Annotated in this window: 60 protein-coding genes and 2 pseudogenes (1 of these 62 cut by a window edge); 49 read left to right on the top strand and 13 right to left on the bottom strand. The window is 61.4% G+C overall.

The genetic code is table 11. From position 1 onward, the window contains the following. The 35 genes from AB4O40_RS25305 to AB4O40_RS25475 all read left to right on the top strand — a co-directional run. Window positions 1-131, top strand: partial view of a sensor histidine kinase gene (locus AB4O40_RS25305; protein ID WP_056721567.1) — the end only. 1,081 nt of this gene lie to the left of the window's left edge; 131 of the gene's 1,212 nt are visible here — the last part of the coding sequence; its start codon lies beyond the left edge, outside the window; it ends in the stop codon at window positions 129-131. 5 nt (window positions 132-136) lie between these two features. Then, window positions 137-1,522, top strand: coding sequence for a sigma-54-dependent transcriptional regulator (locus tag AB4O40_RS25310; protein WP_056721569.1), 1,386 nt, complete (start codon window positions 137-139; stop codon window positions 1,520-1,522). A 125-nt stretch (window positions 1,523-1,647) separates the two neighbouring features. Continuing rightward, on the top strand, window positions 1,648-1,974 hold the full coding sequence (gene fliE / locus AB4O40_RS25315) for a flagellar hook-basal body complex protein FliE (protein ID WP_008052868.1): 327 nt from the start codon (window positions 1,648-1,650) through the stop codon (window positions 1,972-1,974). A gap of 16 nt (window positions 1,975-1,990) precedes the next feature. Next, window positions 1,991-3,778 (top strand): flagellar basal-body MS-ring/collar protein FliF, encoded by a 1,788-nt coding sequence (gene fliF / locus AB4O40_RS25320; RefSeq protein WP_056721571.1) that lies wholly within the window; start codon window positions 1,991-1,993, stop codon window positions 3,776-3,778. Further along, window positions 3,771-4,790, top strand: a complete 1,020-nt coding sequence (fliG, locus tag AB4O40_RS25325) for a flagellar motor switch protein FliG (protein ID WP_007983391.1) — start codon at window positions 3,771-3,773, stop codon at window positions 4,788-4,790. The genes fliF and fliG overlap by 8 nt, the downstream gene beginning before the upstream one ends. 4 nt (window positions 4,791-4,794) lie before the next feature. Beyond that, on the top strand, window positions 4,795-5,592 hold the full coding sequence (gene fliH / locus AB4O40_RS25330) for a flagellar assembly protein FliH (protein WP_056721572.1): 798 nt from the start codon (window positions 4,795-4,797) through the stop codon (window positions 5,590-5,592). After that, window positions 5,582-6,940, top strand: coding sequence for a flagellar protein export ATPase FliI (fliI, locus tag AB4O40_RS25335; RefSeq protein ID WP_056721574.1), 1,359 nt, complete (start codon window positions 5,582-5,584; stop codon window positions 6,938-6,940). The genes fliH and fliI overlap by 11 nt, the downstream gene beginning before the upstream one ends. 6 nt (window positions 6,941-6,946) lie before the next feature. After that, complete coding sequence (gene fliJ / locus AB4O40_RS25340) at window positions 6,947-7,396, top strand: flagellar export protein FliJ (protein WP_056721577.1); 450 nt, start codon at window positions 6,947-6,949, stop codon at window positions 7,394-7,396. A gap of 89 nt (window positions 7,397-7,485) precedes the next feature. Beyond that, the gene (locus AB4O40_RS25345; protein WP_056721579.1) at window positions 7,486-7,785 is read left to right on the top strand and encodes an STAS domain-containing protein; all 300 of its coding nucleotides are present in this window, start codon (window positions 7,486-7,488) and stop codon (window positions 7,783-7,785) included. A gap of 5 nt (window positions 7,786-7,790) precedes the next feature. Then, a complete protein-coding gene (locus AB4O40_RS25350; protein WP_056721581.1) occupies window positions 7,791-9,497 on the top strand; it encodes an ATP-binding SpoIIE family protein phosphatase in 1,707 nt (568 codons plus the stop codon). Between the two features lie 30 nt (window positions 9,498-9,527). Beyond that, entirely contained in the window at window positions 9,528-9,878 is a 351-nt protein-coding gene (locus AB4O40_RS25355) for an Hpt domain-containing protein (RefSeq protein ID WP_056721582.1), read from the top strand. Window positions 9,879-9,978: 100 nt separating this feature from the next. Then, window positions 9,979-11,325, top strand: coding sequence for a flagellar hook-length control protein FliK (locus tag AB4O40_RS25360; protein WP_460057480.1), 1,347 nt, complete (start codon window positions 9,979-9,981; stop codon window positions 11,323-11,325). A gap of 235 nt (window positions 11,326-11,560) precedes the next feature. Next, window positions 11,561-12,064 carry a flagellar basal body-associated protein FliL gene (gene fliL / locus AB4O40_RS25365; protein WP_056721587.1) on the top strand — a complete coding sequence of 168 codons (504 nt, stop codon included), beginning with the start codon at window positions 11,561-11,563 and terminating at the stop codon, window positions 12,062-12,064. Between the two features lie 9 nt (window positions 12,065-12,073). Further along, window positions 12,074-13,042: a flagellar motor switch protein FliM gene (gene fliM, locus AB4O40_RS25370; RefSeq protein WP_008052878.1), complete on the top strand. Its 969-nt coding sequence runs from the start codon at window positions 12,074-12,076 to the stop codon at window positions 13,040-13,042. 65 nt (window positions 13,043-13,107) lie between these two features. Beyond that, window positions 13,108-13,554, top strand: a complete 447-nt coding sequence (fliN, locus tag AB4O40_RS25375; RefSeq protein WP_056721589.1) for a flagellar motor switch protein FliN — start codon at window positions 13,108-13,110, stop codon at window positions 13,552-13,554. Beyond that, window positions 13,555-13,989, top strand: coding sequence for a flagellar biosynthetic protein FliO (gene fliO, locus AB4O40_RS25380; RefSeq protein ID WP_223541110.1), 435 nt, complete (start codon window positions 13,555-13,557; stop codon window positions 13,987-13,989). Beyond that, window positions 13,989-14,747 (top strand): flagellar type III secretion system pore protein FliP, encoded by a 759-nt coding sequence (gene fliP, locus AB4O40_RS25385; protein WP_008052881.1) that lies wholly within the window; start codon window positions 13,989-13,991, stop codon window positions 14,745-14,747. The genes fliO and fliP overlap by 1 nt, the downstream gene beginning before the upstream one ends. Further along, window positions 14,744-15,013, top strand: a complete 270-nt coding sequence (gene fliQ, locus AB4O40_RS25390; protein ID WP_056721593.1) for a flagellar biosynthesis protein FliQ — start codon at window positions 14,744-14,746, stop codon at window positions 15,011-15,013. The genes fliP and fliQ overlap by 4 nt, the downstream gene beginning before the upstream one ends. A 3-nt stretch (window positions 15,014-15,016) precedes the next feature. Then, entirely contained in the window at window positions 15,017-15,799 is a 783-nt protein-coding gene (gene fliR, locus AB4O40_RS25395) for a flagellar biosynthetic protein FliR (RefSeq protein ID WP_056721595.1), read from the top strand. A gap of 3 nt (window positions 15,800-15,802) precedes the next feature. After that, window positions 15,803-16,942, top strand: coding sequence for a flagellar biosynthesis protein FlhB (gene flhB, locus AB4O40_RS25400; protein WP_056721597.1), 1,140 nt, complete (start codon window positions 15,803-15,805; stop codon window positions 16,940-16,942). 229 nt (window positions 16,943-17,171) lie between these two features. Then, window positions 17,172-19,301 (top strand): flagellar biosynthesis protein FlhA, encoded by a 2,130-nt coding sequence (gene flhA, locus AB4O40_RS25405; protein WP_056721599.1) that lies wholly within the window; start codon window positions 17,172-17,174, stop codon window positions 19,299-19,301. 11 nt (window positions 19,302-19,312) lie between these two features. Further along, window positions 19,313-20,641 (top strand): flagellar biosynthesis protein FlhF, encoded by a 1,329-nt coding sequence (gene flhF, locus AB4O40_RS25410; RefSeq protein ID WP_056721601.1) that lies wholly within the window; start codon window positions 19,313-19,315, stop codon window positions 20,639-20,641. Window positions 20,642-20,757: 116 nt separating this feature from the next. Continuing rightward, window positions 20,758-21,588 (top strand): flagellar synthesis regulator FleN, encoded by an 831-nt coding sequence (gene fleN / locus AB4O40_RS25415; RefSeq protein ID WP_008001746.1) that lies wholly within the window; start codon window positions 20,758-20,760, stop codon window positions 21,586-21,588. Next, window positions 21,585-22,325 (top strand): RNA polymerase sigma factor FliA, encoded by a 741-nt coding sequence (gene fliA / locus AB4O40_RS25420; protein WP_007894214.1) that lies wholly within the window; start codon window positions 21,585-21,587, stop codon window positions 22,323-22,325. The genes fleN and fliA overlap by 4 nt, the downstream gene beginning before the upstream one ends. 167 nt (window positions 22,326-22,492) lie before the next feature. Continuing rightward, on the top strand, window positions 22,493-22,864 hold the full coding sequence (locus tag AB4O40_RS25425; RefSeq protein ID WP_003183998.1) for a chemotaxis response regulator CheY: 372 nt from the start codon (window positions 22,493-22,495) through the stop codon (window positions 22,862-22,864). 21 nt (window positions 22,865-22,885) lie between these two features. Then, window positions 22,886-23,674: a protein phosphatase CheZ gene (locus AB4O40_RS25430; protein WP_056721603.1), complete on the top strand. Its 789-nt coding sequence runs from the start codon at window positions 22,886-22,888 to the stop codon at window positions 23,672-23,674. Between the two features lie 54 nt (window positions 23,675-23,728). Next, window positions 23,729-25,996 carry a chemotaxis protein CheA gene (locus AB4O40_RS25435; RefSeq protein ID WP_056721605.1) on the top strand — a complete coding sequence of 756 codons (2,268 nt, stop codon included), beginning with the start codon at window positions 23,729-23,731 and terminating at the stop codon, window positions 25,994-25,996. A 48-nt stretch (window positions 25,997-26,044) separates the two neighbouring features. Continuing rightward, window positions 26,045-27,175, top strand: a complete 1,131-nt coding sequence (locus AB4O40_RS25440) for a protein-glutamate methylesterase/protein-glutamine glutaminase (RefSeq protein WP_056721607.1) — start codon at window positions 26,045-26,047, stop codon at window positions 27,173-27,175. Continuing rightward, the gene (locus tag AB4O40_RS25445; RefSeq protein WP_056721609.1) at window positions 27,175-27,915 is read left to right on the top strand and encodes a flagellar motor protein; all 741 of its coding nucleotides are present in this window, start codon (window positions 27,175-27,177) and stop codon (window positions 27,913-27,915) included. The genes AB4O40_RS25440 and AB4O40_RS25445 overlap by 1 nt, the downstream gene beginning before the upstream one ends. 12 nt (window positions 27,916-27,927) lie before the next feature. After that, window positions 27,928-28,818, top strand: a complete 891-nt coding sequence (gene motD, locus AB4O40_RS25450) for a flagellar motor protein MotD (protein WP_056721611.1) — start codon at window positions 27,928-27,930, stop codon at window positions 28,816-28,818. A 43-nt stretch (window positions 28,819-28,861) separates the two neighbouring features. Beyond that, window positions 28,862-29,650, top strand: coding sequence for a ParA family protein (locus tag AB4O40_RS25455; protein WP_056721613.1), 789 nt, complete (start codon window positions 28,862-28,864; stop codon window positions 29,648-29,650). Window positions 29,651-29,767: 117 nt separating this feature from the next. Next, on the top strand, window positions 29,768-30,727 hold the full coding sequence (locus AB4O40_RS25460) for a CheW domain-containing protein (protein ID WP_460057467.1): 960 nt from the start codon (window positions 29,768-29,770) through the stop codon (window positions 30,725-30,727). A 76-nt stretch (window positions 30,728-30,803) separates the two neighbouring features. Beyond that, entirely contained in the window at window positions 30,804-31,289 is a 486-nt protein-coding gene (locus AB4O40_RS25465) for a chemotaxis protein CheW (RefSeq protein ID WP_007980742.1), read from the top strand. After that, the gene (locus AB4O40_RS25470) at window positions 31,290-31,682 is read left to right on the top strand and encodes a DUF2802 domain-containing protein (RefSeq protein ID WP_409078495.1); all 393 of its coding nucleotides are present in this window, start codon (window positions 31,290-31,292) and stop codon (window positions 31,680-31,682) included. Between the two features lie 311 nt (window positions 31,683-31,993). Further along, window positions 31,994-32,491, top strand: coding sequence for a DUF6622 family protein (locus AB4O40_RS25475; RefSeq protein ID WP_056721617.1), 498 nt, complete (start codon window positions 31,994-31,996; stop codon window positions 32,489-32,491). 155 nt (window positions 32,492-32,646) lie between these two features. Here AB4O40_RS25475 and AB4O40_RS25480 read toward each other — a convergent pair whose 3' ends face one another. Further along, window positions 32,647-32,976 (bottom strand): EscU/YscU/HrcU family type III secretion system export apparatus switch protein, encoded by a 330-nt coding sequence (locus AB4O40_RS25480; protein ID WP_414917928.1) that lies wholly within the window; start codon window positions 32,974-32,976, stop codon window positions 32,647-32,649. Beyond that, window positions 32,973-34,547 carry a flagellar hook-length control protein FliK gene (gene fliK / locus AB4O40_RS25485; protein ID WP_460057462.1) on the bottom strand — a complete coding sequence of 525 codons (1,575 nt, stop codon included), beginning with the start codon at window positions 34,545-34,547 and terminating at the stop codon, window positions 32,973-32,975. Before fliK ends, AB4O40_RS25480 begins: the two co-directional genes overlap by 4 nt. Window positions 34,548-34,746: 199 nt before the next feature. On the opposite strand from fliK, the gene ccmA reads away from it, so the two are divergent. The 13 genes and pseudogenes from ccmA to AB4O40_RS25550 form a co-directional block, all read left to right on the top strand. Further along, on the top strand, window positions 34,747-35,382 hold the full coding sequence (gene ccmA / locus AB4O40_RS25490; RefSeq protein WP_046037681.1) for a cytochrome c biogenesis heme-transporting ATPase CcmA: 636 nt from the start codon (window positions 34,747-34,749) through the stop codon (window positions 35,380-35,382). Then, on the top strand, window positions 35,379-36,047 hold the full coding sequence (ccmB, locus tag AB4O40_RS25495) for a heme exporter protein CcmB (RefSeq protein WP_007980754.1): 669 nt from the start codon (window positions 35,379-35,381) through the stop codon (window positions 36,045-36,047). Before ccmA ends, ccmB begins: the two co-directional genes overlap by 4 nt. Before the next feature lie 90 nt (window positions 36,048-36,137). Next, window positions 36,138-36,893 carry a heme ABC transporter permease gene (locus tag AB4O40_RS25500; protein ID WP_056721625.1) on the top strand — a complete coding sequence of 252 codons (756 nt, stop codon included), beginning with the start codon at window positions 36,138-36,140 and terminating at the stop codon, window positions 36,891-36,893. Next, window positions 36,890-37,066, top strand: a complete 177-nt coding sequence (gene ccmD / locus AB4O40_RS25505; RefSeq protein WP_056721626.1) for a heme exporter protein CcmD — start codon at window positions 36,890-36,892, stop codon at window positions 37,064-37,066. Before AB4O40_RS25500 ends, ccmD begins: the two co-directional genes overlap by 4 nt. Then, window positions 37,063-37,518 carry a cytochrome c maturation protein CcmE gene (gene ccmE, locus AB4O40_RS25510; protein ID WP_056721628.1) on the top strand — a complete coding sequence of 152 codons (456 nt, stop codon included), beginning with the start codon at window positions 37,063-37,065 and terminating at the stop codon, window positions 37,516-37,518. The genes ccmD and ccmE overlap by 4 nt, the downstream gene beginning before the upstream one ends. A gap of 3 nt (window positions 37,519-37,521) precedes the next feature. Next, a complete protein-coding gene (locus tag AB4O40_RS25515) occupies window positions 37,522-39,510 on the top strand; it encodes a heme lyase CcmF/NrfE family subunit (RefSeq protein WP_460057459.1) in 1,989 nt (662 codons plus the stop codon). Further along, entirely contained in the window at window positions 39,507-40,043 is a 537-nt protein-coding gene (locus AB4O40_RS25520; RefSeq protein WP_460057456.1) for a DsbE family thiol:disulfide interchange protein, read from the top strand. Before AB4O40_RS25515 ends, AB4O40_RS25520 begins: the two co-directional genes overlap by 4 nt. Further along, window positions 40,040-40,513, top strand: a complete 474-nt coding sequence (locus AB4O40_RS25525; RefSeq protein WP_409078493.1) for a cytochrome c-type biogenesis protein — start codon at window positions 40,040-40,042, stop codon at window positions 40,511-40,513. Before AB4O40_RS25520 ends, AB4O40_RS25525 begins: the two co-directional genes overlap by 4 nt. Continuing rightward, window positions 40,506-41,708 carry a c-type cytochrome biogenesis protein CcmI gene (ccmI, locus tag AB4O40_RS25530; protein WP_409078492.1) on the top strand — a complete coding sequence of 401 codons (1,203 nt, stop codon included), beginning with the start codon at window positions 40,506-40,508 and terminating at the stop codon, window positions 41,706-41,708. The genes AB4O40_RS25525 and ccmI overlap by 8 nt, the downstream gene beginning before the upstream one ends. A 14-nt stretch (window positions 41,709-41,722) precedes the next feature. Beyond that, the gene (locus tag AB4O40_RS25535; RefSeq protein ID WP_082562888.1) at window positions 41,723-42,130 is read left to right on the top strand and encodes a hypothetical protein; all 408 of its coding nucleotides are present in this window, start codon (window positions 41,723-41,725) and stop codon (window positions 42,128-42,130) included. 60 nt (window positions 42,131-42,190) lie between these two features. Beyond that, window positions 42,191-42,373 (top strand): annotated as a pseudogene (locus AB4O40_RS25540) (alpha-D-ribose 1-methylphosphonate 5-triphosphate diphosphatase); the annotation flags it as partial. 20 nt (window positions 42,374-42,393) lie between these two features. Continuing rightward, entirely contained in the window at window positions 42,394-42,960 is a 567-nt protein-coding gene (phnN, locus tag AB4O40_RS25545; RefSeq protein WP_460057452.1) for a phosphonate metabolism protein/1,5-bisphosphokinase (PRPP-forming) PhnN, read from the top strand. After that, window positions 42,957-43,093, top strand: a pseudogene (locus AB4O40_RS25550) (phosphonate metabolism protein PhnP); the annotation flags it as partial. The gene phnN and the pseudogene AB4O40_RS25550, both read left to right, overlap by 4 nt. Window positions 43,094-43,195: 102 nt before the next feature. Here the strand turns inward: AB4O40_RS25550 and AB4O40_RS25555 are convergent. From AB4O40_RS25555 to AB4O40_RS25570, 4 genes are all read right to left on the bottom strand, one after another. After that, window positions 43,196-43,771 (bottom strand): PIN domain-containing protein, encoded by a 576-nt coding sequence (locus AB4O40_RS25555; protein WP_409078490.1) that lies wholly within the window; start codon window positions 43,769-43,771, stop codon window positions 43,196-43,198. Next, window positions 43,768-44,235 carry a helix-turn-helix domain-containing protein gene (locus AB4O40_RS25560; RefSeq protein ID WP_095964055.1) on the bottom strand — a complete coding sequence of 156 codons (468 nt, stop codon included), beginning with the start codon at window positions 44,233-44,235 and terminating at the stop codon, window positions 43,768-43,770. Before AB4O40_RS25560 ends, AB4O40_RS25555 begins: the two co-directional genes overlap by 4 nt. An 82-nt stretch (window positions 44,236-44,317) precedes the next feature. Then, window positions 44,318-45,205, bottom strand: a complete 888-nt coding sequence (locus tag AB4O40_RS25565; RefSeq protein WP_460057449.1) for a LysR family transcriptional regulator — start codon at window positions 45,203-45,205, stop codon at window positions 44,318-44,320. Between the two features lie 248 nt (window positions 45,206-45,453). Then, entirely contained in the window at window positions 45,454-46,659 is a 1,206-nt protein-coding gene (locus AB4O40_RS25570) for an MFS transporter (RefSeq protein ID WP_414913110.1), read from the bottom strand. Window positions 46,660-46,894: 235 nt separating this feature from the next. Between AB4O40_RS25570 and AB4O40_RS25575 the strand changes: the two genes are divergently transcribed. Further along, window positions 46,895-47,524 carry a hypothetical protein gene (locus tag AB4O40_RS25575; RefSeq protein ID WP_056721642.1) on the top strand — a complete coding sequence of 210 codons (630 nt, stop codon included), beginning with the start codon at window positions 46,895-46,897 and terminating at the stop codon, window positions 47,522-47,524. 84 nt (window positions 47,525-47,608) lie between these two features. On the opposite strand, the gene AB4O40_RS25580 is transcribed toward AB4O40_RS25575, so the two are convergent. The 7 genes from AB4O40_RS25580 to hyi all read right to left on the bottom strand — a co-directional run bounded on the left by AB4O40_RS25580 (window position 47,609) and on the right by hyi (window position 55,415). Next, the gene (locus AB4O40_RS25580; RefSeq protein ID WP_056721644.1) at window positions 47,609-48,607 is read right to left on the bottom strand and encodes a sulfate ABC transporter substrate-binding protein; all 999 of its coding nucleotides are present in this window, start codon (window positions 48,605-48,607) and stop codon (window positions 47,609-47,611) included. Window positions 48,608-48,780: 173 nt separating this feature from the next. Continuing rightward, a complete protein-coding gene (locus tag AB4O40_RS25585) occupies window positions 48,781-49,605 on the bottom strand; it encodes an ion transporter (RefSeq protein ID WP_056721646.1) in 825 nt (274 codons plus the stop codon). 21 nt (window positions 49,606-49,626) lie between these two features. Beyond that, a complete protein-coding gene (locus AB4O40_RS25590) occupies window positions 49,627-50,541 on the bottom strand; it encodes an urea transporter (RefSeq protein WP_056721648.1) in 915 nt (304 codons plus the stop codon). 203 nt (window positions 50,542-50,744) lie between these two features. Then, window positions 50,745-52,160, bottom strand: coding sequence for a pyruvate kinase (pyk, locus tag AB4O40_RS25595; protein WP_056721650.1), 1,416 nt, complete (start codon window positions 52,158-52,160; stop codon window positions 50,745-50,747). Beyond that, window positions 52,150-53,430, bottom strand: coding sequence for a glycerate kinase type-2 family protein (locus tag AB4O40_RS25600; RefSeq protein WP_056721652.1), 1,281 nt, complete (start codon window positions 53,428-53,430; stop codon window positions 52,150-52,152). Before AB4O40_RS25600 ends, pyk begins: the two co-directional genes overlap by 11 nt. Window positions 53,431-53,610: 180 nt before the next feature. Then, window positions 53,611-54,501, bottom strand: coding sequence for a 2-hydroxy-3-oxopropionate reductase (locus tag AB4O40_RS25605; protein ID WP_056721654.1), 891 nt, complete (start codon window positions 54,499-54,501; stop codon window positions 53,611-53,613). A 131-nt stretch (window positions 54,502-54,632) separates the two neighbouring features. After that, window positions 54,633-55,415 (bottom strand): hydroxypyruvate isomerase, encoded by a 783-nt coding sequence (gene hyi / locus AB4O40_RS25610; protein ID WP_460057443.1) that lies wholly within the window; start codon window positions 55,413-55,415, stop codon window positions 54,633-54,635. Between the last annotated feature and the right edge of the window lie 119 nt (window positions 55,416-55,534).

Genomic DNA, 55,534 nt, shown 5'->3' on the forward strand with positions numbered 1-55,534 from the left:
TTGGCCTGACCGTGGTCAAGGCAGTGGCGCGTGCTCATCAGGGACAATTGCAGTTGCGCTCGCGGCTCGGTCGCGGCACCTGCGCGCAGGTGATCCTGCCGTTGTTCAGCAGCGCTCAAGGAGCGGAGTGACACAGATGGGTATCAAGGTTCTGTTGGTCGAAGATGATCGCGCATTGCGCGAGGCGCTGGCCGATACGCTGTTGCTCGCGGGCCACGATTACAAGGCGGTGGGCTCGGCAGAGGAGGCGTTGCTTGCCGTCGGTGGCGAAGCCTTCAGCCTGGTGATCAGCGACGTCAACATGCCGGGCATGGACGGCCACCAGTTGCTGGGCCTGCTGCGAGCGCGGCAGCCGCAGTTGCCGGTGTTGCTGATGACGGCTCACGGTGCGGTCGAGCGTGCGGTCGACGCGATGCGCCAAGGGGCGGCGGACTATCTGGTCAAGCCATTCGAGCCCAAGGCGTTGCTCGATCTGGTGGGGCGTCATGCCCTGGGCAGTCTCGGCCTGGTCGAGGGTGAAGGGCCGATAGCATTCGAGCCGGCGAGCGCTCAGTTGCTCGAATTGGCAGCGCGGGTCGCACGCAGCGATTCCACGGTGTTGATCTCGGGTGAGTCGGGCACGGGCAAGGAAGTGCTGGCGCGCTACATCCATCAGCATTCTCATCGCGCCCGTCAGCCGTTCATTGCGATCAACTGCGCAGCGATCCCGGACAGCATGCTCGAAGCGACCTTGTTCGGGCACGAGAAGGGTTCCTTCACCGGCGCCATTACCGCGCAAGCCGGCAAGTTCGAGCAGGCCGACGGCGGCACCATTCTGCTCGACGAAATTTCCGAAATGCCCCTGGGGCTCCAGGCCAAGCTGCTGCGCGTGCTGCAAGAGCGCGAGGTCGAAAGGGTGGGGGCGCGCAAGCCGATCACCCTGGACATTCGTGTGGTCGCCACCACCAATCGCGACCTGGCGGGTGAAGTGGCAGCAGGGCGTTTTCGCGAAGATCTTTACTATCGCCTGTCGGTGTTTCCCCTGGCCTGGCGCCCATTGCGCGAGCGCACCGCCGACATCCTGCCGCTGGCCGAGCGTCTGCTGGCCCGGCACATCAATAAAATGAAGCATTCGGCTGCCAGGTTGTCCCCCGAAGCCCAGGCGTGCCTGATCGGTTATCCGTGGCCGGGTAACGTGCGTGAGCTGGACAACGCGATTCAGCGTGCGCTGATCTTGCAGCAGGGCGGCTTGATCCAGCCGCTGGATTTCTGCCTGGCCGGGCCGGTGGCTTGTGCGCCACTGCCTGCGTTGGCGCAGGCGCCGGTGTGTTCTGTGGAAGTCGGATCAGAGTCGGCCGGTGCGCTGGGCGATGACCTGCGTCGCCGTGAATTCCAGATGATCATCGATACCCTGCGCGCCGAGCGCGGTCGTCGCAAAGAGGCGGCCGAGCGCCTGGGTATCAGCCCGCGAACCCTGCGCTACAAGCTGGCGCAGATGCGCGATGCCGGCATGGATGTGGAAGCCTTTTTGTACGCGACCTGAATGTGGGTTTGGTAGTCAGGAGGGCTTTTGTTCAGAGTGGCCATGGAGCTGGCACCCTTGTTGCTAACACCTCACTACCCGCCGAGTGAGTGTCAAAAAATTGCGGGTCGTCAAAGAGAGAAACCATGAGCCAAGGTATTGAATTCAATCGGTTGATGCTGGATATGCGCGCCATGCAAATGGATGCCATGTCTGCGCCGAAATCGACTGCCGTCCCTGAAATGACGGGCAGCAGCTTTTCCGACATGTTCGGTCAGGCTATCAATAAAGTGAACGACACCCAGCAGGCTTCCACGCAGTTGGCCAGTGCGTTCGAAATCGGCAAAAGCGGCGTCGATCTCACGGACGTAATGATTTCCTCGCAGAAGGCCAGTGTGTCGTTCCAGGCGTTGACCCAGGTGCGCAACAAAGTGGTCCAGGCCTACCAAGACATCATGCAGATGCCGGTTTAAAGGACGAGATTGAGTCATGGCAGAAGCAGTCGCCGATAACGTTCCGGCCAAGGCCGCTCCAATAGACGGCAAACCGCCGCTGTTCGGGTTGTCCTTCCTGGAAAACCTCTCCGAGATGACCATGTTGCGTCAGGTGGGCCTGTTGGTCGGCCTGGCGGCAAGCGTGGCGATTGGTTTTGCCGTGGTGTTGTGGTCCCAGCAACCGGACTATCGGCCTCTGTACGGCAGCCTTGCCGGCATGGATGCCAAGCAGGTCATGGATACCCTGGCCTCCGCCGATATCCCGTACACCGTCGAACCCAATTCCGGAGCCTTGCTGGTCAAGGCCGATGACCTGTCCCGTGCGCGGCTCAAGCTCGCGGCCGCTGGTGTCACTCCCAGCGATGGCAACATCGGTTTTGAAATCCTCGACAAGGAACAGGGACTGGGCACCAGCCAGTTCATGGAAGCGACCCGCTACCGTCGCGGCCTCGAAGGCGAACTGGCCCGCACCATCTCCAGCCTGAACAACGTCAAGGGTGCCCGCGTGCACCTGGCGATCCCGAAAAGTTCGGTGTTCGTGCGCGACGAGCGCAAGCCGAGCGCATCGGTTCTGGTTGAACTCTATTCCGGTCGCTCCCTGGAACCCGGCCAGGTCGTAGCCATCATCAACCTGGTGGCAACCAGTGTTCCCGAACTCGGCAAGTCGCAGATCACCGTGGTCGACCAGAAGGGCAACCTGCTTTCCGATCAGGCGGAAAACTCCGAGCTGACCATGGCCGGCAAGCAGTTCGACTACAGCCGTCGCATGGAAAGCATGCTCACCCAGCGCGTGCACAACATCCTGCAGCCGGTGCTGGGCAACGACCGTTACAAGGCCGAAGTCTCGGCTGACGTGGATTTCAGTGCGGTCGAATCGACTTCCGAGCAATTCAACCCGGATCAACCGGCATTGCGCAGCGAACAGTCGGTCAACGAACAGCGTACCGCCAGCAATGGCCCGCAAGGCGTGCCGGGTGCCCTGAGTAACCAGCCGCCAGCGCCGGCCTCCGCGCCGCAGACCACCGGCGGCACTCCGGGGGCAGCAGGCATGGTGCAACCGGGCCAGCCACTGGTTGATGCCAACGGCCAGCAAATCATGGACCCGGCCACCGGTCAGCCGATGCTCGCGCCGTACCCGGCGGACAAGCGTCAACAATCGACCAGGAACTTCGAACTCGATCGCTCCATCAGCCACACCAAGCAGCAGCAGGGCCGGTTGAATCGCCTGTCGGTGTCGGTAGTCGTTGATGATCAGGTCAAGATCAACCCGGCCAACGGCGAAACCACCCGTGCGCCGTGGACCGCCGATGAATTGGCGCGCTTCACTCGCCTGGTGCAGGACGCGGTCGGCTTCGATGCCAGCCGTGGCGACAGTGTCAGCGTGATCAACATGCCGTTCTCCGCCGAGCGCGGTGAGGTGATTGCCGAAATTCCGTTCTACTCCCAGCCGTGGTTCTGGGACATCGTCAAGCAAGTGCTGGGCGTGCTGTTCATTCTGGTGCTGGTGTTCGGTGTGCTGCGTCCGGTGCTCAACAACATCACCGGTGGCGGCAAGGGCAAGCAGCTTGTTGGTTTGGGTAGCGACGTCGAGTTGGGCGGCATGGGCGGCCTGGACGGCGAACTGGCCAACGACCGTGTCAGCCTCGGTGGCCCGACCAGCATCCTGCTGCCGAGTCCGAGCGAAGGCTATGACGCTCAGTTGAACGCAATCAAGAGTCTGGTGGCAGAAGATCCGGGTCGTGTGGCCCAGGTCGTGAAAGAGTGGATTAACGCAGATGAGTGATAACCGAGCCGTTGCCGCCAAACTGTCCAAGGTCGACAAAGCCGCAATCCTGTTGCTGTCCCTGGGCTCCACCGACGCCGCCCAGGTGCTGCGTCACATGGGCCCCAAAGAAGTCCAGCGCGTGGGCGTGGCGATGGCCCAGATGGGGAATGTGCACCGCGAGCAGGTCGAACAGGTGATGAGCGAGTTCGTCGATATCGTCGGCGACCAGACCAGCCTGGGCGTCGGCTCCGACGACTATGTGCGCAAGATGCTCACCCAGGCCCTGGGCGAAGACAAGGCCAACGGCCTGATCGACCGCATCCTGCTCGGTGGCAACACCAGCGGCCTCGACAGCCTGAAATGGATGGAGCCGCGCGCCGTCGCCGACGTGATCCGTTATGAGCACCCGCAGATTCAGGCGATCGTGGTGGCGTATCTCGATCCGGACCAGGCCGGTGAAGTGCTGGGCAACTTCGACCACAAGGTGCGGCTGGACATCATTTTGCGGGTGTCCTCGCTGAACACCGTACAGCCAGCGGCCCTGAAAGAGCTCAACCAGATTCTCGAGAAGCAGTTCTCCGGCAACTCGAATGCCTCGCGCACCACCCTGGGTGGCATCAAGCGCGCGGCGGACATCATGAACTTCCTCGACAGCTCGATCGAAGGCCAGCTCATGGACTCGATCCGCGAAGTCGACGAAGACCTGTCCGGCCAGATCGAAGACCTCATGTTCGTATTCAACAACCTGGCCGACGTCGACGACCGAGGTATCCAGGCACTGTTGCGCGAAGTGTCCTCCGACGTGCTGGTACTGGCCCTCAAAGGGTCGGACGAAGGCGTCAAGGAAAAGATCTTCAAGAACATGTCCAAGCGTGCGGCCGAACTGTTGCGCGACGACCTGGAAGCCAAGGGCCCGGTGCGCGTCAGCGACGTGGAAACCGCGCAGAAGGAAATCCTCACCATTGCCCGCCGTATGGCCGAAGCCGGGGAAATCGTTCTCGGCGGCAAAGGCGGCGAGGAAATGATCTAACACCATGGTCAAGAATGATGATGCACCCACTGACCTGATCCGGGCCAGGGATGTCAGTGGCTTCGAGTCCTGGGCGCTGCCCAGTTTCGACCCGCCGGAACCCGAGCCAGAACCTGCGCCTGAACCCGAACCGCCGGAAATGGAAGAGGTGCCGCTGGAGGAGGTCCAGCCACTGACCCTGGAAGAACTCGAAAGCATTCGCCAGGAGGCCTACAACGAAGGCTTCGCGGTGGGTGAGAAGGAGGGCTTCCACAGCACCACGCTCAAGGTTCGCCAGGAAGCCGAACAGGCGCTGGCACCGAAGCTTGCCGGGCTGGAACAGTTGATGGCGCACTTGTTCGAGCCCATCGCCGGGCAGGACACCCAGATTGAAAAGTCCCTGGTCGAGCTCGTGCAGCACATCACCAGGCAAGTGATCCAGCGCGAACTGGCCATCGACTCGACGCAGATCGAACACGTCATGCGCGAAGCACTCAAGCTCTTGCCGTTGGGCGTGGGCAATGTGCGGCTGTACATCAATCCCCAGGACTTCGCACAGGTCAAAGCCCTGCGCGAGCGTCATGAGGAAACCTGGCGCATCGTCGAGGACGAATCGCTGTTGCCCGGCGGTTGCCGGGTCGAGACCGAACACAGCCGCATCGACGCCACGGTCGAAACCCGTGTCGTGCAGGTGATGGACAAACTGTTCGATCAATTGCACGAGCAGGCCTTGCACCCGGCCGCGCCGGACCTGAGCCTGGAACTGCCGATCGACAGCAAGCCTGCGGCCGCGCCAGAAGCGGATGCACCTGATGCGCCTTGAACGCACCAGCTTCGCCAAGCGCCTGGGCAGTTACGCCGAGGCGACTGAATTGGCCGGCGCGCCGATCCTTGAGGGCCGCTTGTTGCGCATGGTCGGCCTGACCCTCGAAGCCGAAGGTCTGCGCGCCGCCATGGGTAGCCGCTGCATGGTGATCAACGACGACAGCTATCACCCGGTGCAGGTCGAAGCCGAAGTCATGGGCTTCTCCGGCAGCAAAATCTTTCTGATGCCGGTCGGCAGCGTTGCCGGTATTGCACCCGGCGCCCGCGTAGTTCCCCTGTCCGATACCGGTCGCCTGCCCATGGGCATGAGCATGCTCGGGCGGGTGCTCGATGGCGCCGGTCGGGCGCTGGACGGCAAGGGCGGGATGAAGGCCGAGGACTGGGTGCCGATGGATGGCCCGACCATCAATCCGCTCAAGCGCGAACCGATCAGCGAGCCGCTGGACGTGGGCATCCGATGCATCAACGGCATGTTGACGGTGGGGCGCGGCCAGCGTCTCGGGCTGTTCGCCGGTACCGGTGTCGGTAAATCCGTGCTGTTGGGCATGATGACCCGCTTCACCGAGGCCGACATCATCGTCGTCGGGCTGATCGGTGAGCGGGGGCGTGAAGTTAAAGAGTTCATCGAGCACATCCTCGGTGAAGAAGGGCTCAAGCGTTCAGTGGTGGTAGCGTCTCCGGCGGACGATGCGCCGCTGATGCGTCTGCGCGCGGCCATGTACTGCACGCGCATCGCCGAATATTTCCGCGACAAGGGCAAGAACGTCCTGTTGCTCATGGATTCGCTGACCCGTTTCGCCCAGGCCCAGCGGGAAATCGCCCTGGCCATCGGTGAGCCGCCAGCGACCAAGGGCTATCCGCCGTCGGTATTCGCCAAGCTGCCGAAACTGGTGGAACGGGCCGGCAACGCGGAGAAAGGTGGTGGTTCGATCACTGCGTTCTACACCGTGCTGTCCGAAGGCGATGACCAGCAGGACCCGATTGCCGACTCAGCGCGGGGCGTGCTCGACGGGCACATCGTGCTGTCGCGGCGCCTGGCCGAGGAAGGGCATTACCCGGCCATCGATATCGAGGCCTCCATCAGCCGGGTCATGCCGGCGGTGGTGTCGCCGGAGCACATGATGCGCGCGCAGTACTTCAAGCAATTGTGGTCGCGCTATCAGCAGAGTCGCGACCTGATCAGCGTTGGCGCCTACGTCGCCGGTGGTGATCGCGAGACCGACCTGGCGATTTCCCTGCAACCGCAACTGGTCAAATACCTGCGTCAGGGCCTCAACGACAGCATCAGCCTGGGCGAAAGCGAAGCGTATCTGGCCTCGATCTTCGCGCCCGCGGCAGGCGGTTAAGCGGTCATGGCCCTGAGTCGGGCGGGACGGCTGGCGCCGGTGGTGGAAATGGCCGAAAAGACCGAGAAAACCGCGGTCCAGCGCCTGGGGCACTTTCAAGGGCAGGTTCGCCTGGCACAAAGCAAGCTCGCCGACCTCGAAGCCTTCCGTCTCGACTATCAGGAACAATGGATCGTGCGCGGCAGCGGCGGCGTCTCGGGCCAATGGTTACTGGGTTATCAGGGCTTTCTCGCGCAACTGGGCACGGCCATCGACCAGCAGCGGCAAAGCCTGGCCTGGCATCAGAACAACCTGAACAAGGCGCGGGAGACCTGGCAGCAGGCGTTTGCCCGGGTCGAAGGCTTGCGCAAGCTGGTTCAGCGCTATGCCGACGAGGCGCGGGCGCTTGAAGACCGGCGCGAACAGAAACTGCTGGATGAATTGTCCCAGCGCCTGCCGCGTGATAACCCCTATTGAACGTGCTTTCAAAAAACAGGCTGGCTTGCCCCCATCCTCTTCAGATGCTAAACCTTCTAAACGTTTGCCAATGACAAGGAAGCCATTAAATGTCGGTGATTACAGAAGTGTCCGAGGATGGACAAAGGCTGACGATCTCGATCAGGGGACGATTCGATTTCGCCAAGCATCAGGAATTTCGTCAGTCCTACGAAGATAAACAGCTATCGGCGGTCGTGGTCGACCTGAAGGATGCCACCTACCTCGACAGCTCGGCCCTGGGCATGCTGCTTTTGCTGCGCGATCACGCCGGTGGCGACGACTCCGATGTGCGCGTCGTCAACAGCAGTACCGACGTGCGCAAAATCCTCGCCATCTCCAACTTCGACAAACTGTTCGACATCAGTTGATTGCCATGCAGCCACTGGAACCGCTGACAATCCTGATTGCCGAGGACAGCGCCGCCGATCGCCTGCTGCTGTCGAGCATCCTGCGCCGCCAGGGGCACGACGTGCTGACGGCGGCCAACGGCGCCGAAGCGGTCGAGGTGTTTGGCCAACAACAACCGCACATGGTGTTGATGGATGCAATGATGCCGGTCCTGGACGGCTTCGAGGCGGCCCGGCAGATCAAGGCCCTGGCCGGGGAAACCCTGGTGCCGATCATCTTCCTCACGTCGTTGTCCGAAAGCGAAGCCCTGGCCCGTTGCCTGGAAGTCGGCGGTGACGACTTTCTGGCCAAGCCCTACAACCAGGTGATTCTCGCTGCCAAGATCAAGGCGATGGATCGCTTGCGGCGCTTGCAGGACACCGTGCTGCAACAGCGTGACCAGATCGCCCGGCACCACGACTACCTGCTCAACGAACAGCGCGTGGCCAAGGCCGTTTTCGACAAGGTGGCGCACTCCGGCTGCCTGAATGCAGCGCCGAATATCCGTTATCTGCAATCGCCCTATGCGCTGTTCAACGGCGACCTGTTGCTGGCCGCGTTCACCCCGGCCGGAGACATGCACGTGCTGCTGGGCGACTTCACCGGCCACGGTCTGCCGGCGGCGGTGGGCGCCATGCCCCTGGCCGAAGTTTTCTACGGGATGACCGCCAAGGGCTACGGCCTGGCGGAAACCCTGCGCGAGATGAATGCCAAGCTCAAGCGCATCCTGCCGGTGGACATGTTCTGCTGTGCCACCTTGCTGTGCCTGAGTTTTCAGCGCCGTTCGGTGGAAGTCTGGAACGGCGGCATGCCCGACGGTTACCTGCATCGCGTTGCCAGTGGCGAGCGAACGCCTCTGCCGGCGCGGCACCTGCCTTTGGGGGTGCTGAGCCCGGACTCCTTCGACGAGCGAACCGACGTGTATCCCATGGCCATCGGGGACCGGGTATTTCTCCTGTCCGATGGCGTGATTGATACCTGCGACGCCAATGATCAGTTGTTTGGCGTGCAGCGATTGCAGTGGGTGTTTGCCGCCAATCGCCAGCCGGATGCACTGTTCGAAGAGATCGAGCAGGCGCTGCGTCATTTCGGCGGAGAAGCACGCGATGATGTCAGCATGGTAGAAATCAGCCTGCTGGAGAAGGCGCAGATCACGCCGCCGGCGTTGGTCTACTCCGACAGCGGCCAGTCCTGCCCGCTGGACTGGTCGGTGAGTTTCGAGTTTCGCGCCGCCACGCTCAAGCGTTTCAATCCGTTGCCCTATCTGTTGCAACTGTTGCTTGAGGTGCATGGTCTTCGGGCTCAGAGCGGTGCGCTCTACAGTGTGCTGGCGGAGCTCTATTCCAATGCGCTGGAGCATGGCGTGCTGGGGCTGGATTCGAGCCTCAAGCGCGATGCCTCGGGATTTGCGCGGTATTATCAAGAGCGTAATACCCGGCTGGACGAACTGCAGGATGGCTATGTACGGTTACATTTGCAGGTGACGCCAACGGACGACGGCGGTTGCCTGGCCATTCACATCGAAGACAGCGGCAAGGGTTTCGATGTCGAGCGGGTGATGGCAAGACCTTTGGAAGACGTCCGCCTGTCGGGGCGAGGGGTCAGTCTGATCCGCCAGTTGGGGCGTAATGCCCGCTGGAGCGACAATGGTCGAAGTGCACGCGTGGAGTTTATCTGGGAGGCTCTGGCATAATCCGCGCATTCTTGATCAAGGAGTGAGCAAGTGGACGACACACATGTGGATCGCGACGTGCTGAGTGCATTGCAGGAAGTGATGGAAGGGGGCTATCCGGATCTGCTGGATATCTTTCTTGCGGACTCCGAAGAGCGCCTGAAAGTCTTGAGAACAGCTGACAGTGCCGCACGGCTCGTAGAAACCGCCCATAGCTTCAAGGGCAGCAGCAGCAATATGGGCGCCTTCCGGCTGACAGAGCTCTGCCATCAACTTGAACAGCGGGCTAAAGATTTGCCATGGGCCGCCGTTCAGGAGCTGGTCGGCGAAATCGATCGCGAGTTCGCCGGTATCCGACCTCTGTACGAAGCTGAACGACAGCGTTGCCCGGCGAAAATCTGAGCATCCGCTGCATTGGGTCTTCTTCAAGTGAAACTGGCTCGACCTTTGCAGTCAACTCATCCAACTGTACTTACGAGCCCCGTGCAGCGGAGACCGTTTCATGCCCGTTACCCCCGATATTCTGCTTCCGGCCTCCAGGCAAGCCAAGACTCAGGCTGGCTCCGCCAATCCTGCGGCGCTGACCGCTGAGCCCGGGGGCAAGGCCGCAAGCTTCGCTCATGTCTATGCCAGCCAGGCCCAGGGCAAGCCCAATGCATTGGCGGATGCTCCGGTCAAGCCGGGTCGCGACACAACCTGCGATGTTGCCGGAAAAAAAGACGCCAATGACGACAAGTCTGCCGTCGAGGAACCGGTGGTTGCCGGTGGCGGCAAATCCTTGCCTGCCGACCATTCGGCGCAGACTGACGACAAGACCGCCGGCGATGATGCGTCAGATGCCGCCCCGGCTCCTGTCGTCGATGCCGCACCGCTCGATCCGGCGCTTGATCCTTCATTGCAATCCGTCGTACAGGCACCGGTGGCCTTCGCCGTGGTCGACGCTGTGCAACCTGTCGTTGACGCGCCGGTAGCCGCCACTGCTACGGCTACGGCGGCTCCAGTGCTGGCCACTGCCGACGGTGATTTCGATCCCTCGACCGATCCCCTAGACGCCTTGCCGGCGGTGCGCCTGGCGATGGAGCAGGGTGGTCACGTATCGGCCTCCAGCCAGGCGCAGCCCAAGGCTGCACCGACACAGGCGCAAGCCCAGGCTGACGTTGAGCAGACGTCGGCGCAAAACTTTGCCGCCGGCATGGCGACCATGCTGGATGTTCAGGGCGACAAGAGCAGCACCGGCCAGGGTGACGACAAGGCTTTCAGCGGCTTGATCGACGACGGCCTGAAGGACCTCAAGTCCGCCAGCAGCGACACCCGTGTCGATGATTTCGCCAACCGTCTGGCAGCGCTGACCCAGGCCGCCACACCGAAGACTGCCAATGCCTTGCCGGTGAACCAGCCGATTGCCATGCACCAGAGCGGCTGGACCGAAGAGGTGGTGAATCGGGTCATGTACCTGTCCAGCGCCAATCTCAAAGCGGCGGACATCCAGTTGCAGCCCGCTGAACTCGGACGCCTGGACATTCGGGTGAGCATGGTTCCCGATCAACAGACCCAGGTCACCTTCATGAGTGCGCATCCGGGAGTGCGTGAGGCGCTGGATGGCCAGGTCCATCGCTTGCGCGACATGTTCGCGCAGCAGGGAATGGGCCAGGTCGATGTCAACGTTTCGGACCAGTCCCGTGGTTCGCAGCAAGGGCAGGAACAGGCCGGGCAAAGCCAGAGCGGACGAACCAGTGCCAGCGGCGGTCGCCTCGACTCGATGGATGACGACATCACCCCGAGCGTCGCTGAAGTAGCGGCCAATACCAGCAGCGTGATCGGCTCCAGCGCGGTCGATTACTACGCCTGATCAGGCCATACACCAAACCCTGTGGGAGCGGGCTTGCTCGCGAATGCGGTCAGTCATTCAAAATCTCTGTCGACTGACACTGCCCCTTCGCGAGCAAGCCCGCTCCCACAGTGGTTTTGCGCCGTCTTCAAATTGTGCCAAGCCCACCCATCCCCGCTCCCAGCCGTTCTGGCATAACACTTGCTCCTGCCTTGCCGTGCGACTGTGAAAACCCGAATAGTGACGGATTATTGGCATGGCGAAGAGCGACGCAGCAGTAGTAAAAGACCCCGCAACCAAAGGCAAACTCAAGCTGATCATCGTGATCGTGGCGGCCCTGCTGCTGGCGATCGGTTTGTCCGTGGGGGCGACCTGGTACTTCATGCACGGCGCCCAGAGCAAGCCTGCCGCCGCAGTGGAGCAGGCTCCCGCCGGCAAGCAGCCAGCGATTTTCGAATCGATGGCGCCGGCTTTCGTGGCCAACTTCAACCAGAACGGTCGCCAGCGCTACATGCAAGTGAGCATCACCATGCTCGGTCGTAACCAGGCGGATCTGGATGCGCTCAAGGTCCACATGCCGGTGATCCGCAATAACCTGGTGATGCTGTTCTCCGGGCAGGACTTCGCGACCCTCGCCTCGCCGGTCGGCCAGGAAATGCTGCGACAGAAAGCCACCGCCAGTGTCCAGGAAGTGGCGCAGAAAGAGCTCGGCAAAGTGGTGATCGAACAGTTGCTTTTCACTAATTTCGTACTGCAGTAGGAACACGACATGGCCGTGCAGGACCTGCTGTCCCAGGATGAGATCGACGCGCTGTTGCATGGCGTCGACGATGGTCTGGTACAGACCGAAAACGCTGCCGAACCCGGCGCCGTCAAAAGCTATGACCTGACCAGCCAGGATCGCATCGTCCGTGGACGCATGCCGACCCTGGAAATGATCAACGAGCGTTTCGCCCGCTATACCCGCATCAGCATGTTCAATATGCTGCGGCGCTCGGCGGACGTGGCGGTCGGCGGCGTGCAGGTGATGAAGTTCGGCGAATACGTGCACTCGCTGTACGTGCCGACCAGTCTCAACCTGGTCAAGATCAAACCCCTGCGCGGCACTGCGTTGTTCATCCTCGACGCCAAACTGGTGTTCAAGCTGGTGGACAACTTCTTCGGTGGCGACGGCCGGCACGCCAAGATCGAAGGGCGTGAGTTCACGCCGACCGAACTGCGCGTGGTACGCATGGTGCTGGAACAGGCGTTCGTCGACTTGAAGGAAGCCTGGCAGGCGATCATGGAAGTCAACTTCGAGTACATCAACTCGGAAGTGAACCCGGCCATGGCCAACATCGTCGGCCCGAGCGAAGCCATTGTGGTGTCGACCTTCCATATCGAACTCGATGGCGGTGGCGGCGACCTGCACGTGACCATGCCGTACTCGATGATCGAGCCGGTGCGCGAAATGCTCGATGCCGGCTTCCAGTCGGACCTCGACGACCAGGACGAGCGCTGGGTCAACGCCCTGCGCCAGGACGTGCTGGACGTCGACGTGCCGATCGGTGCGACGGTGGCTCGTCGTCAGTTGCGCCTGCGCGACATCCTGCACATGCAGCCGGGGGATGTGATCCCGGTCGACATGCCGGAAGAAATGATCATGCGCGCCAACGGCGTGCCGGCCTTCAAGGTCAAGATGGGCTCGCACAAGGGCAACCTGGCGTTGCAAGTGATCGAGCCGATCGAGCGCCGTTGACCGGCGCTTGTACCCGTTTGCGACTAACCGAATTCTGATTTTTTGCTCGCCGAGGACACAGACAAATGAACACGCAAGACGACCAGGCCCTGGCCGATGAGTGGGCAGCAGCCCTGGAAGAAACCGGTGATGCCGGGCAGGCCGATATCGACGCCCTGCTGGCCGCCGACTCCGGCAATTCCGCATCCGGCCGCCTGCCAATGGAAGAGTTCGGCAGCGTGCCGAAAAACAACGAGCCGGTCACTCTCGACGGCCCGAACCTGGATGTGATCCTCGATATCCCGGTGTCGATTTCCATGGAAGTGGGCAGCACCGACATCAACATCCGTAACCTGCTTCAACTGAACCAGGGGTCGGTGATCGAGCTTGATCGCCTGGCCGGCGAGCCGCTGGACGTGCTGGTCAATGGCACGCTCATCGCCCACGGCGAAGTGGTGGTGGTCAACGAGAAGTTCGGCATCCGCCTGACGGACGTGATCAGCCCAAGCGAACGCATCAAGAAGCTGCGCTGAGTGAAAAAGGTTCTCGGGTTTGTATTGGCGATGCCGTTCAGCGTGCTGGCGGCCGAACCTGTCGCAACGGCGACTGCGCCGGCGGTGAGCAGCGGTGTGGCCGGCCAGTTGACGCAGTTGGTGTTCGGCTTGCTGCTGGTGCTGGGGTTGATCTTCTTCCTTGCCTGGTTGCTGCGTCGGGTCCAGCAGGCCGGCCCGGCCGGCAAGGGGCAGGTCATCGAGATTGTCGGCTCCCGCGCGCTGGGGCCTCGCGATCGCCTGATGCTGGTGCAGGTCGGCAACGAGCAGATCCTGTTGGGCCTGAGCCCCGGCAACATCACTGCGCTGCACGTCCTCAAGGAGCCGGTGCAAGTGCCGAGCACCGAGAAGCCGACGCCGGAATTTGCCCAGCGCCTGTTGGAAATGCTGGGTAAAGATCACAAGGATAAGAAGTAATGGGTGCGCTGCGCATCGTCTTGACGCTGACCCTGATGCTGGCCGCGCCGCTGGCATTCGCCGCCGATCCGCTGTCGATCCCGGCAATCACCCTGGGCACCAATGCGCAGGGTGCGCAGGAATACTCGGTCAGCCTGCAAATCCTGCTGATCATGACCGCGCTGAGTTTTATCCCGGCGTTTGTCATGCTGATGACCAGTTTCACCCGGATCATCATTGTCTTCTCGATCCTGCGCCAGGCCCTGGGCCTGCAGCAGACACCGTCGAACCAGATCCTCACCGGCATGGCGCTGTTCCTGACCCTGTTCATCATGGCGCCGGTGTTCGACCGGGTGAATCAGGATGCCCTGCAGCCGTACCTGGCGGAAAAGCTGACGGCCCAGGATGCGGTCGCCAAGGCGCAGGTGCCGATCAAGAACTTCATGCTCGCCCAGACTCGCACCAGCGATCTGGAGCTGTTCATGCGCCTGTCCAAGCGCACTGACATCGCGACGCCGGATCAGGCGCCGTTGACCATCCTGGTGCCCGCTTTCGTGACCTCCGAGCTGAAAACGGCATTCCAGATCGGCTTCATGATCTTCATCCCGTTCCTGATCATCGACCTGGTCGTGGCCAGTGTGTTGATGGCCATGGGGATGATGATGCTGTCGCCGCTGATCATTTCCCTGCCGTTCAAGATCATGTTGTTCGTGCTGGTCGATGGCTGGGCGTTGATCATCGGCACGCTGGCCAGCAGCTTCGGTGGTGTCTCGCCATGACCCCGGAAGTAGCGGTCGATATCTTCCGGGAAGCGCTGTGGCTGACCACCATGATGGTGGCGGTGCTGGTGATTCCGAGTCTGCTGATCGGCCTGCTGGTGGCGATGTTCCAGGCCGCCACCCAGATCAACGAACAGACCCTGAGCTTCCTGCCGCGCCTGCTGGTGATGCTGGTGACGCTGATCGTGGCTGGCCCGTGGCTGGTGCAGACTTTCATGGATTACATCCTGCAGCTGTACGGCAGTATTCCTCAGGTCATCGGCTAAACCATGTCACTGCTAGCGCTGACCGATACCCAGATCAGCACCTGGGTGGCGACATTCATGTTGCCGCTGTTTCGCGTCGGCTCCTTGCTGATGGTCATGCCGGTGTTCGGCACAACCCTGCTGCCTCGGCGCATCCGTCTGTATTTCGCGCTGGCCATTACCGTGGTCATCGTGCCGGGCCTGCCGCCGATGCCGCCGGTCAACCCTCTGGATTTAAGCGGGCTGTTGCTGATTGCCGAGCAGATTCTCATCGGTGCCGTGATGGGGTTTTCCTTGCAGCTGTTCTTCCAGGCATTTGTGGTTGCCGGGCAAATCGTCGCCATCCAGATGGGCATGGGCTTCGCCTCCATGATCGACCCGGCCAACGGCGTATCGACGGCGGTGATCGGGCAGTTTTTCACGATGCTGGTGACGCTGCTGTTCCTGTCCATGAACGGTCATCTGGTGGTGTTCGAGATCCTCACCGAGAGTTTCACCACGTTGCCGGTGGGAGGTGGCCTGATGGTCAATCACTACTGGGAGCTGGCCGGCAAGCTCGGCTGGGTGCTCGGTGCGGCGTTATTGCTGGTGCTGCCGGCGATCACCGCGTTGCTGGTGGTCAACATCGCGTTTGGCGTCATGACCCGGGCGGCGCCGCAACTCAATATTTTCTCTGTCGGCTTCCCGCTGATCCTGGTACTTGGGCTGTTCATTGTCTGGGTCGGTCTGGCGGACATTCTCAACCAGTATCAACCGCTGGCCACCGAGGCCTTGCAGTTGTTACGTGAAATGGCGCGGGCGAGCTGAGCCATGGCCGAGAGCGAAAGCGGTCAGGACAAAACAGAAGACCCCACGGAGAAGCGCAAACAGGACTCCCGTGAAAAGGGTGAGATAGCGCGGTCCAAGGAACTCAACACCCTGGCGATCATGCTGGTCGGTGCCTCGGCGCTGCTGATTTTTGGCGGCGCCATGGCGCAGGACATGATGGAGCTGATGCGCATCAACTTCTCGCTGCCGCGGGAAGTAATCCTGGATCAGCGCTCCATGGCCACCTACCTGATGCGCTCGGGGCAAATTGCCCTGTGGTCGATCCAGCCGGTGATGATCACCTTGGTACTGGCCGCCATCATCGGTCCGATTTCCCTGGGGGGCTGGCTGTTCGCGGCGAGTTCCATGGCGCCCAAGTTCAGCCGCTTGAACCCCGGCCCCGGCCTCAAACGCATGTTCTCCACCAAGTCGCTGGTCGAACTGCTCAAGGCCCTGGCCAAGTTCATCATTATCCTGTTCGTGGCGCTGGCGGTACTGTCATCGGACATCGACGACCTGCTGCGCATCGCCCATGAGCCCCTGGACATGGCGATCATTCACAGCCTGCAAGTCGTGGGCTGGAGCACCCTGTGGATGGCGTGCGGGCTGATCCTGATCGCGGTGGTGGACGTGCCGGTGCAGCTCTGGGAGAGCCACAAGAAACTGCTGATGACCAAGCAGGAAGTGCGTGACGAGCACAAGGACCAGGAGGGGCGGCCGGAGGTCAAGCAGCGGATTCGACAGCTGCAACGCGAGATGTCCCAGCGACGGATGATGGCCGCCATTCCCGAGGCCGACGTGGTCATCACCAACCCGACCCACTACGCGGTGGCCCTCAAATACGACCCGGAAAAGGGTAATGCGCCGGTACTGCTGGCCAAGGGTAGCGACTTCCTGGCCCTGAAGATCCGCGAGATCGCGGCGGCCAACGAGATTTTGCTGCTGGAATCGCCGGCGCTGGCGCGGTCGATTTACTACTCCACCGAGCTTGAGCAGGAAATTCCTGGCGGGCTCTACCTGGCGGTTGCACAGGTGCTGGCTTACGTTTATCAGATTCGACAGTACCGGGCGGGCAAGGGCAAGAGACCTGATCCGCTTAAGGATGACCTGCCGATTCCACCGGATCTGCGCCGCGATTCCTGAGTTTCGCGCTGCTGCTGATGGCCCCTTCGCGGGCAAGCCCGCTCCCACAGGTTCGGCGATAACTTGTGGGAGCGTGGCTTGCCCGCGAAGGCGTCAGTCCAGGCGATGCATATCCCCCTGAAAAAACACTCTATTTCTCCTGCCGCAAAAGTTGGAAAGCTTCTTGCAGTAGCCGCCCTGCGCCTGCTTCAGGCGTCAAAAGTTTGCTTTAAAGGAACGGGGAAAACCGGTGGATCGCTCTCAGTTAATCAACAGTGCCCGCACAAACGTTGCCGACCTCAGTCGGGGCAATCTGGGCGTGCCGCTGTTGCTGCTGGTCATGCTGGCGATGATGATGTTGCCGGTGCCGCCGTTCCTGCTGGACGTGTTCTTCACCTTCAACATAGCCCTGTCCATCGTCGTGCTGCTGGTGTGCGTCTACGCCTTGCGGCCGCTGGATTTCGCGGTGTTTCCGACCATTCTGTTGGTGGCGACACTGTTGCGCCTGGCGTTGAACGTGGCCTCCACGCGGGTGGTGATGCTCCACGGTCAGGACGGCCATGCCGCCGCCGGTAAGGTGATCCAGGCCTTCGGCGAGGTGGTGATCGGCGGTAACTACGTGGTGGGTATCGTGGTCTTCGCGATCTTGATGATCATCAACTTCGTCGTGGTGACCAAGGGCGCGGGGCGGATTTCCGAGGTGAGCGCGCGTTTCACTCTCGATGCGATGCCCGGCAAGCAAATGGCGATCGACGCCGACCTCAACGCCGGCCTGATCGATCAGGCCCAGGCCAAGGCCCGTCGTTCGGAAGTGGCCCAGGAAGCCGAGTTCTACGGATCCATGGACGGTGCCAGCAAATTTGTCCGTGGTGACGCCATCGCCGGCCTGTTGATCCTGTTCATCAACCTGATCGGCGGCATGGCGGTCGGTATCTTCCAGCACGGCATGACCTTCGGCGACGCCGGCAAGGTGTATGCGCTGCTGACCATCGGTGACGGTTTGGTGGCGCAATTGCCATCACTGTTGTTATCGACAGCAGCGGCGATCATGGTGACCCGTGCTTCCGGTTCGGAAGACATGGGCAAGCAAATCAATCGCCAGATGTTCGCCTCGCCCAAGGCGCTGGCGGTGGCAGCGGGCTTGATGGCGGTCATGGGCCTGGTGCCCGGCATGCCGCATTTCTCGTTCCTGAGCATGGCGGCGCTGGCGGCCGGTGGCGCTTACCTGTTCTGGAAAAAGCAGAACGTCGCCAAGGTGCAGGTCCTGCAAGAGGTCAAGCGCCAGCAGGAGTTGCTGCCGTCGCCGGCCCGCGCCCAGGAAACCAAGGAGCTTGGCTGGGATGACGTGACGCCGATCGATATGATCGGCCTGGAGGTGGGTTATCGCCTGATTCCGTTGGTGGACCGCAACCAGGGCGGCCAGTTGCTGGCGCGAATCAAGGGCGTACGCAAGAAACTGTCCCAGGACCTGGGCTTCCTGATGCCCACGGTGCATATCCGCGACAACCTCGACCTGGCCCCAAGTGCCTATCGCCTGACCCTCATGGGGGTGATCCTGGCCGAAGCGGAGATTTACCCGGATCGCGAACTGGCGATCAACCCGGGGCAGGTCTACGGCACGCTCAACGGCATTACCGCCAAAGATCCGGCTTTCGGCCTGGAGGCGGTCTGGATCGAAATCAGCCAGCGCGCCCAGGCGCAATCCCTCGGTTATACGGTGGTCGATGCCAGTACAGTAGTGGCTACCCACTTGAACCAGATACTCTACAAGCATTCCAGTGAACTGATCGGTCACGAAGAAGTGCAGCAACTCATGCAATTGCTGGCCAAAAGCTCGCCGAAGCTGGCCGAGGAGCTGGTGCCGGGCGTGGTTTCGCTGTCGCAGCTGCTCAAGGTGCTGCAAGCGCTGCTGGCCGAACAAGTGCCGGTGCGCGACATCCGCAGCATTGCCGAGGCGATCGCCAACAATGCCGCCAAGAGTCAAGATACCGCCGCGCTGGTGGCTGCCGTGCGGGTTGGCGTATCCCGCGCAATCGTCCAAAGCATTGTAGGCACTGAGTCGGAGCTGCCAGTCATCACGCTGGAGCCCAGGTTGGAACAAATATTGCTCAATAGTCTGCAGAAGGCAGGACAAGGCTCGGAAGAGGGCGTTCTGCTGGAGCCAAGCATGGCTGAGAAGCTGCAACGTTCGTTGATTGACGCGGCGCAGCGTCAGGAGATGCAAGGTCAGCCGGTGATTCTGCTGGTGGCCGGTCCGGTTCGCGCGATGCTCTCGCGATTTGGCCGGCTCGCAGTCCCGGGTTTGCATGTGTTGGCTTACCAGGAAATCCCTGACAACAAGCAAGTGACCATCGTTGCGACAGTAGGGCCCAACGGCTGAGGTAGTGGTTTATGCAAGTTAAGCGTTTTTTCGCCGCCGATATGCGTCAGGCCATGAAGCTGGTTCGCGATGAGCTGGGCGCTGATGCGGCCATTATTGGCAACCGCCGGATCGCCGGGGGTGTCGAGCTGACGGCTGCGCTGGATTACAAGCTGTCGGCGCTGGCGCCGCGGGTTCCGAACATGGAACTCGAAGACGAGCTGCGCAAGACTCAGTCGCGGATCGTCACCGCCCAGGCCGAATTGAGTCTGCGTGGCGATGGCGAGAGCGACAATGCAACCAATCGCCAGTTGTTCGCCGGCTTGCCGTTGACCGCCGCCGAGCCGCTGATCGAACCGACCTACGCCGAACCCCGTCGTCCTGTACCGGCCGTTGCGCCAGCGTCCGCTGGCGTGGACCCGCGGGCGTTCGACTCGATGCGTTTCGAGCTCAACAGCCTGCGCGAACTCATGGAAGTGCAACTCGGCTCCCTGGCCTGGAATCAGCTGCAAGGCAGCCGTCCGGACCAGGCCAACCTCTGGCGTCGCCTGCAACGCATCGGCCTGTCCGGCCCGCTGTCGCGTGACCTTTTGGCGATGATCACCGAAATCGAAGAACCCCGTCAGGCCTGGCGCATGTTGCTCGCGCACCTGGCGCGCATGATCGTTACCCCGGAAGTCGAGCCGCTGGAAGAGGGCGGTGTGATTGCCATGGTCGGCCCTGCCGGCATGGGCAAGACCACCACCCTGGCCAAGCTGGCTGCCCGCTACGTGCTCAAGTACGGCGCGCAGAACATTGCGCTGGTGAGCATGGACAGCTTCCGCATCGGTGCCCAGGAGCAGCTCAAGACCCTGGGGCGCATTCTCAATGTGTCGGTGACCCACGTCGATCCGGGCCAGTCCCTGGTGCAGGCGCTGGAGCCATTGCTGCGCAAGCGCGTGGTGCTGATCGATACCGCGGGCCTTCAGGCCAGCGATCCGGCCCTGCGCATGCAGCTCGAAAGCCTGGCCGGTCGCGGCATCCGCTCGAAAAATTATCTGGTCCTGGCAACCACCAGCCAGAAACAGGTTCTAACGGCCGCTTATCACAGTTACAAGCGTTGTGGGCTCGCAGGCTGCATCCTGACTAAACTGGATGAAACGGCAAGTCTGGGCGAGGTGTTGAGCCTTGCCATCAGTCATGAACTGCCGGTGGCTTACCTGACCGATGGCCCGCGGATCCCGGATGATTTGCATCTGCCGCGTCGTCACCAGTTGGTCAGCCGCGCCGTGAGCGTACAAATGCAGGAAGAACCCAGCGAAGAAGCCATGGCTGACATGTTCGCTGACATCTACCACAGTCCGACCAAGCAGGTTGGCTGAGGTAAAAATGAACAGTTTTTGTACCTACATCGATGGTCTGCCATGCATTGTTCCGTTTGTGAACGCGCAGCCAGTAATGTGGCCTCCGTCTATGCAAGACAAGGTAAAGAAATAACATGGGCAGCATGCATCCCGTACAGGTGATCGCGGTGACCGGCGGCAAAGGTGGCGTCGGGAAAACTAATGTGTCAGTGAACTTGTCCCTGGCTTTGGCCGAGCTTGGCCGGCGCGTCATGCTGTTGGACGCCGACCTTGGACTGGCGAACGTCGACGTTCTGCTGGGCCTGACACCCAAACGTACCCTGGCCGACGTGATCGAAGGCCGCTGCGAACTGCGCGATGTACTGCTGCAGGGACCCGGCGGCATCCGTATCGTTCCGGCCGCATCCGGCACTCAGAGCATGGTGCATCTGAGCCCCGCGCAACACGCCGGCCTGATCCAGGCCTTCAGTGATATTGGCGACAACCTCGACGTACTGGTGATCGACACCGCTGCGGGCATTGGTGACTCGGTAGTCAGTTTCGTCCGCGCAGCCCAGGAAGTGCTGCTGGTGGTGTGCGACGAGCCGACCTCGATCACCGATGCCTACGCCTTGATCAAGTTGCTGAACCGCGACTACGGCATGAACCGCTTCCGCGTCCTGGCCAACATGGCCCAGAGCCCGCAGGAAGGACGCAACCTGTTCGCCAAGTTGACCAAGGTCACGGATCGCTTCCTCGACGTCGCCCTACAATACGTTGGTGCGGTGCCTTACGACGAAAGCGTGCGCAAGGCCGTGCAGAAGCAGCGCGCCGTCTACGAGGCCTTCCCGCGTTCCAAGTGCTCGCTGGCGTTCAAGGCCATCGCGCAGAAGGTCGATACCTGGCCGCTGCCGGCCAACCCGCGCGGACACTTGGAGTTTTTCGTCGAGCGGCTCGTGCAGCAGACAGCAGGACCTGTTCTATGACAGCCAGCGGCTACAACCTCTACAAGAAGTCGGCACGCGATGCGCAGTACGAGCTGATCGAGCGTTACGCGCCGCTGGTTAAACGCATTGCCTACCACTTGCTGGCGCGTTTGCCGGCCAGTGTCCAGGTCGAAGACCTGATCCAGGCCGGGATGATCGGCCTGCTTGAAGTGTCGACCAAATATGACGCCAGCAAAGGCGCCAGTTTCGAGACGTACGCGGGCATTCGAATCCGCGGCGCCATGCTCGATGAAGTGCGCAAGGGGGACTGGGCGCCACGTTCGGTTCACCGCAATACGCGCATGGTCAGCGATGCCATTCGCTCGATTGAAGCGAAAACCGGCCGTGACGCTAAAGATCACGAAGTTGCGGCCGAACTCCAATTGAGTCTCGACGATTACTACGGGATTTTGAACGACACCCTGGGCAGCCGGCTGTTCAGTTTCGACGATCTGTTGCAGGACGGCGAACACGAAGGGCTGCACGAGGATGGCGCGAGTGCTCATCTCGAGCCGTCACGCGACTTGGAGGATGAACGCTTCCAGGCGGCGCTGGCGGATGCGATTGCCAATTTGCCGGAGCGTGAGCGACTGGTGTTGGCGCTGTACTACGACGAAGAGTTGAACCTCAAGGAAATCGGTGAGGTCCTGGGGGTCAGCGAATCGCGGGTCAGCCAGTTACACAGCCAGTGCGCGGCCCGTTTGCGGGGGCGTTTGGGGGAGTGGCGAGCGCGCTGAAGGCAGTGTGGGGACACTGCGAACGAGGCTGGTGTGGTGTTGAACTGCGCCGGTCGCGATCTGTTGTGCTCCAGACAGTCATTGAGTGCTTTGCCGGATTGATTGAAATGGCGCGTCCAGGTGCTGGGCGCGTTTAAGACTGCTTGGAGGTCGAATTGGACAAGAACATGAAAATCCTCATCGTTGATGACTTCTCAACGATGCGGCGGATCATCAAGAACCTGCTGCGTGACCTTGGGTTCACCAACACCGTCGAGGCCGACGATGGCACTACCGCCATTCCGGTGCTCAACAGCGGAAGCATCGACTTTCTGGTAACGGACTGGAACATGCCTGGCATGACCGGTATCGATCTGCTGCGCCACGTGCGTGCCGATGAAAAGCTCAAGCACCTGCCGGTGCTGATGGTGACCGCTGAAGCCAAGCGCGAGCAGATCATCGAAGCGGCCCAGGCCGGCGTTAACGGCTATGTGGTCAAGCCCTTCACGGCCCAGGCGTTGAAAGAAAAAATCGAGAAGATTTTCGAACGCATCGGTTGATGAGTGCGCCACGGGGGAGCTATGGGCAATAACGAAACTTCATTGGGCGATTTTGAATCGACCCTGAAAAAACACGCCGTCGAATTGGTCGAGAGCCTTGAGAAAGGCAAGTTCGGCGACGCGGTGCAATTGATCCATGAGCTCAACCAGACCCGTGACCGCGGCCTGTATCAGGAAGTGGGCAAGCTCACTCGCGAGCTGCATAGCGCGATCGTCAATTTCCAGATTGACCCGCACATGCCGCAAGCCGAAGAAGTGTCGCAGATCACCGACGCCACCGAGCGCCTGGGGTATGTGGTCAAGCTGACCGAGGCGGCGGCCAACCGCACCATGGATCTGGTGGAAAATGCCACGCCGCTGGTCAATGGCCTGGCCGATGAAGCCAAGGTGTTGAGCGCGGACTGGGGGCGCTTCATGCGTCGCGAAGTCGGCGCCGAAGAGTTTCGTGAACTGGCCCGGCGGGTCGACGGCTTCCTGACGCGCAGCGGCACGGACAATCGCGCGGTGTCGGGCAACCTCAACGACATCCTGCTCGCCCAGGATTACCAGGACCTCACAGGCCAGGTGATCAAGCGTGTGACCCAGTTGGTCACCGAAGTCGAAAGCAACCTGCTCAAGCTCGTGCTGATGGCCAGCCAGGTGGACCGCTTTGCGGGCATCGAACATGACCGTGAAGCGATGCTTGCTGAAAAAGATCCACAAAAACATCTCTCTCAGGGTGAAGGTCCGCAGATTCATGCCGATAAAAGAGAAGACGTTGTGTCCGGTCAGGACGATGTGGACGATTTGTTATCCAGCCTGGGATTTTAGAGTTTTAGAATTTTAGGTTTTTTGGGTTTTTAGACCTGTAGGAGCACCCCCTTAATGAGCTTCGGCGCCGATGAAGAGATCCTTCAGGATTTCCTGGTTGAGGCCGGCGAGATTCTAGAGCAACTGTCCGAGCAACTGGTCGAGCTGGAAAGCCGTCCGGATGATGCGGATCTGCTCAATGCAATTTTTCGCGGTTTTCACACTGTAAAAGGGGGCGCCGGCTTCCTCCAGCTCAACGAGCTGGTGGAGTGCTGCCACATCGCCGAGAACGTGTTCGACATCCTGCGCAAGGGTGAGCGTCGCGTCGACTCGGAACTGATGGACGTGGTTCTCGAAGCCCTGGACGCGGTGAACAGCATGTTCAGCGAGGTCCGCGAACGCAGCCCGATCACGGCCGCGACACCGCAACTGCTCGCGGCGCTGGCCCGGTTGGCCGAGCCGCAATCGGCTGACGAAGTGGCGCCTGCGCCCGTCGCCGAGGTGATTGAAGAACCGGTGGCCGAATCCGGTTCCGACGACATCACCGACACCGAATTCGAACAACTGCTGGACTCGCTGAACGCCGTCAAGGCCCAGGCCGAGGCCCCGACGGTTGCTCCAGCGCCCGCCGGCAATGCCGCTGGCAGCGACGAAATCACCGATGCCGAGTTCGAGTCGTTGCTCGATCAACTGCACGGTAAAGGCCAGTTCGCCGTTGACGCGGTTGTCCCGGCGACCGCTGCGCCAGAAGTGCCGAAAGCGGCTGGCGACAGTTCCGATATTACTGACGACGAATTCGAAGCACTGCTCGACCAACTGCACGGCAAGGGTAACTTTGCTGTCGAGGCTTTGGAGTCGGCCATTGCTTCGGTGCCTGCACCTGCGGCACCAAGCGCGGTGGCGGCCGGCAGCGATCTGATTTCCGATCACGAGTTCGAAGCGCTGCTCGACGAATTGCACGGCAAAGGCAAGTTCACTGAAGTGGGCGCAACGGCTGGAACGGCAACCGGCGCCAACGCCTCGGTTGTGGCACCTGCCGCCAAGGCAGCCGCGCCGAAACCCGTGGCGAAGGCTCCTGAGCCAAAAGCCGAAACACCGGCCCCTGTGGCCGCCGCCGCACCGGCTGCTGCCCGCGCCCCGGCCGCGCCTGCTGCGGAAAAACCGGCGAGCGAAGCCGAGACCACCGTGCGTGTCGATACCGCGCGTCTCGACGAGATCATGAACATGGTCGGCGAGTTGGTGCTGGTGCGTAACCGCCTGGTCCGCCTGGGTCTCAACAGCGGCGACGAAGCCATGTCCAAGGCCGTGTCGAACCTCGACGTGGTCACCGCCGACCTGCAAACCGCGGTCATGAAGACCCGGATGCAACCGATCAAGAAAGTCTTCGGACGCTTCCCGCGCCTGGTCCGCGACCTGGCTCGCCAGCTCAAGAAAGAGATCAACCTGGAACTGGTCGGTGAAGAAACCGACCTCGACAAGAACCTCGTCGAGGCCCTGGCCGATCCGTTGGTCCACTTGGTGCGCAACGCAGTCGACCACGGCATCGAATCTCCGGAAGAGCGCGAAGCCTCGGGCAAGGCCCGTGGCGGCAAGGTCATCCTGGCGGCCGAGCAGGAGGGCGATCACATCCTGCTGTCGATCTCCGATGACGGCAAAGGCATGGACCCGAATGTCCTGCGCTCCATCGCGGTTAAACGCGGTGTGATGGACAAGGATGCCGCCGATCGCCTGAGCGACACCGAATGCTACAACCTGATCTTCGCCCCGGGTTTCTCGACCAAGACCGAGATCTCCGACGTGTCGGGTCGCGGCGTGGGCATGGACGTGGTGAAAACCAAGATTTCCCAGCTCAACGGCTCGATCAACATCTACTCGGCCAAGGGCCAGGGTTCGAAGATCGTTATCAAGGTGCCGCTGACCCTGGCGATCATGCCGACGCTGATGGTGATGCTCGGCAACCAGGCGTTCGCGTTCCCGCTGGTGAACGTCAACGAGATCTTCCACCTCGACCTGTCGACCACCAACGTCGTGGACGGCCAGGAAGTGGTGATCGTGCGGGACAAGGCGCTGCCATTGTTCTATCTCAAACGCTGGCTGGTCAGCTCCGCCGCTCACGAAGAGCAGCGCGAGGGCCATGTGGTGATCCTTTCGGTGGGCACGCAGCGGATCGGCTTTGTCGTCGATCAACTGGTGGGCCAGGAAGAAGTGGTCATCAAGCCATTGGGCAAAATGCTCCAGGGAACTCCGGGCATGTCCGGCGCCACCATTACCGGTGACGGCCGCATCGCGCTGATTCTCGATGTTCCGAGCATGCTCAAGCGTTACGCCACACGGCGTATTTGATTCTGGTGGAGCGGGGCGCCTGGCCTCGCTCCATCTAATGGAGTGTTTATGGCAGTCAAAGTCCTGGTGGTGGACGATTCGGGGTTTTTCCGCCGCCGCGTCTCGGAAATTCTTTCAGCGGATTCCAATATCCAGGTCGTCGGCACGGCGACCAACGGCAAAGAGGCGATTGATCAGGCGCTGGCCCTCAAGCCCGACGTGATCACCATGGACTACGAGATGCCGATGATGGACGGCATCACTGCCGTGCGGCACATCATGCAACGCTGCCCGACCCCGGTCCTGATGTTCTCATCGCTGACCCACGAAGGCGCCCGGGTCACCCTCGATGCGCTGGATGCCGGCGCGGTGGACTTCCTGCCGAAGAATTTCGAAGACATCTCGCGCAACCCCGAGAAGGTCAAGCAACTGCTGTGCGAAAAGATCCTGAGCATCTCGCGCAGCAATCGTCGCGTCAGCACTTACAGCGCTCCGGCGCCTGTGGCCGCACCCGCTCCAACACCCGCGTCTTCCAGTATCGGCAGTTACGGCAGCAGCGCGCCCGTGCGTCCGGCGCCAGCACCGATCCCTGCGCGGACCCATGGGGCCACGGCGTCGTCGCCCGCGCCGAAACGCAAAGCCTACAAACTGGTGGCCATCGGTACGTCCACTGGCGGCCCGGTCGCGCTGCAGCGGGTCTTGACCCAATTGCCGGCCAACTTCCCGGCCCCGATCGTGCTGGTCCAACACATGCCGGCCGCCTTCACCAAGGCCTTCGCCGAGCGCCTGGACAAGCTCTGCCGCATCAGCGTCAAGGAAGCCGAGGATGGCGATATCCTGCGTCCGGGCCTGGCGCTACTGGCGCCGGGTGGCAAGCAGATGATGATCGACGGCCGTGGCGCGGTGAAAATCCTCCCGGGTGACGAACGTCTCAACTACAAGCCGTGCGTGGACATCACCTTCGGTTCGGCAGCCAGGACCTACGGTGACAAAGTTCTGGCGGTGGTCCTGACCGGCATGGGCGCCGACGGCCGCGAAGGCGCGCGCCTGCTCAAGCAGGGCGGCAGTTCGATCTGGGCGCAGGACGAAGCCAGTTGCGTGATCTACGGCATGCCGATGGCCATCGTCAAAGCTGAACTCGCCGACGCGGTGTACAGCCTCGACGACATTGGCAAGCACCTGGTCGAGGCCTGTATCTGATGGATGTTCTAAGCCTGATTGGCATCATCATGGCCTTTGTCGCCATCATCGGCGGCAACTACCTTGAAGGCGGTCACCTCGGCGCCCTGGCCAACGGTCCGGCAGCGCTGATCGTGCTCGGCGGCACCATTGGCGCCGCGCTGCTGCAATCGCCGATGAGCGCCTTCAAGCGCGCCATGCAGATCCTCACCTGGATCCTGTTCCCGCCCCGTGTCGACCTGGCCGGTGGCATCGACCGCGTGGTGAACTGGAGCCTGACCGCCCGCAAGGAAGGCCTGCTGGGCCTCGAAGGCATCGCTGACGCCGAGCCCGACAACTACGCACGCAAAGGTCTGCAACTGCTGGTTGACGGCGCCGAGCCGGAAGCGATCCGCAGCATTCTGGAAGTGGATTTCTACACCCAGGAAAGCCGCGACATCGAAGCGGCCAAAGTCTTCGAAAGCATGGGCGGTTACGCGCCGACCATCGGCATCATCGGTGCGGTGATGGGCCTGATTCATGTCATGGGCAACCTCGCTGATCCATCGCAACTGGGCAGCGGTATTGCCGTGGCGTTCGTCGCCACCATCTACGGCGTGGCCAGTGCCAACCTGGTGCTGCTGCCGATCGCCGCCAAACTCAAATCCATTGCGCTGCGCCAGTCGCGTTATCGCGAAATGCTGCTGGAAGGGCTCCTGTCGATCGCCGAAGGTGAAAACCCACGCTCCATTGAGTTGAAGCTTCAGGGCTTCATGGATTAAGGGAATAAACTCATGGCCCGTCGTCGGCATCAGGAAGAACACGTTAACCACGAGCGCTGGCTGGTGTCCTATGCGGATTTCATCACCTTGCTGTTCGCCTTTTTCGTGGTGATGTACTCGATCTCGTCGATCAATGAAGGCAAGTACAAGGTCATTTCCGAGGCGCTGATCGGGGTCTTTACCGATTCCGATCGTTCGCTCAAGCCCATCCCGATCGGTGACGAGCGGCCGAAGACCGTGACCCCGGCCAAGCCGCTGGTCAAGGACAGTGACCAGGTCGATGCCGGCGTCTCCGGCGCCAGCGATCCGCTCAAGAGCATTGCCGACGACATCAGTGCGGCGTTCGGTGACCTGATCAGCTCCAACCAGATGACCGTGCGCGGCAACGAGTTGTGGGTCGAGATCGAACTCAATTCCAGCCTGTTGTTCGGCAGCGGCGACGCCATGCCCAGCGACATCGCGTTCAACATCATCGACAAGGTCGCGGCGATCCTGAAACCGTTCGACAACCCGATCCATGTCGAAGGTTTCACCGACGATCAACCGATCCGCACCGCGCAGTACCCGACCAACTGGGAGCTGTCCTCGGCCCGCTCGGCGAGCATCGTGCGCATGCTGGCGATGCAGGGAGTGAACCCCGGTCGCCTGGCTTCGGTGGGTTACGGCGAGTTTCAGCCGGTGGCCAACAACGCCACCGCTGAAGGCCGCGCCCGCAATCGTCGCGTGGTGCTGGTGGTATCGCGCAACCTCGATGTTCGCCGCAGCCTGACCGGCACCGGAACCGCCCATGCGCAACCGGATGCCGCATTGAAGCGTGCTGGCACACAAACTGCACCGACCCCGGTCAAGTCGCCGGTACGAGAGAACGCCGTCAATTCTCCGTCACCCGCATTAACACGTTGAGCTATTTCTCGGTCGATCCGTTCGGCCGGGAGGAACAATCCGAATGAGAGTCTGGGCAGTCGCCAATCAAAAGGGTGGTGTCGGTAAAACCACTTCCTCCATCGCTTTAGCCGGTTTACTGGCGGAGGCGGGCAAGCGCGTGGTCGTGGTCGATCTCGACCCCCACGGCTCGATGACCAGCTACTTCGGCTACGATCCCGACGCCCTGGAGCACAGCAGCTACGACCTGTTCCTGCACAAGGGCAACGTGCCCCAAGGCCTGCCGGGTCAACTGCTGCTGTCGACCAGTGACGAACGCATCTCCCTGTTGCCCTCCAGCACCGCGCTGGCCACCCTTGAGCGCCAGTCGCCGGGGCAGAGCGGTTTGGGCCTGGTGATTGCCAAGAGCCTGGCGCAATTGTGGCAGGACTTCGATTACGCCGTGATCGACAGCCCGCCCTTGCTTGGCGTGCTGATGGTCAATGCCTTGGCGGCGAGCCAGCAGCTGGTGATCCCGGTGCAGACCGAACACCTGGCGGTCAAGGGCCTGGAGCGCATGGTCAACACCCTGGCGATGATCAACCGTTCGCGCAAACAGGCGTTGCCCTTCACCATCGTGCCGACCCTGTTTGACCGACGCACCCAGGCGTCCCTCGGAACCTTGCGCGTGCTGCGCGACAAATTCCCCGAGGAAATCTGGCAAGGCTACATCCCGGTGGACACGCGCCTGCGCGATGCCAGCCGCGCCGGTCTGACGCCTTCGCAGTTCGACGGCAAGAGCCGTGGCGTTCTCGCTTACCGCGCGTTGCTCAAGCATTTGCTGGCGGCGCAACTTGTCGCGCAGGTGGCGTGACATGAGCCCAATTCCCGTAGGAGCTGCCGCAGGCTGCGATCTTTTGATCTTGCTTGGCGGAGCCCTTGATATCGCTAAAAGATCGCAGCCTGCGGCAGCTCCTACAGGGGGATGCCGATGAATCGGCCATTGAAGCTCACATCGCGCCCGCAACTGGCGTTGCAGTCGTACCTGGACAGCCTGCTGCAAGACGCGACCGAGGACATGGCGCCTGAGATTGAGGCGCTGGCCGAAGTTGTCGAAGCGGTGAAAGTCATCGAAGAGCAAGCCGTGCTGGACGAGTTCCAGGCTGCGGTGCTCGAGGAGCAGGTCCGGGATGCACAGAAGACCGCAGTGGCTGCCGCGCCGGTTGTTGCGCCTTTGGCAAAGACTCCCGTAGCCGTGGCCGAAGCCCCGGAACCCGTTCTGGCACCGGTTTCGACCCTTGCGCCACTGTTGCAAACCCTGGTGGTTCCCGTCATTGACGTGCCGGTAGAGCTGGTGACACCGCAGATCGAGGAGCCTCAGGCGCTGGTGCCGCCAGTCGTTGAAGTGCACCTGCCGCCGAGCAATACGCCGCCACCGGTGGAAACCGATGGTCGGCCGTCCTGGGCTGCCGAACCCTTCGAATGCCTGTTGTTCGATGTTGCCGGCTTGACCCTGGCGGTGCCGCTGGTGTGCCTGGGGTCGATTTACTCCCTGGCCGGCCACGAGTTGACGCCGTTGTTCGGTCAGCCGGAGTGGTTCCTGGGCATCCTGCCGAGCCAGGCCGGCAACCTCAAGGTGCTCGATACCGCGCGTTGGGTCATGCCCGACCGTTATCGCGACGATTTCAAGCAGGGCCTGCAATACGTGATTTCGGTGCAAGGCTACGAGTGGGGGCTGGCGGTGCATCAGGTCAGCCGCTCGTTGCGTCTGGACCCGAATGAAATCAAATGGAGAAGTCATCGAGGTCAGCGGCCATGGCTCGCCGGCACGGTGATTGAACACATGTGCGCCTTGCTCGACGTCGCCTCGTTGGCCGAGCTGATCGCCAGTGGCGGGGCAAAGCACATGTCCGGCAGCAAGCCGGGCCACAAACCGACATCAGTCAAATAAACAAAACAGGCGACGTCACTCTGATGATGTTGCACGGAACACACACCGCCAGGGCGGTTTCTTGAGGGGGCAGGGTATGAATGACAAGGCAACGGCGGCAAAGGGTTCCGAAGATCCGATCCTGCAATGGGTCACCTTCAAGCTGGATAACGAGACCTACGGCATCAACGTGATGCGCGTTCAGGAAGTCCTGCGTTACACCGAAATCGCCCCGGTCCCGGGTGCCCCGAGCTATGTGCTGGGCATCATCAACCTGCGCGGCAACGTCGTCACCGTGATCGACACTCGCCAGCGCTTCGGCCTGATGAATGCCGAAATCAGCGACAACACCCGTATCGTCATCATCGAAGCCGACAAGCAAGTGGTCGGGATCATGGTCGACAGCGTGGCCGAAGTGGTTTACCTGCGTCAGTCGGAAATCGAAACCGCGCCGAACGTGGGTAACGAAGAGTCCGCCAAGTTCATTCAAGGCGTGTGCAACAAGAACAACGAATTGCTCATCCTGGTCGAGCTCGACAAGATGATGAGCGAAGAAGAATGGTCGGAACTGGAGAGTATCTGATTGATTCTCGAGGTGGCGGTCATTGTCCTGTTCCTGTTCTGGGCAGGCACGCTGGCAATGTTCCTGGCGTACATTCGCGGTCAGAAGCAGATCGTCGCGCAACAGGCCAAGGTTGATGCGCTGCGCGATCAGCGCATCAAGGACCTGGTCAAGCGCGTCGACGACTACCAGAACGGCAACGTGCGCATGGGCGAAGACCTGCATGAACTGCGGGCGATCGTGGCGCCATTGCCGGACAAACTCGCTCAGCTGGAACAACGCGACCCCACAAGCCTGTCGTTTGCCCAGGCGGCGCGACTGGTCGGGATGGGCGCCAGCGTCAACGAACTGACCCAGTCCTGCGGCTTGACCCAGGCTGAAGCGGAGTTGATGAGCAAGCTGCACAAGAACTGAGTGTTGCGATCAGGCTGAAATCGCTTTCGTCGGAACGCCGCCCGGAGCAAGCCCGCTCCCACACTGGATCAATGTCGTACACAAAATTTGTGTTCACAGAAGACCAAATGTGGGAGCGGGCTTGCTCGCGAAGGCGTCTTAGAATGCGCAGCAATCTTCCCCGCGATCCGACTCATTCCTCTCTATCTTCAGACAGGGATTACGCTGTCGTAGTCTCCTGCCTATAACATTCTCAGATCCCACCGTCTTGTGATCGCAAACAGCGATCAGTAGTTTGATCTGCTCAAACATACACAGTGCCAGGAAGGCTTATGATCGACATTTTGCGTGGTACACCGCTGTGGGTTTATGCGGTGTTTTTTATTCTGAGCTACTACGGTGTCAGCGCCTGTTTCAGGAGCCACGTATCGAAAAGGTCATTGCAGATATCGCCCGTGATATTCGTGGCGTTGTCCCTCGCATCGCTCAATCCCTCCCAGGAAATTGCAATCCAGCTTTCAGTCTATACATTGGGATTGCTTGCGGGGTGGTTGCTGGCACTGCGTTTTTTCTCGTACAACAATGTGCAGTGCGAGGGGCAACATCTGGTTCTACCCGGTACGATCAAGGTACTGATTGTGTATTGGGGCTTTTTTGCCTGGCGTTATTACGAAGGTTACCAGGCGGCCATGTACCCGGAACTGGCCAATGAAATGTCGGCGGTCGCGGGGGCGGCGCTGGGGGCAGGGCTCATCAATGGTTTGATTGTTGGTCGCAGTTTCAAGCTATTGCGTTTTTTCAGGTTTGAACACGTGACGCCTCGGAGTTGATGAGCAAGTTGCGCAAGAACTGAGTTTTACAGTTTCTTGAGATTGCTATCGCGAGCAAGCTCGCTCCCACAGTAGTTGTATCTCGTACACAAAATACGTGTTCACTGAAGATCAAATGTGGGAGCGAGCTTGCTCGCGATGGCGGCCTTGAAAACTCAGTAGTCTTCCCCGCGTTCGGTAACATCCTTCTCCACCATCAGCGCATCCGGTTCCTGCCCCGCCGGAAACCTCCCCTTCAAATTCCACGCAAACGCAATGATCTCGGCAATCGTCAAATAGAGTTCCTGCGGAATGCTGTCCCCCAACTCCATCCTCGCCAGCAGCCTCACCAGCTCTGCGTTTTCGTAGATTGGCACTTCGCAGTCGCGGGCAATGCGCAGGATTTCTTCCGCCAGCGCTTCGTCGCCCTTGGCGGTGAGGGTGGGGGCGTGGGTGCCGTCGTATTTGAGGGCGATGGCCTGGCGTGGGGCGTTGGGGTTTTTCATGCGGTTTCGTCGACCCAGCGTTGTTCGAGGCGGGTTTGCGGGCCTTGGGGTGGTGTGCCGAGGTGGCAATCGAGGTCGCCGACGTTCAGGCCGGCGGACAGCAAGCGGTCACGCAGCCCGCTCAGGTTGCTTTCAATCAGGCTGGCGGTGTAAGGCCGTTCTGCCCAGAGCTGGCTGGAGAGGCTGCCCTTGATCAGTTGCGCCTGGATTTGCAGCGGCCCTAAAGGCTCCATGGCGAAGGCCAGTTCCACACGCCACAGCTGTTGTTTGGGGTCGCGTTCTTCGCGACGTTCCTTGGGCTGTTCTTTTTCGGGTGAGTCTTCACGCTGGAACTTGACCTGCAAGGGCACGATGTCCTGCATGTTGCGCATCGGGATTTCCAGTTGCCAGGTGCTCATCAGCCGTCCGTCGGCAGTTACGCCGGTTTGTTCCAGGCTCGACAGTTGATGGCTTTGCAGGCGTGAAACCGCGGCGGCGGCCAGGCGCAGCAGGTGTTCGAGGTCGTTTTCGCCGTCGGCGCCTTGCAACTGGCGTTCGGGCAGCGGGAAGCCGGTCGGCGACGGCTTGGCACTGACCTGGCCGAGCATGCCCAAAGCATTGCGGACAAAGTTCGGCATGGCCTGGGCCAGGGTGTTGGCGGCGATGATCGCGCCGAGGCTGGTGTTGGCCGGCAAGCCCTGACTCAACTGCGCAACCAGTTTGAGCAGGTCGCCTTTCATGTCCGGCGCGAGCGTCGGGTTTTGCCCGGTGAGCAGTTTGCTTTCGAGAAACACACCGCTGCTGGCCAGGGCCTGGGCCAGGCCCTTGGGGGTGCTCAGCTGTTGAACATCCGGCAGGCCAGCGAGCAACCGGGCAGCGGCGCTGCGCAATTCAACGGATGTCTGGTCCGAGGGCGCAAGGTTCTGCAGGCGCTTGAGCAAGCCATCCAGCGATCCCTGGCGGCTTTGCTGGTCGACCAGTTGCCGGGTCACCGCCAGTTGTTCCTGTCGGTTGCCCAGGGGCACGAATTTCACGGTATGGGCGTCTTGCACCTGCGCGCTCAACAAGGTGCCAATGCGCAAGGGCCGGGGGCTGTCGATGCTCAGGGTGCTGCCGTTCAGTGCGGTGTTGAGCAGGCCCACCATCGAGCGAAACACCATGGGCTGGCCGGGCACCTGGGGCAGCACTTGCGAGGTCAGCACCTTGCCCTGCAGCAGGGTGCCAACGGGCAGTTGCGCGGTGTCGAGGCGGGTGAGGGTGGTGACGTTGGAGGCAATGGCCTGTTGTACCGTCACGGCCAGGTTGCCGGCCGAGGGCTGGCTGACGACCAGCGTGGTGCCCTGGGCCAGCGGTTGATTACTGGTGGTCTGGACCGTGGTCTGGCGGCCGCTGTCGAGGGTGACCTTGAGCAGCATCTGGAAAGTCTGGTCCGCCTGCTTGAGCGACAACACTTCGGCCTGGGCGGTTTGACCGACGCTGATCAGCCCCTCCACCGGCGTCAGCAACTTGAGCAACTCACCGCTGACCACCTGCGGGCGCGAAGTCGCCGGGAGGGTTTGCGGTAGCGGGAGGATGTTCATTTCGCCTGTCATACGCGGTCACAACCTGAGGAAAATGCACTCTTTAGAGTAAGGCATGGCATGTATAATGCCGCGCCGTTGTATCCAAAAATGGCGAAAACTTTGCAATTGTTTGACGCAGCTCTCTAGAACAAGACGTCATTGCATCTATGCTGCATCTCTTTAACGGCCGCGCCAGAGCCGACTTGAACCGTATAAGGCCCGTGATCCCTTGACCAGTCCTGTCCTGCAAACCGTTGCCCTTGCCTGTGAGCGAGACCTTCGGCTGCTCTTCGAAAATCTCGATTTGAGACTGGCCAGTGGCGAAATGATGCAAATCAGCGGCCCCAACGGCAGTGGCAAGACCAGCCTGTTGCGCCTGCTCTCGGGGCTGATGCAGCCGACCGCCGGTCAGGTGCTGCTCAACGGCCAGCCGCTGAACGAACAACGCGGTGAGCTGGCGCGCAACCTGCTGTGGATCGGCCACGCTGCCGGGATCAAGGATTTGCTGACGCCGGAAGAGAACCTGAGCTGGCTGTGCGCCTTGCATCATCCGGCGACCCACGAGGCGATCTGGCAGGCGCTGGCCGCGGTCGGCCTGCGTGGTTTCGAGGATGTGCCTTGTCACACCCTGTCTGCCGGTCAGCAGCGACGCGTCGCCCTGGCGCGCCTTTACCTGGACAGTCCGCCGCTGTGGATCCTCGATGAACCCTTTACCGCCCTCGACAAGCAGGGCGTGGCACAGCTTGAATCTCATCTGGCCGGCCACTGCGAACGCGGCGGCATGGTGGTGTTGACCACCCACCACACGCTGAGCCGGATGCCGGCCGGTTATCGCGACATCGATCTGGGGAGCTGGGCCGTATGAGTGTTTTCGGCCTGCTGGTCGCCCGTGAGGCCCGTCTGCTGTTTCGCCGTCCGGCGGAACTGGCCAATCCGCTGGTGTTCTTCGCCATTGTCGTTTCGCTGTTCCCGCTGGCGGTCGGACCTGAGTCTCAATTGTTGCAAACCTTGTCTCCGGGACTGGTCTGGGTCGCGGCGCTTTTATCGGTTTTGCTCTCGCTGGACGGGCTTTTCCGCAGTGATTTCGAGGATGGATCCCTCGAACAGTGGGTCCTTTCGCCGCACCCCCTGGCTCTTCTGGTTTTGGCCAAGGTGCTGGCACACTGGGCTTTTTCCGGCCTGGCACTGGTTTTGCTCGCGCCTTTGCTGGCGCTGATGCTCGGTTTGCCTGCCGCCTGTCTGCCAGTGTTGCTGCTTTCGTTGCTGCTCGGTACACCGGTACTGAGCCTGCTCGGTGCAGTGGGCGCGGCGCTGACGGTGGGCTTGAAACGCGGTGGCCTGCTGCTGGCACTGCTGATTCTACCGTTGTACATCCCGGTGTTGATCCTCGGCAGTGGCGCCTTGCAGGCTGCCTTGCAGGGAATGCCGGCGACCGGTTATCTCCTGTGGCTTGGCAGCCTGACCGCCCTGGCGATAACCCTGACACCTTTTGCAATAGCTGCTGGCCTGAAGATCAGCGTCGGCGAATAATAACGAGGCCTGGTCATTTTTTGATCACTTCTTTTGACGGAAGGCAGGCCCTGGCTCTTCACAGTAAAGAGCAACCGTGATGGAAACAGTATGAACTGGACGTGGTTTCACAAGCTTGGCTCGCCCAAATGGTTTTACGGCATCAGCGGCAAACTGCTGCCCTGGCTGAGCGTCGCGGCGTTGCTGCTGATCGGTGTTGGCGTGGTCTGGGGCCTGGCTTTTGCGCCGCCGGACTACCAGCAGGGCAACAGCTTCCGCATCATCTATATCCACGTCCCGGCCGCCATGCTCGCCCAGTCCATCTATGTGATGCTGGCGGTGTGCGGCATCGTCAGCCTCGTGTGGAAGATGAAACTGGCCGACGTCGCCCTGCAATGCGCGGCGCCCATCGGTGCGTGGATGACCGCCGTGGCGCTGGTCACCGGGGCGATCTGGGGCAAGCCGACCTGGGGCTCGTGGTGGGTCTGGGATGCACGCCTGACGTCCATGCTTATCCTGCTGTTCCTGTACTTCGGTCTCATTGCGCTGGGCAACGCGATCAGCAATCGTGACAGCGCGGCCAAGGCTTGCGCGGTGCTGGCGATCGTCGGCGTGATCAACATCCCGATCATCAAATACTCGGTGGAGTGGTGGAACACCCTGCACCAGGGCGCGACCTTCACCCTCACCGAAAAACCGGCGATGCCCGCCGAGATGTGGCTGCCATTGCTGCTGACGGCGTTGGGTTTCTACTGTTTCTTCGGCGCGGTCCTGCTGCTGCGCATGCGTCTTGAAGTGCTCAAGCGCGAAGCCCGCGCCAGTTGGGTCAAAGCCGAAGTGGAAAACAGCCTGGAGGTCGCTCGATGAGTTTTGCTTCATTCGGCGACTTCATCGCCATGGGTCATCATGGCCTGTATGTCTGGTCAGCCTATGGCATCTGCCTGGCGGTACTGACCCTCAACGTGGCGGTGCCGATCCTGGCCCGCAAGCGGTATCTGCAACAAGAGGCGCGTCGTCTGCGCCGGGAGAACGGCAAGTGAATCCGCTGCGCAAAAAGCGTCTTATCATCATTCTCGCGATCCTGGTCGGGGTCGGCGCTGCCGTCGGCCTGGCCCTGAGTGCCCTGCAGCAGAACATCAACCTGTTTTACACGCCGACCCAGATCGCCAACGGCGAAGCCCCGCAGGACACGCGTATCCGTGCCGGCGGCATGGTCGAGGCCGGCTCCTTGCAGCGCTCCGGCGACTCGCTGGACGTGAAGTTCGTGGTCACCGACTTCAACAAATCCGTGACCATCACTTATCGCGGCATCCTGCCGGACCTGTTCCGCGAAGGACAGGGCATCGTCGCCTTGGGCAAGCTCAATGCCGATGGCGTGGTGGTGGCCGATGAGGTGCTGGCCAAGCACGATGAGAAGTACATGCCGCCAGAAGTGACCAAGGCCCTGAAAGACAGCGGCCAGTCGGCACCCACTCCCGTGAAAGAGGGCTAACTGATGACAGCTGGAATCTTCATTCCCGAGTTGGGCCACCTGGCCATGATCCTGGCGCTGTGTTTCGCGCTGGTTCAGGCCGTGGTGCCATTGGTCGGTGCCTGGCGCGGTGACCGCTTCTGGATGAGCCTGGCCCAGCCGGCGGCCTGGGGGCAGTTTGCATTCTTGCTGTTCGCCTTCGGTTGCCTGACCTACGCCTTCATGGTCGACGACTTCTCCGTGGCTTATGTGGCCAACAACTCCAACAGCGCCTTGCCGTGGTACTACAAATTCAGCGCCGTGTGGGGTGCCCACGAAGGCTCCCTGTTGTTGTGGGCCTTGATTCTCGGCGGCTGGACCTTCGCGGTGTCGGTGTTTTCCCGGCAGTTGCCGCAGGTCATGCTGGCCCGCGTGCTGGCGGTGATGGGCATGATCAGCACCGGTTTCCTGCTGTTCCTGATCATGACCTCGAACCCGTTCAAGCGCATCCTGCCGCAAATGCCCACTGACGGCGCCGACCTCAACCCGCTGCTGCAAGACATCGGCCTGATCGTTCACCCGCCGATGCTGTACATGGGCTACGTCGGTTTCTCGGTGGCCTTCGCCTTCGCCATCGCCGCGCTGATGGGCGGTCGCCTGGATGCCGCGTGGGCGCGCTGGTCGCGTCCGTGGACCATCGTGGCCTGGGCGTTCCTCGGCATCGGCATCACCCTCGGTTCGTGGTGGGCGTACTACGAACTCGGCTGGGGCGGCTGGTGGTTCTGGGACCCGGTGGAAAACGCCTCGTTCATGCCATGGCTGGTGGGCACCGCGCTGATCCACTCGTTGGCGGTCACGGAAAAACGTGGCGTGTTCAAGAGCTGGACCGTGTTGCTGGCCATCGCCGCATTCTCCTTGAGTCTGCTGGGTACCTTCCTCGTGCGTTCCGGCGTGCTGACATCGGTGCACGCCTTTGCCTCCGATCCGGAGCGCGGGGTGTTCATCCTGATTTTCCTGCTGTTCGTGGTCGGTGGTTCGCTGACGCTGTTCGCCCTGCGCGCGCCGGTGGTCAAGAGCCAGGTGGGCTTCAACCTCTGGTCCCGGGAAACCCTGTTGCTGGGCAACAACCTGGTACTGGTGGTGGCCGCGTCGATGATCCTGCTCGGCACCTTGTATCCGCTGATTCTGGACGCCATGACCGGCGCCAAGCTGTCGGTCGGCCCGCCGTACTTCAACGCGCTGTTCATTCCGTTGATGGCATTGCTGATGGTGGTGATGGCGGTCGGCGTGATCGTGCGCTGGAAAGACACCCCGGTGAAATGGCTGGTGAGCATGCTCACCCCGGTCCTGCTCGGCAGCGCTGCGCTGGCGGTAGTGGCCGGCGTCGCCTATGGCGATTTCAACTGGGCCGTGCTCGCGACCTTCATGCTAGCCGCCTGGGTGTTGCTGGCCGGCGTGCGTGACATCTTCGACAAGACTCGCCACAAAGGCCTGATCAAAGGTTTGCCGACCCTGACCCGCAGCTACTGGGGCATGCAGGTCGCGCACCTGGGTATTGCCGTGTGTGCGCTGGGTGTCGTGCTGTCGAGCCAGAACAGTGCCGAGCGCGACCTGCGCCTGGCGCCGGGCGAATCCATGGACCTGGGCGGCTATCAGTTCGTCTTCGAAGGCGCCAAACACTTCGAAGGCCCGAACTTCACTTCCGACAAGGGCACCGTGCGGGTGATCAAGGGCGGCAAGGAAATCAGCGTGCTGCACCCGGAAAAACGCCTTTATACCGTGCAGAACTCGGTGATGACCGAAGCGGGCATCGACGCCGGTTTCACCCGCGACCTTTATGTCGCCCTCGGTGAACCACTGGGTAACGGTGCCTGGGCTGTGCGCGTGCACGTCAAGCCGTTCGTGCGCTGGATCTGGTTCGGCGGCTTGCTGACCGGCGCAGGCGGGTTGCTGGCGGCGCTGGATCGGCGTTATCGGGTCAAGGTCAAAAGCCGCGTGCGTGAAGCACTGGGCATGTCGGGAGCCACTGCATGAAGCGTTGGTTGATGTTGTTGCCACTGGCGATTTTTCTGGTGGTCGCTGTATTCCTTTACCGTGGGTTGTACCTGGATCCGGCCGAGCTGCCTTCGGCCATGATCAACAAGCCGTTCCCGGAGTTTTCCCTGCCGTCGGTGCAGGGCGACAAGACCCTGACCCGCGCTGACATTCTGGGCAAGCCGGCGCTGGTCAACGTCTGGGGCACCTGGTGTATTTCCTGCCGGGTCGAGCACCCGGTGTTGAACAAGCTGGCCCAGCAGGGCGTGGTGATCTACGGCATCAACTACAAGGACGTCAATGCCGACGCCTTGAAGTGGCTGAAAGACTTCCACAACCCGTATGCGCTGGACATTCGTGACGACGAAGGCTCGCTGGGCCTGAACCTCGGCGTGTACGGCGCACCGGAAACCTTCTTCATCGATGCCGGGGGCATCATCCGTGACAAGTTCGTCGGCGTGATCGACGAGCAGGTCTGGCGTGAAAAACTGGCGGGCAAGTACCAGGCGCTGGTCGACGAGGCCAAGCCATGAAGCGCTGGATCGCTGCCGTTGTCCTGGGCCTGAGCCTGGCGGGTGTGGCCCACGCGGCCATCGACACCTACGAGTTCGCCAAGGAAGGTGACCGCGAACGCTTTCGCGAGCTGACCAAGGAGCTGCGTTGCCCCAAGTGTCAGAACCAGGACATCGCCGATTCCAACGCACCGATTGCCGCCGACCTGCGCAAAGAGATTTTCCGCATGCTCGGCGAGGGCAAGGACAACCAGCAGATCATCGACTTCATGGTCGATCGCTACGGTGATTTCGTCCGCTACAAGCCTGCACTGAACGCCAAGACCGCCTTACTCTGGTTCGGCCCCGCCGGCCTGCTGCTGGGCGGTGTCGTGATCATCGCGGTGATCGTCCGCCGTCGTCGCGTGCAACGCGCCGGCACCCCGGGCTCGCTTTCTGCCGAGGAGCGCTCGCGCCTCGACCACCTGTTGGATAAAACCAAGAATGATTGATTTCTGGCTCGCTGCAGGTCTGCTGCTTCTGGTTGCCCTGAGTTTTCTGTTGATCCCGGTGCTGCGCAGTCGTCGCGCCCAGCGCGAAGAGGATCGTACCGCCCTGAACGTCGCGCTGTATCAGGAGCGTGTGGCTGAGTTGCAGACTCAGCAGGAAGAGGGCGTGCTCGATGCGGCGCAAATGGACGCCGGTCGCGCCGAAGCCGCCCGTGAATTGCTGGCGGACACCGAAGGCGCTGACGCGCCGCGGGTGTCGCGTCTGGGCAAACCCTTGCCCTTGCTGGCGGCCATTCTGGTGCCGGTGCTGGGCCTGGGCCTGTATCTGCATTTCGGTGCCAGCGACAAGGTCGAGCTGACCCGCGAATTTTCCCAGGCACCCCAGTCGATGGAAGAGATGACCCAGCGCCTGGAGCGTGCGGTCGCCGCTCAGCCGGATTCCGCTGAAGGCATGTACTTCCTCGGTCGTACCTACATGGCTCAGGATCGCCCGGCGGACGCGGCGAAGATGTTCGAACGCACCGTCAACCTGGCCGGTCGCCAGCCCGAGTTGCTCGGTCAATGGGCCCAGGCCCAGTACTTCGCCGATGGCAAGAAGTGGTCGGACAAGGTCCAGGCCCTGACCGACGAAGCGCTCAAGGCCGACCCGAAAGAAGTCACCAGCCTTGGCCTGCTGGGCATTGCCGCGTTCGAAAGCGAGCGTTATCAGGACGCCATCGATTACTGGAATCGGCTGTTGGCGCAGTTGCCGCCGGAAGATAAATCCCGCGAAGCGCTGCAAGGCGGGATTGCCCGGGCCACGGAGAAGCTGGTGGCCAGTGGCGGCAAGGTTGCGCAAGCACCGGCAGCGAAGACCGCGGCGTTGCTCAAGGTCAGCGTCGACCTGGCAGCGGACCTCAAATCCAAGGTCCAGCCCGGCGACAGCGTGTTCATCTTCGCCCGTGCGATCTCCGGTCCTCCGGCCCCGCTGGCGGTCAAGCGCATGACCGTGGCCGACCTGCCGGTGACCGTCGAACTGGGCGATGCCGATGCAATGATGCCGCAATTGAAACTGTCGAACTTCCCTGAAGTCCAACTGGTTGCGCGCATTTCCCGTGCCGGCAAACCGACCGCCGGCGAATGGATAGGTCGCAGCCAACCCCTGGCCAGCAGCACCACCGCGCCGCAAACACTGACCATCGACAGCCCGGATAAATAACAGGAAACGCCACCATGACCGCCATTGCTCGTATTGCCCTGCTCAGCGCTGTTTTGGGGTTAAGCGCTTGTGCGGTCCAGCCACCAACGGAACATCAGGCACCAACACCGTTCCCGCCGTCGCAGCCGAGCCCCACGCCATCGACGTCGCCCGTACCGAGCAAACCGACCGTCCCGGCCAAACCCTCCAAGCCGTTGCCGCGCACCTCTGCCAGCTTCGCGCCACCACCGGGGGGCAATAGCCATTGGGATCCGAAGCTTGGGGTGTATGTGCTGGATGACCAGCCCAATACCTTTTATCGCCAGCGTACCTATTACCGCTGGGATAGCGGCTGGAGTAGGTCGATCAGTCCGAACGGGCCGTGGGAAGATACTGACATCCACGGTGTACCGGGTGGCCTGGGACGGAAATTCGGGCAGTAATGCAAAAAAAGGCGACCATCGGGGGCGCCTTTTTTGTGGGCGTTGAAGTTGTGCTTTCACGGCAGGAGTATGTTGATGGGCGCACCGAACATCGTGCGCGGCCGGTCGCACTCGGGTAACGTGGCCGCCGCAGAGCTGGCCGCCGGGCTGAACGATCATGGCGAGATTGCGACGGGCCTGCGGGCCGAACTGCTGCAGGCACGCAGTCAGGACGGTTTGCCGGTGGTCCAACAAGTGTGGTGACAAGCGAAGAGGGGGTTTTGATGGCAGGCAGGTTGATCTATCTCATCGGGCCTTCAGGTTCGGGCAAGGACAGCCTGCTGGATGCCGCGCGAACGCGGTTGGCCGAACGCGGCTGCCGTATCGTGCGCCGGATCATTACCCGCTCGGCCGAAGCCGTGGGCGAGGCGGCGCTGGGCGTCAGTGCCCAGCAATTCGCCGACATGGAAGCCCGGGACGCGTTTGCCCTGAGCTGGCACGCCAATGGGTTGTCCTATGGCATCCCACGGGAAATCGACGATTGGCTGGCCGCTGGCCAGGACGTACTGGTCAATGGCTCGCGGGGGCATTTGCAGAATACGCACCTGCGCTATCCGGATGTGTTGGTGTTGTTGCTGAGCGTGGACCAGGCGGTGCTGCGTGAACGACTGCTCAAGCGCGGGCGTGAATCGGTTAGCGAGATCGATCAGCGCCTGGCACGCAATGCCCGATTCAACGAGCAACTGCTGGCGGAAGATTCTGCCGTGCACCTGCTCGACAACTCCGGTCCGCTGGAGCTTACGGTCGAACGCTTGCTGGCCTGCATTAACGAGCAAGCTCCACGCGCCTGACGTTACCGGGCACCGGTGATGCCCGGCAAGTGCCGGTCTACGGCTGCGAGTGCGTGGCTTGTGATGCGGCCCGCCAGGATCAGCGCTGGTTGACCGACCTTGCAGTGCATTGATGAGTTGCAGCCGAAGTCGGCGGTACTGCCCCATGTCGGGCATACCCTGGATGCCTGGTTGATGGGGCATCGGGGTGAATTGCCGGCGAATGTGGGGGGGGTAGCGATCAGGTGTGCTGATTTCAGAGCATTGCCCGGAAACTGTTCAATGCCTTGACCGACTGAACCAGGCCTTGACGTAACAAGAGATCGAGATAAGTGTCAGTGTTCATCGGTGGGGCCTTCAGTTGCTTGCGTTGTCGTTGTGCCGCGGCGACCACCGCTGCCGGATCAAGGTCGAAAAGGTTATCGACGAACTCGTCGGGGTGCTGGGCCTCGATGCCATAAGGTTGCAGCGCGGTGCGGGGGAAGTCTTTCTGGTTGAAGGTGACAATGACGCTGGCGTTGCAACGAATGGCAGCCGCCAGGACATGTCGGTCATCCGCGTCGGGCAGCGTCAATCCTTGTATCAACGCTTCGTACCCCGAGACGCAGGCGTCGGGAATCGCCAGATCCATTAGCTCGCAGGTGCGATTCAATTGTGCGGCGTTGAGATCCGGGCGGTTTCTTAGCAGATTGCGTTTCCATTCATCGTGTATTGCCGCTGACCATTTCGCCCTGAAAAGCCCGGAGAGCGCGAGCCACATCAGAAAGTCTCTCAAGGGAGCGGGGTAAAGCACGCAAGCGTCATATACAGCGGTAAATGAAGTGTGCCTCACTCGTATCCTGTCCTTAGCGCCTGTGCCTGCTCGGCGAGAAGCATCATTGCCTGTTCGCTGGCGGTGTCGCGCCGGTTTTTATAGTCCATCAAATCGGCAAAGCGCACACGTCGGTGCTTACCGGTTTTGTGGTAGGACAGTTCGCCGGATTCGAGCAGTTTGATCAGGTGTGGGCGTGAGACATTGAGTAGGTCCGCCGCTTCTTGCGTAGTCAGTTCTGCGTGAACCGGGACTACTTTCACTGCGTTACCGGCTGCGAGCTCCGCCAGAATATCGACCAGCAAACGGAGTGCCGAGGTAGGCAGTTCGATGTTATGCGCTTCGTTCTGCTCATCGAATATCTGGATGTGCTGAGTTTCGAACCGGGTGGCGAGATAGGCCGCCAGGGTGCGTTGCCCCTCGATTGCGGCCTGTATTTCGTGTTTCGCGGGTAAGTTGATTGGCGGATGAATGACGGTCGACATGACGGTTACCAATATTCTGAATAATCGATGTCGGCAGGCTATTCGAATTAATCGAAAATCGCAATAAACGAAAAAGGTGCTTTCAAACCTCGTTCATCAACAACCCCTGCACATACTCCACAAACGCCCGAGCCTTGGCACTGGCCATTCTCCCAGTGGGGAACACCGCCCACAGGTCCAGGTTCGGCAGTGCCCAATCCTTCATCACTTCCCGGACCGAGCCGTCGGCCAGTTCCGGTGCGAACATCCATTGCGAAGCCATCGTCAGCCCTTGATGGGCCAGCACGGCTTCACGCAGGCCTTCGGCGGCATTGACGCGGATCCGGCCGCTGATGTTCACCGATTGCTCCTCGCCTGCCTTGTTGAATTGCCAACTGGCGCTGCCACCGAGGGTGTAGAGGATGGCCTGATGCTTGCGCAGGTCGTCGGGGCTGGTGGGCTCGCCGTGTTTTTCAAAGTAGGCCGGCGTGCCCAGTACCATGCGCCGGCATTCGGCGATCTTGCGGGCGGTCAGGCCCGAGTCGTTCAACACGCCCATGCGCAGGGCGATATCGACGCCTTCCTCCACCAGGTTGACGTTGCGATCATCGAGCATCAGGTCGATGTCCAGCGCCGGGTTTTGCTCCAGGAAGGGCCCCAGGTGCGGAACGATGTGCAGCCGGCCGAAGGTGACAGGCGCGCAGATGCGCAGGTTGCCACTGAGCCCGTCGGCGCAGCCCCGTGCGGCATTATCGGCCTCGTCGGCTTCTTCGATGGCGCGCTTGGCCCGTTCGAAGAAGGCCAGCCCGGCTTCGGTGGGCGTGAGGCCCCGGGTCGAACGCAGCAACAGCCGCACCGCCAACCGCGATTCGAGTTGCGCGATGGTTTTCGATACGGCCGGCTGGCCGATATTCAAGCGCCGGGCCGCGGCGGAAAACGAACCGGTTTCCACCACGTAGACGAAGGTTTCCATTGAGCCGAGGCGGTCCATTGAGGGTCCTTGTGCAAACTCCGGAAGTTATCGGAAGCCTCCTGTGGGAGATTCTATGGTTGAGGGAAACCCCTCAACTGGCTTTTGGCTGATATTCGCTTTGCCCTTTCAGCAAGGCGAATAGCATCCAGCATCGCTTCAGGCGTTGAGTGTAATCGGGGTTGACCCCGGCATAACGGATCATCGTTGATCGTGGATAGGCACGGGCGCAACACAGGTGTGCGGTATGGCATTCGTTTTTTTGCGATTTACGCTGTCACCAACGAACCCTTTTGCGAAACACTCAAGAACCGCAGCAACGCCAACAGTGGAAACGCGCTGCCGACGATCACGATCCACAACCAGCCGCCGTGTTCGTACACCGCGCTGGCCACCGAAGAGCCGAAGGCGCCGCCGATAAAGATGCTGGTCATGTACAGCGCATTCAGGCGGCTGCGGCTTTTGCCGTCGAGGGCGTAGACCGCGCGCTGGCCGAGGACCATGTTCATCTGCACGCAGAAGTCGAGCACCACGCCGGTCACCGCCAGGCCGATGACGCTGTAGGCCGGATGGATAAACGCCGGCATGAAACTCAGGCTGGCGAACAGCAGGGCCAGCAATGAGGCGATGCGGGTGTGGCCGGCATCGGCCAGGCGTCCGGCGATGGGGGCGGCGATGGCGCCGATGGCGCCCACCAGGGCGAAAATCGCGATCTCGCTTTGCGACAAACCGTGATTGCGCGCCAGCTCCAGTGGCACGGCGGTCCAGAACAGGCTGAAGGTGGCAAACATGCAGCCCTGGTAAAACGCCCGCTGACGCAGTACCGGTTGTTTGCGCAACAGCGTCCACAACGAGCCCAGCAACTGGCCGTAGGACGCGCTGTGATCAGGTTCACGCTTGGGAATGGTCACGGCCAGCACGATGCTGATGGCCGCCATCAACACCGCGGCTATCATGAACATCGCCCGCCAGCCCAAATGGTCGGCCACCACGCTGGACACCGGTCGGGCCAGCAGAATGCCGAGCAGCAATCCGCCCATGATCCCGCCTACCACACGGCCACGGGTTTCTTCCGGCGCCAGGTGTGCGGCCAGCGGAATCAGGATCTGCACCGACACCGAACTGAACCCCACCAACAGCGAAATCAGCAAGAACACGTTCGGCTGATCGGTAAACGCCGCCCCCAGCAGGCTGACAATCGCCACCAGGGTGGTGATGATCATCAACCGGCGGTTCTCCAGCAGATCCCCCAGCGGCACCAGGAAAAACAGCCCCAGCGCATAGCCGATCTGGGTCAGGGAGACGATCAGGCTGGCCATGGCGTTGCTCAGGCCGATGTCCGGGGCGATCAGGCCGATGATCGGTTGGGCGTAGTAGATGTTGGCGACAATCGCGCCGCAACAGAAGGCGAACAGCAGCACCATCCCTGGGGTCATTGTCGCGGTGCCGTGGGGCACCTGGGTCGCTGGGTTCATAACGGGTCTCGCTGTACGGAAAGGAATGCGCGCAGGCTAATAGGCTGACTGAAACGGCGGAAGTGGGATTGGAGTGATAACAGTCATTCCATTGCGCAATGACTGACGAACGCGTGTGTCGCCCGTCGAAGAGCCTTGCGTCAGAACGATGTAAGTGAATGATACATTCACTTACATCTTATTCGATGGCGTGCTTATGTTCTCTCTTCCTGTCTCACCACCGGAGGGTCGTCCCATGAAGGTGAAGTTTCGTCAGCTGATTCGTCGCGCTTGTGTCGTTACCTTGATCAGCGTCTTCGGCGTTGGCCTGGCCGATGCCGACGATGCTCCGGGCACGCGCATCGGGGTGCGCGGCGAGATCACCGGCGTCAGCGCGGACATTCTGAAAGTCCATGCCAACAGCGGTGAAAACGTGATGATCAACCTGACCAAGGACACCAAGGTCCGCGCCGTGACCCTGGCCAACATCGAAGACATCAAGCCTGGCAGCTACATCGGCTCGGCGGCTGTTCCCCAGGAGGATGGCACCCTCAAGGCCCTGGAGGTCCATGTCTTCCCTCCGGAGCTGGCCGGTAGTGGCGACGGTCATCGGCCGTTTGACCTGGTCAAGGGCAGCAGCATGACCAACGGCAGCGTCGGCGACCTGGTGGTGAGCAATGGCCGGGTGCTGACCGTCAACTACAAGGGCGGCCAACAGAGGATTCTGGTGCCCGAAGACGTACCCATCGTCAACCTGATACCGGCCGATCGCAGCCTGTTGAAGGTGGGCGTGAAGATCGTGACCTTTGTGACCCAGGGCGCTGACGGCACGCTCACGGCTCAATCCATTTCGGCGGGCAAGGATGGCGTGACGCCGCCGATGTAGCCGGCGCGTGGCAACCTGAGCTGAAAATGACCGCCACAAAAAAGGCGACCCGCACGGGTCGCCTTTTTCGTTAGCGTCCAGTCATCACTGACCGCTGTAGATCTGGTCGAAAACCCCGCCATCATTGAAGTGGGTCTTCTGCACGGTGCGCCAGTCGCCGAAGGTTTTCTCGACCGACAGGAAGTCCACTTTCGGGAAGCGGTCGGTGTACTTGGCCAGCACGGCCGGGTCGCGCGGGCGCAGGTAGTTCGCCGCGGCAATCTCCTGGCCTTCCGGTGACCACAGGTACTTCAGGTATTCCTCGGCCGCCGCACGGGTGCCTTTCTTGTCGACGGTCTTGTCGACCACCGACACCGGTGGCTCGGCTTCGGCGGAAACGCTTGGGTAGATGACTTCGAACTGATCGCGACCGAACTCGCGGGCAATCATTTCCGCTTCGTTCTCGAAGGTCACCAGCACATCGCCGATCTGGTTGGTCATGAAGGTGGTGGTGGCGGCACGGCCGCCGGTATCGAGTACTGGCGCTTGCTTGAACAGCTTGCCGACGAAGTCTTTGGCCTTGTTCTCGTCGCCGCCGTTTTTCAGCACGTAGCCCCAGGCCGAGAGGTAGGTGTAGCGACCGTTACCGGAGGTTTTCGGGTTCGGGACGATAACCTGGACGCCGTCCTTGAGCAGGTCGGGCCAGTCTTTCAGGGCTTTCGGGTTGCCCTTGCGCACAATGAACACGGTGGCCGAGGTGAACGGTGCGCTGTTGTTCGGCAGGCGTGTGACCCAGTTTTCCGGGACCAGTTTGCCGTTGTCCGCCAGGGCGTTGATGTCGGTGGCCATGTTCATGGTGATGACATCGGCCGGCAAACCGTCGATGACCGAACGCGCCTGTTTGCTGGAGCCGCCGAAGGACATCTGCAGGACGATGTTTTCGTTGTGCTCGGCTTGCCAGTGTTTCTGGAACGCAGTGTTGTAGTCCTTGTAGAAATCTCGCATCACGTCGTAGGAAACGTTGAGCAGGGTCGGTGCAGCCTGGGCGATGTTGCCCAGGGCCAGGCCAGCGGCGAGAAGCGAGGCGCCAAAGAGTTTTTTCACTGCGAATTCCTTTTGATGTAGGAGCTGCCGCAGGCTGCGATCCTTTGGCTTTGATTTTCAAGATCAAAAGATCGCAGCCTACGGCAGCTCCTACGGGTTATTTATTAGTTATCAACGATGTGTCGACTATAGCCGGGCTCATATAGTCCTTTAAAGATTAAAAAGCTCTTTGCTTATTCCAGTTTTTTGAACAGTGCATTGCCACAACGGGAGCAGAACGACGCCTCGGGTTCATGGCTGTCTTTGGCGCACACCGGGCAGTCGCGATGCAACTGGCCGCCACGCATGGCCGTGGCCAGTTCGGCGGTGAAGATCCCGGTGGGCACGGCGATGATCGAGTAACCGGTGATCATCACCATCGATGAAATGACCTGGCCCAGTGCGGTCTTGGGCACGATGTCGCCGTAACCGACGGTGGTCAAGGTCACGATAGCCCAGTAAATGCCCTTGGGAATGCTGGTGAAGCCATGTTGCGGGCCTTCGACCACATACATCAGGGTGCCGAACACGATGACCAGCGTGCAGACGCTGAGCAGGAACACGAGGATTTTCTGCTTGCTGCCACGCAGGGCATCAAGCAGGTAGTGGGCTTGCTTGAGGTACGGGCCGAGCTTGAGCACGCGGAAGATCCGCAGCATCCGGATCACCCGGATGATCAGCAGGTACTGGGCATCGCTGTAGTACAGCGCGAGGATGCCGGGCACGATGGCCAGCAGGTCCACCAGTCCATAGAAACTGAAGGCATAGCGCAGGGGCTTGGGTGAGCAGTACAGGCGCAGGATGTACTCGCCGAGGAAGATCACCGTGAAGCCCCACTCGATGTACGCAAGCACGCTGGCGTAGTTCTGGTGGACGTCATCGATGCTGTCCAGGATCACCACCACCAGGCTGGCGAGGATGATCAGCAGCAAGGTGGAGTCGAAGCGTCGACCGGCAACGGTGTCGGTCTGGAAAATAATCACGTACAGGCGGTTACGCCACGTGTCGTTGCTGTTCATGCACATCGCCTTGGCCGCAAATCAGCGCAGCCTAGGTTGATTCTCCCCGGGAGCGCAAGGCGCGCTTTCGACCGTGGCTTTGCCGAGCATTTGAACAACGCTGCGAATCAGCCAGCCGGCAAGAATGAACGGCGCGGTCAGCGTAGGCAGACCGATGGCGGCAAACACCGGCGTCAGCAACAGCGCCAGGCCGATGCCAAGCAGCGGCAGCCACGGTTGGCGACGCCGGGAGCTGAAGGCGAGGGCGGCCAGCACGGCGTTATAGCCACCGAGGCCGAGCAGTGCGGTATAGAAATCGTGGTTCAGCAGGCTCCAGCCCATACCAGCGACCGAGGCCAACAATGCCCAGCAGAATGCGCGGCGATCAGCGATCAGCAAACCGGCGGCAATCATCGCACCCGCCAGCGGATGACCGAGGAACATCACCTGACCAATGCCTTTGAGTGGCGCGGCAAGCATGTTCAGGGTGCTGACTTCGATCAAATGCGGCTCAGTCGAGGGCGTGGCGAAGCACAGCAGCAACCAGCCGAGCCCGACGAAGGGCGCGGTGTAGGCCGGCAGGCATTGGCTGAACCGGACGCGCTTGAGCCACTGTTGGGTGACCATCGCGCTCAGGCCACCGGCGGCCAGGATCAGTGGCGGCATCATCGCCGACCAGGGGAAATACAGGCTCAGTAACAGTCCGAGCAGGACGCCGTTGTAGCTGAACAACCCGGCCTGGCGATCAGCCTTGGCATAGTTGCGGCGTTGCGCGGTGAGCAGCCCGGCGACACCACCGAGCAAGGCGCCGCCAAGCAAGGCGGGCGCAGTAAACAGGATGGCCAGGACGCACAGCAGGCCGCACAGCGGATTGCGCTGGAGAAAGATCTGGCTGAAGCCGTTGAGCAATGCTTCGGCCCAGTCGGGGCAGTGGGTGTTGAAGTGAATGGCAGGCATTTTGAAATCTAGGGCAGTGGAAAATCAAAGGTGTTGCACAAACTCTGTGGCGAGGGAGCTTGCTCCCGCTGGGTCGCGAAGCGACCCCAACTCCGGTGAATGCGGTTTCTCTGTGGAACCCGTCATGCCGAAAGACGACTGCTACGCAGCCGAGCGGGACGATGCGGCGATCCGACAAGCTCCCTCGCCACAAAAAGCGTTCGTTAGATCAATGTCTCGATGCGCAAAGAGTTAGTCGACCCCGGCTGGCCAAACGGCACACCTGCGGTGATCAACAGCGTGTCGCCACGCTGCGCCATGCCCTGGGCCTGGGCAATTTCCAGTGCCGTCGAGCAGACTTCATCGACCTGACGCAGACGATCGTTGACCACCGAGTGCACACCCCACGCCACGCTCAGGCGACGGGCGGTCTGTAGGTTCGGTGTCAGGTTGAGGATCGGCACCGTCGGCCGCTCCCGCGCCGCACGCAGGCTCGATGCGCCGGACTCGCTGTAGTTCACCAGCACTGCCACCGGCAGCACGTTGCTGATACGGCGAATGGCGCAGCTGATCGCGTCGGAAACAGTCGCCTCGGCTTTCGGTCGGCTGACGTCGAGTTGAGTCTGGTAGTCCGGACCGTTTTCCACCTGGCGGATGATCTTGCTCATCATCTGCACGGCTTCGAGCGGGTATTCGCCGGACGCGGTTTCCGCCGACAGCATCACCGCGTCCGCCCCTTCGGCCACCGCGTTGGCGACATCGGTGACTTCGGCGCGGGTTGGCGCCGGTGAGAAGCGCATCGACTCCAGCATCTGGGTCGCCACCACCACCGGTTTGCCGAGTTGGCGGCAGGTGCTGATGATGTTCTTCTGGATCTGCGGCACGCTTTCGGCCGGCACTTCTACGCCCAGGTCACCCCGGGCGACCATGATCGCGTCGCTCAATTCGGCGATCTCGCGCAGTTGTTCGACGGCCGAGGGCTTCTCGATCTTGGCCATCAGGAACGCCTTGTCGCCGATCAGGGAGCGAGCTTCGCGGATGTCATCGGGACGTTGTACGAACGACAGCGCCACCCAGTCCACGCCCAGTTCCAGGCCGAAGGTCAAGTCGCGGCGATCCTTGGCGGTCAGCGGGCTCAGGTCGAGCACCGCTTGCGGTACGTTCACGCCTTTGCGGTCCGACAGTTCGCCGCCATTGAGCACTGTGGTGTCGATGGCGTCGGCGTACTTTGTCACGACCCGCAGACGCAGCTTGCCGTCGTCCAGCAGCAGGTCCATGCCCGGTTCCAGCGCGGCGATGATTTCCGGGTGGGGCAGGTTGACCCGGCGCTCATCGCCCGGCGTGGTATCGAGGTCCAGGCGCAAGGCCTGGCCGCGCACCAGTTGCACCTTGCCGTCGGCGAACTTGCCGACCCGCAGTTTCGGGCCTTGCAGGTCCATCAGGATGCCCAATGGATAATTGAGCTGGCGCTCGACTTCACGAATCCACTGGAAACGCTGGGCGTGGTCGGCATGATCGCCATGGCTGAAGTTCAGGCGGAAGATGTTGACCCCGGCCAGCACCAGTTCACGGATGGCGTCGATGCCGTCGGTGGCCGGGCCGAGCGTGGCGAGGATTTTGACCTTTTTATCAGGCGTCATGTTTAGTGCTCTCAAGGATCAGAATGGCGCGGAAGTCGTTGACGTTGGTACGGGTCGGTTCGGTGACGATCAGAGCGTCCAGCGCCTCGAAGTAGCCGTAGCCGTTGTTGTTGTCCAACTCGTCGCTGGCGCTCAGGCCCAGGGCGGCAGCACGGGCGTAACTGTCCGGGGTCATGATCGCGCCGGCGTTGTCTTCGGAGCCGTCGATACCGTCGGTGTCACCGGCCAGTGCATAGACGCCGGGCAGGCCCTTGAGGCTGTCGGTCAGGCTCAGCAGGAATTCGGCATTGCGCCCGCCACGGCCATTGCCGCGCACGGTCACGGTGGTTTCTCCGCCGGAAAGAATCACGCAGGGCGCCGCCAGCGGCTGGCCGTGCAGGACGATTTGTCGGGCGATGCCGGCGTGGACTTTCGCCACCTCGCGGGATTCGCCTTCGAGGTCGCCGAGGATCAGCGGGCTGAACCCGGCCTGACGGCATTTCACCGCCGCCGCTTCAAGGGATTGCTGCGGGCGGGCGATCAACTGGAAATGATTGCGGGCCAGGCTCGGGTCACCGGGTTTGACGGTTTCCGACTCGGGGCTTTGCAGCCAGGTGCGCACCGAAGCCGGAACCTCGATGGCGTAGCGCTTGAGAATGGCCAGCGCTTCGGCCGACGTGCTCGGGTCGGCTACGGTAGGGCCGGAGGCGATGACCGTTGCGAGGTCGCCCGGTACATCGGAAATCGCATAGGTATAAACAGTGGCAGGCCAGCAGGCTTTGCCCAGGCGACCGCCCTTGATCGCCGAGAGGTGCTTGCGCACGCAGTTCATCTCGCCGATGGAGGCGCCGGATTTGAGCAGGGCTTTGTTGATCGACTGCTTGTCGGCCAGGGTGATGCCTTCGGCCGGCAGTGCCAGCAGGGCAGAGCCACCACCGGAGAGCAGGAAGATCACGCGGTCGGATTCGTTCAGGTCGCTGACCAGTTCCAGCACACGCTTGGCCACGGCCAGGCCAGCGGCATCTGGTACCGGATGCGCGGCTTCGACCACTTCGATTTTTTCGCAAGGCGCGCCGTGACCGTAACGGGTCACCACCAGGCCGCAGACTTCACCCTGCCAGCAGCGCTCGACCACTTGGGCCATGGCGGCTGCGGCTTTGCCGGCGCCAATGACGATCACGCGACCGCTGCGGTCGGCAGGCAGATGGGCTTCGAGGACTTGTTGCGGATGCGCCGCGTCGATGGCTGTGGCAAACAGCTCGCGCAGCAATTGTTGCGGATCGACCGACATGGCGGGCTCCCGGAATTCTTGTTATTTGAAGGAACGCAGCCTGGGCAAGCTCTGGGTGGAACACCCTTGCAACTGGATGAACCTGTTCCTGTAGGAGCTGCCGCAGGCTGCGATCTTTTAGCGGGTAGTGCGGTGGAGAGTCGGGCCTGAGGATCAAAAGATCGCAGCCTTCGGCAGCTCCTACTTGTCGCGAATCGAGAAGTTCGCCATGTGTTCCAGACCCTTGATCAGCGCCGAGTGGTCCCAGTTGCTGCCGCCAATGGCCGCGCAGGTGCTGAACACTTGCTGGGTGTTGGCGGTGTTCGGCAGGTTGATGTTCAGCTCCTTGGCGCCTTGCAGGGCCAGGTTCAGGTCCTTCTGGTGCAGGCTGATGCGGAAGCCTGGATCGAAGGTGCCCTTGATCATGCGCTCGCCGTGCACTTCGAGGATCTTCGAGGACGCGAAACCGCCCATCAGTGCTTCACGCACCTTGGCTGGATCGGCACCGTTTTTCGAAGCGAACAGCAGGGCTTCAGCTACGGCCTGGATGTTCAGGGCCACGATGATCTGGTTGGCCACCTTGGCGGTTTGACCGTCGCCGTTGCCACCGACCAGGGTGATGTTCTTGCCCATCGCCTGGAACAACGGCAGGGCGCGTTCGAAGGCGTCGGCATCGCCGCCGACCATGATGCTCAGGGTCGCAGCCTTGGCGCCGACTTCACCACCGGACACCGGAGCGTCGAGATATTGCGCGCCTTTTTCGTTGATCTTGGCCGCGAACGCCTTGGTGGCGGTCGGCGAGATCGAGCTCATGTCGATCACGACTTTGCCTTTGCCCACGCCGGCAGCGATGCCGTCGGCACGGAACAGCACGTCATCGACCTGCGGGGTATCCGGCACCATGACGATGATGAATTCGGCTTCCTGGGCAACTTCTTTCGGGTTCGCCAGGGCAACGGCGCCAGCGGCGACCAGGTCGGCAGGCGCAGGGTCGTGGTGGGCCGACAGGAACAGGCTGTGACCGGCTTTTTGCAGGTTCGCCGCCATTGGGTGGCCCATGATGCCGGTGCCGATAAATCCGATTTTAGCCATGAGAAAGTCCTCTTGTTTTTATAAACAGCCGTAGGAGCTGCCGCAGGCTGCGATCTTTTGATTTTGCTTTTGAAGGTCAAGATCAAAAGATCGCAGCCTTCGGCAGCTCCTACAGTGATAAATGTGTTTGATCAGATCGCGTTATGGGTCTTCAACCAGCCCAGGCCCGCTTCAGTGGTGGTCAGCGGCTTGTATTCGCAACCGACCCAGCCCTGGTAACCGATGCGGTCCAGGTGTTCGAACAGGAAGCGGTAGTTGATTTCACCGGTGCCTGGTTCGTTGCGCCCCGGGTTGTCCGCGAGCTGCACGTGGTTGATCTCGCCCAGGTGCGATTGCAGGGTGCGGGCCAGATCGCCTTCCATGATTTGCATGTGATAGATGTCGTATTGCAGGAACAGGTTGGCGCTGCCGACCTGCTCGCGAATCGACAGGGCTTGCGCCGTGTTGTTCAGGTAGAAACCCGGGATGTCACGGGTGTTGATCGCTTCCATCACCAGCTTGATACCCGCCGCTTGCAGCTTGTCGGCCGCGTACTTGAGGTTGGCGACGAAGGTTTTCTCCACGGTGGCATCGTCAAAGCCCTGCGGACGAATACCGGCCAGGCAGTTGACCTGGGTGTTGCCCAGCACTTGCGTGTAAGCGATGGCCAGGTCGACACCGGCACGGAACTCTTCGACCCGGTCCGGCAGGCACGCGATACCGCGCTCGCCCTTGGCCCAGTCACCGGCCGGCAGGTTGAACAGCACTTGGGTCAGACCGTGTGCGTCGAGCTGGGCCTTGATTTCGGCGGAGCTGAAGTCGTACGGGAACAGGTATTCGACACCACTGAAGCCGGCCTTGGCGGCCGCTTCGAAACGGGCGAGAAAGTCCTGTTCGGTGAACAGCATGGACAGGTTGGCTGCGAAACGCGGCATGGTGGTCTCCTGTATGTGTTTGATGTCCTCTGTGGGCGCGGGCTTGCTCGCGAAGGCGGTGGTTCAGTCAACATTGATGTCGACTGACACTCCCTCTTCGCGGGCAAGCCCGCTCCCAC

It is taken from the genome of Pseudomonas sp. S2_F07 (assembly GCF_054668325.1).

Bases quoted from the DNA above. Each gene is read 5' to 3' on its own strand.
- AB4O40_RS25310 (WP_056721569.1), top strand. From the start codon at position 137: ATGGGTATCAAGGTTCTGTTGGTCGAAGATGATCGCGCATTGCGCGAG.
- fliE (WP_008052868.1), top strand. From the start codon at position 1,648: ATGAGCCAAGGTATTGAATTCAATCGGTTGATGCTGGATATGCGCGCC.
- fliF (WP_056721571.1), top strand. From the start codon at position 1,991: ATGGCAGAAGCAGTCGCCGATAACGTTCCGGCCAAGGCCGCTCCAATA.
- fliG (WP_007983391.1), top strand. From the start codon at position 3,771: ATGAGTGATAACCGAGCCGTTGCCGCCAAACTGTCCAAGGTCGACAAA.
- fliH (WP_056721572.1), top strand. From the start codon at position 4,795: ATGGTCAAGAATGATGATGCACCCACTGACCTGATCCGGGCCAGGGAT.
- fliI (WP_056721574.1), top strand. From the start codon at position 5,582: ATGCGCCTTGAACGCACCAGCTTCGCCAAGCGCCTGGGCAGTTACGCC.
- fliJ (WP_056721577.1), top strand. From the start codon at position 6,947: ATGGCCCTGAGTCGGGCGGGACGGCTGGCGCCGGTGGTGGAAATGGCC.
- AB4O40_RS25345 (WP_056721579.1), top strand. From the start codon at position 7,486: ATGTCGGTGATTACAGAAGTGTCCGAGGATGGACAAAGGCTGACGATC.
- AB4O40_RS25350 (WP_056721581.1), top strand. From the start codon at position 7,791: ATGCAGCCACTGGAACCGCTGACAATCCTGATTGCCGAGGACAGCGCC.
- AB4O40_RS25360 (WP_460057480.1), top strand. From the start codon at position 9,979: ATGCCCGTTACCCCCGATATTCTGCTTCCGGCCTCCAGGCAAGCCAAG.
- fliL (WP_056721587.1), top strand. From the start codon at position 11,561: ATGGCGAAGAGCGACGCAGCAGTAGTAAAAGACCCCGCAACCAAAGGC.
- fliM (WP_008052878.1), top strand. From the start codon at position 12,074: ATGGCCGTGCAGGACCTGCTGTCCCAGGATGAGATCGACGCGCTGTTG.
- fliN (WP_056721589.1), top strand. From the start codon at position 13,108: ATGAACACGCAAGACGACCAGGCCCTGGCCGATGAGTGGGCAGCAGCC.
- fliP (WP_008052881.1), top strand. From the start codon at position 13,989: ATGGGTGCGCTGCGCATCGTCTTGACGCTGACCCTGATGCTGGCCGCG.
- fliQ (WP_056721593.1), top strand. From the start codon at position 14,744: ATGACCCCGGAAGTAGCGGTCGATATCTTCCGGGAAGCGCTGTGGCTG.
- fliR (WP_056721595.1), top strand. From the start codon at position 15,017: ATGTCACTGCTAGCGCTGACCGATACCCAGATCAGCACCTGGGTGGCG.
- flhB (WP_056721597.1), top strand. From the start codon at position 15,803: ATGGCCGAGAGCGAAAGCGGTCAGGACAAAACAGAAGACCCCACGGAG.
- flhF (WP_056721601.1), top strand. From the start codon at position 19,313: ATGCAAGTTAAGCGTTTTTTCGCCGCCGATATGCGTCAGGCCATGAAG.
- fleN (WP_008001746.1), top strand. From the start codon at position 20,758: ATGGGCAGCATGCATCCCGTACAGGTGATCGCGGTGACCGGCGGCAAA.
- fliA (WP_007894214.1), top strand. From the start codon at position 21,585: ATGACAGCCAGCGGCTACAACCTCTACAAGAAGTCGGCACGCGATGCG.
- AB4O40_RS25425 (WP_003183998.1), top strand. From the start codon at position 22,493: ATGAAAATCCTCATCGTTGATGACTTCTCAACGATGCGGCGGATCATC.
- AB4O40_RS25430 (WP_056721603.1), top strand. From the start codon at position 22,886: ATGGGCAATAACGAAACTTCATTGGGCGATTTTGAATCGACCCTGAAA.
- AB4O40_RS25435 (WP_056721605.1), top strand. From the start codon at position 23,729: ATGAGCTTCGGCGCCGATGAAGAGATCCTTCAGGATTTCCTGGTTGAG.
- AB4O40_RS25440 (WP_056721607.1), top strand. From the start codon at position 26,045: ATGGCAGTCAAAGTCCTGGTGGTGGACGATTCGGGGTTTTTCCGCCGC.
- AB4O40_RS25445 (WP_056721609.1), top strand. From the start codon at position 27,175: ATGGATGTTCTAAGCCTGATTGGCATCATCATGGCCTTTGTCGCCATC.
- motD (WP_056721611.1), top strand. From the start codon at position 27,928: ATGGCCCGTCGTCGGCATCAGGAAGAACACGTTAACCACGAGCGCTGG.
- AB4O40_RS25455 (WP_056721613.1), top strand. From the start codon at position 28,862: ATGAGAGTCTGGGCAGTCGCCAATCAAAAGGGTGGTGTCGGTAAAACC.
- AB4O40_RS25460 (WP_460057467.1), top strand. From the start codon at position 29,768: ATGAATCGGCCATTGAAGCTCACATCGCGCCCGCAACTGGCGTTGCAG.
- AB4O40_RS25465 (WP_007980742.1), top strand. From the start codon at position 30,804: ATGAATGACAAGGCAACGGCGGCAAAGGGTTCCGAAGATCCGATCCTG.
- AB4O40_RS25475 (WP_056721617.1), top strand. From the start codon at position 31,994: ATGATCGACATTTTGCGTGGTACACCGCTGTGGGTTTATGCGGTGTTT.
- AB4O40_RS25480 (WP_414917928.1), bottom strand. From the start codon at position 32,976: ATGAAAAACCCCAACGCCCCACGCCAGGCCATCGCCCTCAAATACGAC.
- fliK (WP_460057462.1), bottom strand. From the start codon at position 34,547: ATGACAGGCGAAATGAACATCCTCCCGCTACCGCAAACCCTCCCGGCG.
- ccmB (WP_007980754.1), top strand. From the start codon at position 35,379: ATGAGTGTTTTCGGCCTGCTGGTCGCCCGTGAGGCCCGTCTGCTGTTT.
- AB4O40_RS25500 (WP_056721625.1), top strand. From the start codon at position 36,138: ATGAACTGGACGTGGTTTCACAAGCTTGGCTCGCCCAAATGGTTTTAC.
- ccmD (WP_056721626.1), top strand. From the start codon at position 36,890: ATGAGTTTTGCTTCATTCGGCGACTTCATCGCCATGGGTCATCATGGC.
- AB4O40_RS25515 (WP_460057459.1), top strand. From the start codon at position 37,522: ATGACAGCTGGAATCTTCATTCCCGAGTTGGGCCACCTGGCCATGATC.
- AB4O40_RS25520 (WP_460057456.1), top strand. From the start codon at position 39,507: ATGAAGCGTTGGTTGATGTTGTTGCCACTGGCGATTTTTCTGGTGGTC.
- AB4O40_RS25525 (WP_409078493.1), top strand. From the start codon at position 40,040: ATGAAGCGCTGGATCGCTGCCGTTGTCCTGGGCCTGAGCCTGGCGGGT.
- ccmI (WP_409078492.1), top strand. From the start codon at position 40,506: ATGATTGATTTCTGGCTCGCTGCAGGTCTGCTGCTTCTGGTTGCCCTG.
- AB4O40_RS25535 (WP_082562888.1), top strand. From the start codon at position 41,723: ATGACCGCCATTGCTCGTATTGCCCTGCTCAGCGCTGTTTTGGGGTTA.
- phnN (WP_460057452.1), top strand. From the start codon at position 42,394: ATGGCAGGCAGGTTGATCTATCTCATCGGGCCTTCAGGTTCGGGCAAG.
- AB4O40_RS25560 (WP_095964055.1), bottom strand. From the start codon at position 44,235: ATGTCGACCGTCATTCATCCGCCAATCAACTTACCCGCGAAACACGAA.
- AB4O40_RS25565 (WP_460057449.1), bottom strand. From the start codon at position 45,205: ATGGACCGCCTCGGCTCAATGGAAACCTTCGTCTACGTGGTGGAAACC.
- AB4O40_RS25570 (WP_414913110.1), bottom strand. From the start codon at position 46,659: ATGAACCCAGCGACCCAGGTGCCCCACGGCACCGCGACAATGACCCCA.
- AB4O40_RS25575 (WP_056721642.1), top strand. From the start codon at position 46,895: ATGAAGGTGAAGTTTCGTCAGCTGATTCGTCGCGCTTGTGTCGTTACC.
- AB4O40_RS25585 (WP_056721646.1), bottom strand. From the start codon at position 49,605: ATGAACAGCAACGACACGTGGCGTAACCGCCTGTACGTGATTATTTTC.
- AB4O40_RS25590 (WP_056721648.1), bottom strand. From the start codon at position 50,541: ATGCCTGCCATTCACTTCAACACCCACTGCCCCGACTGGGCCGAAGCA.
- pyk (WP_056721650.1), bottom strand. From the start codon at position 52,160: ATGACGCCTGATAAAAAGGTCAAAATCCTCGCCACGCTCGGCCCGGCC.
- AB4O40_RS25600 (WP_056721652.1), bottom strand. From the start codon at position 53,430: ATGTCGGTCGATCCGCAACAATTGCTGCGCGAGCTGTTTGCCACAGCC.
- AB4O40_RS25605 (WP_056721654.1), bottom strand. From the start codon at position 54,501: ATGGCTAAAATCGGATTTATCGGCACCGGCATCATGGGCCACCCAATG.
- hyi (WP_460057443.1), bottom strand. From the start codon at position 55,415: ATGCCGCGTTTCGCAGCCAACCTGTCCATGCTGTTCACCGAACAGGAC.